Source organism: Flavobacterium sp. ACN2 (assembly GCF_002303885.1).
In the GTDB taxonomy this organism is placed as follows: domain Bacteria; phylum Bacteroidota; class Bacteroidia; order Flavobacteriales; family Flavobacteriaceae; genus Flavobacterium.
Genome location: NZ_MRCM01000003.1, coordinates 1 through 57,671, shown reverse-complemented (window position 1 = coordinate 57,671; position 57,671 = coordinate 1). Strand labels below are relative to the sequence as shown.

Genomic DNA, 57,671 nt, shown 5'->3' with positions numbered 1-57,671 from the left:
TCATAAAAAACTACAGTTAAAATTATAGTCTTTTTGACTACATCTTTTAACTCAAAAAAATAAAGTTTTGACTCAAAAAAAACTTTTTAAAACTATTTAAAATTTCTTGCTTTTTATTCGAAAAAGTCTATATTTTACGGGGCTTTTGAAGTATAAAATAGCTTTTAAATCATTCATTTGCAGTAAATTAATTATTGTCTGAAAAGTTTTTCAAATTTCAAGCTTTGTTAAAAACTACGTCCGATTGTGAATAAGTTTGGCTTTTATTTTTGCCGTTAATTGACAATCTTTGTAGTGCGCTGAATGTGTAAAAATTCAATAAAAAAATTAACAGAATCTGTCATGTCACAAATCGAACCAATATTACAAGAAAATAAAAATCGCTTCGTTATTTTTCCGATTAAACATCATGATATTTGGGAGTGGTATAAGAAGATGGAAGCAAGTTTTTGGACTGCAGAAGAAATTGACCTACACCAAGATTTGACAGACTGGAATAATAAGTTGAATGATGACGAAAGATATTTTATTAAACATATCCTAGCATTCTTTGCAGCTTCTGACGGAATCGTAAATGAAAATCTAGCGGAGAACTTTGTAAATGAAGTTCAATATGCTGAAGCGAAGTTTTTCTATGGTTTCCAGATTATGATGGAAAACATTCATAGTGAAACGTATTCTTTATTGATTGACACTTATGTAAAAGACGAAGCAGAAAAAGCAGAATTATTTAATGCTTTGGAAGTATTCCCGGCAATTGGTAAAAAAGCAGAATGGGCTTTAAAATGGATCGAGTCAGATTCATTTGCTGAAAGACTTATTGCATTTGCTGCTGTTGAAGGAATCTTTTTCTCAGGAGCCTTCTGTTCAATTTATTGGTTGAAAAAACGTGGTTTAATGCCAGGTTTAACTTTCTCTAATGAGTTGATTTCTCGTGACGAAGGCGTACACTGTGATTTTGCAGTTCACCTGCACAATCACCATTTGGTAAACAAAGTGCCTAAAGAAAGAATTAAAGAAATTATTGTCGATGCCTTAGATATCGAAAGACAGTTTGTTACTGAATCTCTTCCGGTAAGTTTAATTGGTATGAACGCAACTTTAATGACACAATATTTAGAGTTCGTTGCCGATAGATTATTGGTAGAATTAGGTTGCGAGCGTGTATATGGCTCAGCGAATCCATTCGATTTCATGGACATGATTTCACTTCAAGGAAAAACTAATTTCTTTGAAAAACGTGTTGCAGAGTATCAAAAGTCTGGTGTGATGAACAACGACAGCGATGCTCAAAAAATTTCATTTGATGCAGATTTTTAGACAACAAAAATACTTTTAGCGACTGTTCCTCAAGAGACGCTAAAAAAAGATTAACAGAATATTTTAAGGTTGAATCTCTTTCCCCAAGTCGTAGATTCAATAGCAATTTTTGACGCATTTAAATTCGGTTTTCGAATTTGAAACGAGTAACTATTGAGAATTTGGTAATTCTCGAAAAATAATTTAAAAACACGCAATGTTTAAGTGCTGGAGTCCGTTCTCTAGTTACTTTCATTTTTTCAATAACTATAAAAGGTAAGCTTATGTATGTAGTAAAAAGAGATGGCCACAGAGAGCCCGTAATGTTTGATAAGATTACAGAAAGAATCAAAAAATTGTGTTACGGCTTAAATGAGCTTGTAGATCCAGTTAAGGTAGCGATGAGAGTTATCGAAGGATTGTATGATGGGGTTTCGACTTCTGAGTTGGATAATCTTGCAGCAGAAACGGCGGCTTCTATGACAATTGCGCATCCAGATTATGCTCAATTGGCAGCTCGTATAGCTATTTCTAATCTACATTCAAATACTAAAAAATCTTTCTCTGACACGATGAAAGATATGTACAACTATGTGAATCCAAGAAATGGACAAGACGCTCCATTAATTGCTGACGATGTGTACAAAGTAATTCAAGAAAATGCTGCTTTTTTAGATTCTCATATCATTTATACAAGAGATTTTAATTACGACTACTTTGGTTTTAAAACTTTAGAGCGTTCTTATCTTCTTAAAATAAACGGAAAAATCGTGGAGCGTCCGCAGCACATGTTAATGCGTGTTTCTGTTGGTATTCACTTAGACGATTTAAAATCGGTTATTGAAACTTACGATTTAATGTCTAAAAAGTTCTTTACGCATGCAACGCCAACGTTGTTTAATGCAGGAACTCCAAAACCGCAAATGTCTTCTTGTTTTCTTTTAGCAATGCAGGATGATAGTATTGATGGTATTTATGATACATTAAAACAAACGGCAAAAATCTCGCAATCTGCGGGAGGAATTGGACTTTCTATTCATAACGTTCGTGCAACCGGATCTTACATTCGCGGTACAAACGGAACTTCAAACGGAATTGTTCCGATGTTGAGAGTTTTCAATGATACCGCTCGTTATGTAGATCAAGGCGGTGGAAAACGTAAAGGAAGTTTTGCGATTTACATTGAAACTTGGCATGCTGATATTTTCGATTTCTTGGATTTAAAGAAAAATACAGGAAAAGAAGAAATGCGTGCGAGAGATTTATTCTTCGCGATGTGGACTTCAGATTTATTCATGAAACGTGTTCAGGAAGATTCAACATGGACTTTAATGTGTCCTAACGAATGTCCAGGATTATATGATGTTTACGGAGATGAATTCGAAGCATTATATACAGACTATGAGTTTAGAGGAAAAGGAAGAAAAACAATCCGTGCTCGTGAATTATGGGAGAAAATCCTAGAATCTCAAATAGAGACTGGAACACCATATATGTTGTACAAAGATGCAGCAAACCGTAAATCGAACCACAAGAATTTAGGAACTATTCGTTCTTCTAACTTGTGCACAGAGATTATGGAGTTTACATCTAAAGATGAAATCGCAGTTTGTAACTTGGCTTCAATCTCTTTACCAATGTTTATTGATAACGGACAATTTGATCACCAAGCACTTTACAATGTTACAAAACGTGTAACTCGTAACTTGAACAAAGTAATCGACAGAAACTATTACCCAGTAAAAGAAGCAGAAAACTCTAACATGCGTCACCGTCCAGTTGGTTTAGGTGTGCAAGGTTTAGCAGATGCTTTTATTATGTTGCGTATGCCGTTTACAAGCGATGAAGCTAAAAAATTAAACCAAGAAATTTTCGAGACATTATATTTCGCTGCTGTAACTGCTTCTATGGAAATGGCAAGAGAAGAAGGACCATACTCAACTTTTGAAGGTTCTCCAATGTCACAAGGAGAATTCCAGCACAATATGTGGGGAATGAAAGATGAAGAATTATCAGGACGTTGGGACTGGGCTTCATTAAGAAAAGAAGTGGTAGAGCACGGAGTTCGTAACTCATTATTAGTAGCGCCAATGCCAACGGCATCGACTTCACAAATTCTTGGAAATAACGAAGCTTTTGAACCATATACATCAAACATTTATACTCGTCGTGTATTGTCTGGAGAGTTCATTGTAGTAAACAAACATTTACTAGAAGATTTAGTAAAATTAGGTTTATGGAACGAAGATTTGAAACAAGAAATTATGCGTCATAATGGATCTGTTCAAAATATCGATAAGATTCCGCAAGACTTAAAAGATCTATATAAAACAGTTTGGGAAATGTCGATGAAAGATATTATCGATATGTCTCGTCAAAGAGGATATTTCATTGATCAATCTCAATCGCTAAACTTGTTCATGCAGGATGCCAATTATTCTAAACTTACGTCAATGCACTTCTACGCTTGGCAGTCAGGTTTAAAAACAGGAATGTATTACTTAAGAACAAAAGCGGCTGTAGATGCGATTAAATTCACATTAAACAACGATAAAAAAGAAGAAACAGCTCCATCTTTAGTTGCAGAAACGGAAGCAATCAGCGTTGAGGATTATAAAGCAATGCTTTTAAAAGCACAAGCGGCAGATCCAGAAGATTGTGAGATGTGTGGAAGTTAATGATTTTAGAATTTAGATCTAAGATTTTAGATTTTATAAAATATGAAAAAGCAGTTATTGTAATGATAGCTGCTTTTTTTTGCTAATAACAACTAAACAATTTATGAATAAAATTTTAAGCTTAGTTTTTTTATTTTGTCTTTTTTCATGTAAAGAAAAGGTGGAGCAGGTGCAAACTCAAAAAGAAAATAATATAGAGGAAATTGATCAGGAAGATGTAAGAACAATAAGTACTAGAGTAACAGATTACGATACATTAATTAATCGAGTTAAAAAGCGAGGTGATTTAGAAGCGTATGATGAGCTTTTTTATAGTTTTAAAGATTGTTATTTTCGTGAAAGTACAGATAGTGTAATGGTGTACGCGAAAATTATGGCGGAGAATTTTAATTATGAAAGAGCTTATTATGATTATTATGATGCTATGTTGGAGAAGCATGGAATAGATCATGCTAATTTCCCTCAAATTGATATCAGTAAAATGGAAAAACAGGACAAACAGAAGTTAGAAAACTGGTTTAAATTTATGGTGGAAAGAAAGCAGATGAGTCAACAAACATTGGATTCTATTAAAAGGTAATTGTCAAACCAATTTGATTTAACATAGCCCGTGGTTTCAACCACGGGAACACAATGCATTTTCCCAATCCGTTTCCCGTGGTTGAAACCACGGGCTATGGTTGATTATGATTGTTTAATATTCTGAAAACAATATCCCCAAAAATTCCCCGTTCTAATTATTACCAAAGACTTTAAAAACTCAGCACCTCAGAATCTTAGCAACTTAGCATCTTTAAAAGAATTAAACCTTTAAAAGAAACTCAAGTCTTATTGTAATAATTTCTGAACAATGAAAAAAAGCAGTCTTTGGTCCTTACGATTAGGTTTTTCAGGAAAACAAACTTCAAAAATTGAAAAACTCGGCTTAGAAAAATTTCTAAAGCAATCCTATAAATCAAAATTTGATACAGCACTTCCAGACTTTCTGCACGATCAGCCTAAAACCACTTTAGAGTTGAAACAAGTTCGGGAAATAATCAAGACTTCCGGTCCCGAAACCAAAAAAGAAATTCAGAAAAAAGAAAATCAAGCCACTGCCGAATTCAAAAAATGGTGGATTGCGAAAATGCGCACGGATGAATTACCGCTTCGCGAAAATATGGTTTGTTTCTGGCACAATCACTTTGTTTCGACTTCTCAAAAAGTAAAAATTAATTACTGGATTTATCAGCATAATATGATTTTGCGCGAAAATGCCTTTGGAAATTTTAAAGAATTAACCAAGCAGATTCTAAAATCAAATGCCATGGTTCGGTATCTCGATAATGGAGATAATAAAAAAGGAAAAGTAAACGAAAACCTAAGTCGTGAGTTATTGGAACTATTCACAATCGGAATTGGAAATTATACCGAAGATGATATTAAAAATGGTGCAAAAGCTTTGGCAGGTTTAAATGTCAGAGATGAAGGCGCGGTTTACAGAAAAAATATAGAAGATAACAGCGATAAAATTTATTTCGGAAAAACCGGAAACTGGAAAGCAGATGATTTAGTCGATATTATTTTCGAACAAAAAAACATTCCGTATCTCATTACCCGAAAAATTTTGAAATGGTTTATTTATGATAATCCGCCCGAAGATTTGGTGGTTTATTACGGCGATTATTTCCGAAAGCAAAAGTTCGAAATCGAACCTTTATTGACTAAAATTTTTACCGAAGAATTTAAAAAAGAGAATTCAGGTAATAAGATCAAAAACCCGCTGGTTTATATTTTACAGCTATGTGATGAATTGCAGTTGGAGAATGTTAATAATGATGCTATTATGGCGTTTATAAAACAGCAGGGAATGGATTTGTACAATCAAGTAAATGTAAAAGGTTGGGACGGCGGAAATTCTTGGCTGACTTCGCAGATTTATCTTCAAAGGAACAATACAGCCGATTTATTGTGCAGCGGAAAAAGTCTGAATCGAAGAGTTTTGAAAACAATGATGAACGGAGTTGAAAAGGAAAAATCGGAATATGAAAAAACTGCTGTAAAAGTTGCTTTTGATTCTGGTGGAAATAATAAAACGATTATTTCTGAATTGTCAGACCGATTATTATTTGCCGTTAATGATTCGGAACAAAAGGATATGGAGAATCTGCTGAAATACGATTTTGATCCTAAAGATCCGCACGCCGATTTTGCTGTGGTCCGACTTTTAAATTATATCTCAAAACTTCCCGAATATCAATTAATCTAAAAAGCAGTAATCATGAACAGAAGAAATTTTCTAACACTGACCGGAACTTTTACAGGCGGACTGCTGGTGCTTCCTGATTTTTTACATGCTTTTGGTTCTCAAAACAATTTGGTTGTGGGAGAGCAATGTGTCGTTTTTGTACAGCTGAATGGCGGAAACGATGGTTTAAATACTTTTATTCCGTACGATGATCCGTTGTATTACGATTTAAGAACTAAGATTGCTTTAAATAAAGATTTGGTTGTTGGAAAGAATAAGGGAATGGCCTTTCATCCTTCTTTAAAAGGTTTTGCCCAAATGCAGCAAAACGGAGATTTAACAGTAATTCAGAATGTGGGTTATCCAGAACCGATTCGTTCTCATTTTAGAAGTCAGGAAATTTGGCAGACGGCAACCGATTCTAATAAATATATAAATGAAGGTTGGCTCGGAAGATTTCTGGATTTGCAATGCAACGGACATCAAGCGACGGCTGGAATAAATTTAGATTCGATTGATAATTTGGCTTTAAAAGGAGTGGAGCCGAATTTTATAACGGTAAAAGATCCAGACCGATTTAAAGTAAAATCAAAAGAAGAGAATGTGACTTTGTCTAAAAATCCGCATTTAGATTTTGTTCGAAAAATTGCCAATTCGGTTACCGAAGGTTCAGATGAAATTCAGAAAGCTTTAGCAAAATCTAAAACAGAAATCAGTTATCCGAAAACAGAATTATCGAAAAACTTGGAATGGATTGCTAGATTGATAAAAGGAAATCTTAATTCAAAGATATATTATACATCGTTGAACGGATTCGACACGCACGACAATCAGCTTTCCATTCACGAACGAAAATTGACAGATTTAAATGATTCCTTATATAGTTTTTATTCCGATTTAAAACAATCTCAATTATTGCAGAATGTCACAATAGTAGTTTTCTCAGAATTCGGAAGACGAGTAAAAGACAACGGAAACGGAACCGATCACGGAACTGCAGCGCCAATGTTTATCATCGGAGGAAATAACAAAGGAACGATTTTAGGAAAAAATCCAAATTTAGCAGACTTAGATAATGGCGATTTGAAATACGAAATAGATTTCAGAAGTGTTTATGCTTCTTTATTAAAAAAAAAATGGACTTCGATTATTCAAAAATTGGGATTATGAATAAACCTGTTTCAGGATTATTTTGATTAGAAGATAGCCACGAATTCACGAATTTTATTTTTTAAAATCTGTGAAATTTGATTTTATAAACATAATGATTTGCACTAATTCGTGAATTCGTGGCAAAAAAAACTTAGAATCTTAGCAACTCAGAACCTTAGAATCTCGTTTTAATATTCTCATTTTAAGCTGATTTTTTTATATTATCATACAAAACCTCCTAAATTTGTTAAGAAATCCCTTTTTGTTTCATAAAATGCAATCTTTTTTTTGGTGCACTAAAAATAATTTATACATTCGCAGAGAATTTAAAACAAAACACAAACAAAATGGCAAGTAACCGTTTTTATTTTAGCAACTCTTTTTATTTCTTCTTTAGTAGAAGTGAGGATTGTGCTATGGTTATTTGAGAAAATTTAAGACAAATAAAACTAATATACAATCCTGATGCAAATCAGGATTTTTTTTTGACTATATGACAACGAAAATTGCAATACAAGGTATTAAAGGATCATTTCATCATCAGGTTGTGAAAGAGTATTTCTCTGAAAATGTGGATATTGATGAGTGTTTGTCTTTTGAAGAATTGATCGACAGCCTTATTGCCGGAAAATCTGATCAGGCGGTTATGGCGATCGAAAATTCGATTGCAGGGCCAATTATTCCGAATTATGCATTGATTGACAAGAATAATTTGCACATAATTGGAGAGCATTATTTAAACATTCAGCAGAATTTAATGGCTTTAAAAGGTCAGAAAATTGAAGATATCAGAGAAGTTCATTCGCACCCAATGGCACTTTTGCAGTGTATGGATTTCCTGAAACAATATCCAAATATCAAATTGGTTGAGGATAAAGATACAGCCGAAACGGCAAGAAGAATTCAGGAAAAACAATTGACTGGTATTGCAGCAATTGCAAGCGTAACGGCTTCTGAAATGTATGATTTGGATATTATTGCGTCATCGATTCAAACGATCAAAAACAATATGACTCGTTTCGTAATCATTAAAAAACAAAATTCATTTTTGCCAGAAAGCGAAATCAACAGAGCCTCTGTAAAATTTGAATTAGATCATAAAAGAGGAAGTTTAGCGGCGGTTTTAAATGTAATGAGCGATTGCAAACTGAATTTGACAAAAATCCAGTCGCTTCCAAAAATTGAAACGCCTTGGAAATATTCATTCTTCGTTGACGTAACATTCGAGAAATACGAAGATTTTGCAAAAGCTAAAGCCTTATTAAATATCATGGCAGAATATTTTAAAGTGTTGGGAGAATATAAAAATACAAAACCTTTAAGTGAGTCTTAAAGTTGGAAAGTCGAATTTAGATTGAAGATTAACGAATTAAGATTTTAAATTGTCGGGCTGAGCAAAGTCGAAGCCCACGTTCCAATTGGAAAGTCCTTCGACTTCGCTCAGGAGGACAAAAAAGAAAAAGCATATAGCTTACGGCCTAAAGCCTAAAGCATTTTTTAATAAAAAATAGAAATGATTACAACAGCAAAACGATTAGACACAGTTGAAGAATACTACTTCTCATCAAAATTGAGAGAAGTTCGTCAGTTGATGTCTGAAGGAAAATCGATCATCAATATGGGAATTGGAAGCCCTGATTTGAGTCCGTCAAAAGCAGTAATTGAAGCAGTCGCTGCCGCAATTCAAGATGAAAACGGGCATGGTTATCAAAGCTATCAGGGATTACCAGAAATGAGACAGGCGATGGCAGATTTTTATCGTGATCAGTTTGGTGTTGAAGTGAATCCGAATAATGAGATTTTACCATTAATGGGTTCGAAAGAAGGAATTATGCACATCTCGTTAGCATTTTTAAATGAAGGCGATCACGTTTTAATTCCAAATCCAGGTTATCCAACTTATACTTCGGTAACCAATTTGGTTGGAGCAGTTCCGGTTTATTATGATTTGAAAGAAGAAAACGCATGGGAACCTGATTTTGAAACTTTAGAAAAATTAGACCTGTCGAAAGTAAAAATTATGTGGCTGGGATATCCGCACATGCCAACAGGAGCTAGAGGGAGTTTAGCGTTATTTGAAAAATTGGTGGCTTTTGCTAAAAAACACAATATATTATTGATCAACGACAATCCGTATAGTTTTGTTTTGAATGATAATCCGATGAGTTTATTGCAGGTTGAAGGAGCGAAAGAGGTGGCTTTAGAATTGAATTCACTTAGTAAAACGTTCAACATGGCCGGATGGAGAGTAGGAATGGTTTTAGGAAATCCTGAAATTATCGATGCAGTCCTAAAAGTAAAAAGCAACATGGACAGCGGAATGTTCTACGGAATTCAAAAAGGAGCAATCGCCGCTTTAAAATGTGATAAATCTTGGTTTGAAGATCAAAACAAAATTTACAGACGCCGTAGAGAATTGACGGAGAAACTAGCAGAAAAATTAAACTGCAAAGTGTATAAAGAAGGAGTTGGACTTTTCGTTTGGGCAAAACTTCCAGAAGGAATAGAATCAGCAGAGAAGTTCATTGACGAAATATTATATGAGAAACATATTTTCATTACACCGGGAACCATTTTTGGAAGCAACGGCGAAGGTTATATCAGATTCTCATTGTGTGTGAAAGAAGAAAAAGTACAGGAAGCGATAGACCGATTTTAGATTTTAGAATGTAGATTTTAGATTTCAGACTTTGCGAACCTTGCGTAAATTCTTTGCGAACTTTGCGGTTAAATAAGGTTGGAATTTTAAAATTGGTAATTAAAAAAATAGTATGAAAGTATACGTAATAGGAATAGGGTTAATAGGCGGTTCGATGGTGCTAGACATTAAAGGGCGTTATCCTGATGCGACTATTTTAGGAATCGACAGTAACGAACAGCATTTGCAACAGGCAATTGAGTTGGGAGTTATTGACGAAGCAGGAAGTTTTGAGGATTTGCAAAAAGCAGATTTTGTAATTGTTTCGGTTCCCGTAGATGTAGCGCTGACGGTTTTACCTAAAGTTTTGGATTCAGTTGGAGATAAAACGATTGTTTTTGAAGTAGGATCGACCAAAAAGCCAATTTGTGAAGCAGTAGCCAATCACCCGAAAAGAAGAAATTTTATTGCAACGCACCCAATTGCCGGAACAGAGTTCTCGGGACCATCAGCAGCCATAAGAGGCTTGTTTCAAGGAAAAACAAACATTATTTGCGAAGTCGAAAAGACAGCTTTTAAATTACAAGAAAAAGCATTAAATCTTTTTACTTCAATCGGAATGAGAATTCGATATATGGATCCCATTTCACATGATAAACACATTGCCTATGTTTCGCATTTATCGCACATTAGTTCGTTTATGCTAGGAAAAACGGTAATGAATAAAGAAAAAGACGAACAGGATATTTTTGATATGGCGGGGAGTGGATTTGAAAGCACTGTTCGTTTGGCAAAAAGTTCGCCCGCAATGTGGACACCAATATTTAAACAAAATAAAGAATACGTTCTTGAAACTTTAGAAGCTTATATATCAAACCTGAGTCGGTTTAGAGATTTGCTAAAAGAAGAAGATTACAACGCCATTTTTGAAGAAATGGAAAGCACAAATAAAATAAAAGAAATACTAAACGGATTAACAACAACTAAAAAGTAAATTAGAATTAAGATGGAAAATAAGAAAGAAATGAGAAAGTGGTTAGAAGATTTCAATTTAAATCACCCACTTGTGATAGCTGGACCTTGTAGTGCAGAAACTGAAGATCAGGTTTTGAAAATCGCTCACGAATTAAAAGATTCAAAAGTTAGTGTATTCAGAGCTGGAATCTGGAAACCAAGAACTCGTCCAGGAGGATTTGAAGGTGTTGGTGAAATCGGATTAAAATGGTTGCAAAAAGCAAAAGCTGAAACTGGTTTATTAATGGGAACTGAAGTAGCAACTGCAGCTCACTGTAAACTAGCTTTAGAACACGATATCGACGTTTTATGGGTTGGTGCTCGTACAACTGCAAACCCTTTCGCAGTTCAAGAAATTGCTGATACGTTGAAAGGTACAGATAAAATTGTTTTGGTTAAAAACCCAGTAAACCCAGATTTAGCTTTATGGTTAGGTGGTGTTGAGCGTTTACACATGGCTGGAATTGAGAAATTAGGTGTTATTCACAGAGGTTTCTCTACTTACGAAAAAACAAAATACAGAAACATTCCAGAATGGCAGATTGCTATCGAATTACAAAATAAATTCCCTGATTTGCCATTAATCATCGACCCATCTCACATTACAGGAGATCGTAAAATGATTTTTGAAGTAACTCAAGAGGCTTTAGATTTGAACTACGATGGTATGATTATAGAAACGCACTACGATCCAGATAATGCTTGGTCTGATGCTGCGCAACAAGTAACTCCAGATTCTTTGAAACAAATTATTAAAGATTTGACTATCAGAAAAACGGATGATACTACAGATGAGTATAGCCAAAAAATGACTAAGTTAAGAGCTAACATCGATGTTTTGGATGCTAACTTATTAGAATTGCTAGGAAAACGTATGAAAGTGGCTGACGAAATTGGTCAAGTGAAAAAAGATGCAAACGTTGCGATTCTTCAAAACAACCGTTGGAACGAAATCTTAGGAAAAATGATTTTAGAAGGCGAGAAAAAAGGTCTTACTGAAGAATTTGTTTTGAGAATGTTCAAAGCAATCCACCAAGAAAGTATCGGTCACCAAGAGAAAATTTTCAACGCATAATTTTTTCTAAAACATATAAGTGATATAAGTTAATTTAAGTTTTGAAAAAAACTTGTTATTGGGTTCAATTATATCACACATTTAAAATTAGATTGTTTTTTATATTAAATCTCCATTGCTTTCGGGCTTTGGAGATTTTTTTTGAAAATAAGTAATATCTTCCCAACCTTTTATCGTTTTTTGTTCTCTATAACAATATGAACCTTAATTTTTGTATCATGAAATTAAAATTGTTTTCATCTATGCCGCGCATTTTTCAAATGAACTTGAAGGTATTGTTTTTCTTTCTCGTTTTTACGGGCATAAAAACTTTTGCACAAAGTCCGGAGCTTACCGTTAAAGGAGAAGAAGCTGAGAAAGTAAGAATGAGTCAATTGAAAGTCAATGTGAAAATCGTTGGCAATATTGCTTACACTACAGCCGAAATGCATTTTTTTAATTCGGGAAATCGTCAAATGGAAGCAGAGCTTATTTTTCCGTTGCCTGAAAATGTTTCGGTTTCTAGATATGCGATTGATATTAATGGAAAACTGCGAGAAGCTGTTCCGGTAAACAAAAATAAAGGAAAACAAGTTTTTGAAGCCATCGAACATCGTCGTGTCGATCCAGGATTGTTGGAAAAAGTCGATGGGAACAATTTTAAAACTAGAATTTATCCGTTAATGCCAAATGGTGAACGAATTGTTGTTATTGGTTACGAAGAAGAACTTTCGGCTTCAGATAAAGATAATCTGGCGTATCAGCTTTTGAGCCGTTATCCTAAAAAGTTAGATAAATTCGAAATTAATGTTTCGGTTTTAGGTGCTGCTGCAAAACCTGTAGTGACGGGAGATTCTGAAAAAGAAATTGTTTTCTCAAAATGGAATCAATCTTTTGAGGCTTCTGAAAAGAAAGAAAACTATCAGCCTGCTGAAAAATTACTTTTTAAAATTCCAATTCAGCAAGATATTCTGAGTGTTGTAATGCAGAATGCTGGTGGGCAATATTATTTCTACGGAAATGCTTTTGTCGATGGAGCTAAAATGGCAAAGAAAATTCCAAGTTCAATTGGTTTGATTTGGGACAATTCGTTGAGCTGTCAAACGCGTGATTTGAAAAAAGAATTGGATTTGTTAGAAGCTTATTTTCAGAAAATAAAAAATACGAAAGTGACTTTATACTTTCTGAATTATACTTTCGAAAAACAAAAAGAATTTGTGATTTCAAATGGAAATTGGTCTGAATTAAAAGCCGTTTTAGAAAAAACAAAATATGATGGAGGAACACGTTATTCGCAGATTAGTTTTGAAAATCAGAGTGAATACTTGTTTTTCTCTGATGGATTATCATCATTGAGTGAAAATCTTCTGCCAAAAACTAAAAAACCTGTTTATACCATTACCTCTTCTGTTTCTGCAGATTTTGCCTTTTTGAATTTTTCTTCGATGAAAACGGGAGGTAATTTTATCAATTTGAATCAGATAAATGCTGAAACTGCTTTGGATAAATTGACAAATACAAATTTGAAGTTTCTAGGCATAAAAGAGAATTTAACCGTAACCGATTTATTTCCTATGGAAGGAACTTCGGTTTCAGGGAATTTTAGTTTTTCTGGTATTTCTTTGAATCCAAAAAATGAAATTACGTTGTTATTTGGCTATGATAATGAAGTTACTTTAGAAAAGAAAATTACGCTTGATGTAGCGGTTCAAAATTCTAATGACGTAAATGTTGAAAAACTTTGGGCGCAGAAAAAAATTGCCAATCTTGAATTGCAATACACTAAAAACGCAGATGAAATTGAGCTTCTTGGAAAGAAATTCGGAATTGTAACCAAAAATACATCATTGATTGTTCTCGAAAATGTTCGGGATTATATTATGTACGATATTTTGCCGCCAGCAGAATTACGTGCTGAATTTGATTTAATTAAAAAACAGGAGCATAATGCTACATTAGCACAGCAAAAAAATAATTGGGAAAGTATTGAAAGTTATTTTGCCAGTATAAACGCCTGGTGGAAAAAAGACGTCAAATACGCAGGGCAGAAAATCGCATCTAAATATAAGTACAATAGACAAATTCCACCGCCACCTCCACCTCCAAATGGTAGAAATAGAGCTAGAAATATGGAAAGAAGAGTAGCATCTGAAACTATAAAAGGAGATCCTGATGCAGTACTGACAGTTGATGAGCCTGTTGGAAAAGGACCAGTTGAAACAGTAATTGAAGAAGATAATGCTGTATATAATACGCCTCCTCCGCCATCTGCGCCAAAAGTGGATCAGGTAAAATTTGTTTCGCCAGTTGTTGCAAAAGCAGAAGAGGTTACTGATGACGTACCAAAAATTGTTGAATTAAAAGATAAGAAAGTTGGAAGTGAGGTAATTAAGGAAGATTCAAATTCTACTAAATTAGATGAAACAGTTGTAGTAGGATTCGGAATGCAAAAAAAATCTGATGTTGTTGGTGCTCTCGAAGAAGACACTTCAAAAAATAAGGATCTTTCGCAAGATTCAAATTTCAGTAGAGCTTATTTATCTGGAGATTCAAAAAAGCCTCTAATTATAGTTGATGGTCAATTTTATGAGGGAGAATTGGCGGATTTAAAATCAGATGATATCGAAGCAGTGGATGTTTTGAAAGATGCCGCAAGAATTGCTGCTTATGGCAGCAGGGGAGTAAATGGAGTTATTATTATAACAACAAAAAAGAAGTCTTCAAATAATGGAGTCGTTCAAACAAAAAGTTGGAATCCAGATCGATTGTATTTAAAAGCATTGGCATCTGCACCAAAAGAAAAACAATACGATTTGTATTTCGAATTGAGAAAAGCTCAGGAAAGAAATCCAAGCTTTTATTTTGATGTGGCGCACTTTTTCTACAATCAGGGAGATGTTAAGAAAGCATTGCTAGTTATCAGTAATATTGCCGATTTAGGTTTAGAAAATCATCAGCTTTATAAAACATTGACTTATACTTTGAGACAATGGAAAGATTATGACGATGCCTTGTTTACTGCAAAACAAGTTGAAAAATGGAGATCTCACGAACCTCAGAGCCTAAGAGATTATGCTTTGGCGCTTGAAGATGCCGGAAAATATCAAGAAGCATTTGATGAATTGGTAAAATCGCTTGAAGTGAATTATTATGGAGAAATGAGCGGACAATATGAAGGTGTTGAGGATATTATTTTGATGGATATTAATCGTTTGATGGCTGAACATTCTGGTTTGAAAACGGGAAAATTAGACAAAAAATACCTTGCGAAAATGCCAGTTGATATTAGAATTATTATGAATTGGAATCAAATGGATGTCGATTTGGATTTGCATGTTATCGAACCAACTGGTGAAGAGTGTTATTACAGCCATACTTCAACACAAATTGGAGGAAGATTTTCAAAAGATTTCACAGAAGGTTACGGCCCAGAGCAATATATCATGAGAAATGCGGTGAAAGGGAAATATCAAATCAAGACTAATTATTTTGGGGAAAGCGAATTAACCGAAAATGGCCCAGCAACAATTATGGTTGAAATTTATACCACAAAAGCGGGTAAAGTATCGAGAACTTTAAAAACAATTCAGCTAGGAAAAGTAAAAGAGAATGAAACTTTAGCCGAAATAGTTTGGTAAAGTCTGCAAATTAAGGATATGTCCTTCAAATTTAAAAGGCGAAATTGCGTTGTTCCATTCTAAAAACGTAATTTTGCCTTTTATTTTTTAGGTTTTAAAGCGTAATCTAAAATCTAAAATTTACAATCTAAAATTAAAGAATGACAGGAACCGTTTATAAATCTACAGGAAGCTGGTACACCGTAAAATCTCAAAATGGAGATTTTGTGGAATGCCGTATGAAAGGGAAATTCAGAATAAAAGGTATTAAAAGTACCAATCCTATTGCTGTAGGTGATATTGTTGATTATGAGTTGGATGAAACTTCAGATGCCATTACAGGAACAATTCATACTATTCACGAAAGAAAAAACTATATCGTTCGTAAATCGGTTAACTTATCAAAACAGATTCACATTATTGCTTCTAATATCGATCAGGTTTTTTTATTGATTACAATTGATAATCCGCCAACAACGACAAGTTTTATTGATCGTTTTTTGGTTACTGCAGAAGCATACGGAATCGAAGCCATTCTTGTTTTTAATAAAATAGATACTTTAACAGATCAGACTTTAGACGATCAGCTTTATTTGCAGCATATTTATTCTGAAATTGGATATAAATGTCTTCGTATTTCTTCGACAGAAAACAAAGGCGTTGACAAGCTAAAAGAAATGATGATTGGTAAAGTAAGTATGTTTTCTGGACATTCTGGTGTTGGAAAATCAACTTTGGTCAATGCACTTGAACCGAGTCTCCATTTAAAAACTTCAGTAATTTCAGAACAAAGCAAGCAAGGGCAGCACACTACAACTTTTGCGGAAATGTATGATTTGTCTTTTGATGCTCGAATTATTGATACGCCGGGAATTAAAGGTTTCGGAATTGTTGATATGGAACCATCAGAAATTAGTGGTTATTTTCCTGAATTCTTCAAACTGAAAGATCAATGTAAGTTTAACAACTGTTTACACAAAGAAGAACCTCATTGTGCCATAAAAGCAGCTTTAGAAAAAGATGAAATTGCTTGGTCACGATATAATAGTTACCTTAAAATTCTTGAAGGCGACGAAGAGCATTACCGCACCGATACGTATGGTGAAGATCGCGCTGCTAGTGATGAAACACGTAAGTAATTGTGAATGGTAAATTGTGAATTTTGAATTATGGCTGATAACATAATTAAAACAAAGTCTTTTAATTTTGCACTTAGAATTATTAAACTTATTCAATTTTTAAAAGATGATAAAAAGGAGTATGTTTTGAGTAAACAATTACTTCGCAGTGGTACGGCGATAGGTGCATTAATTAGAGAATCTGAGCAAGCAGAAAGTAAAAAAGACTTTATTCATAAACTTGCAATTGCACAAAAAGAAGCAAATGAAACAGATTATTGGCTTGAATTGCTTTTTCAATCCAATTACTTAAATGAGATTCCATTTCAATCTGTAAAGTCTGATATTGTGGAAATAAATAAAATTTTAGCTTCAATTATCATAACTTCCAAGCAAAAACTAAGCACTACATAATTCACAATTTACCATTCACAATTCACAATTTTCTATGAGAGTAGTTATTCAAAGAGTTTCCCAAGCATCAGTAACTGTTGAAAGTCAAAAAACAGCCGACATTCAAAAAGGCTTATTGGTTTTAGTCGGAATTGAAGATGCCGATACACAAGAAGATATTGATTGGTTGGCTGGGAAAATCATTAAAATGAGAATTTTTGGAGACGAAAATGATGTTATGAATTGTTCGGTGCAGGATATTAACGGCGATATTATTGTTGTAAGTCAGTTTACACTTCATGCATCCACTAAGAAAGGAAACCGTCCTTCTTATATAAAAGCCTCAAAACCAGATTTTGCAATTCCGACGTATGAGAATTTTGTTCAAGCAATAGAAAAAGAGTTGGGCAAGAAAGTGCAAACAGGAATTTTTGGCGCCGATATGAAAGTCAGTCTTCTCAATGACGGGCCCGTTACCATTGTAATGGATAGCAAAAACAGAGAGTAAAAATATTATTAAACATTTGTTAAGGATTTCTGAAAATAATATATATTTGACGAAAATCCCTACTAATGAAAAACCTTTTTTTTGCGTTATTTTTATTCTTAACAACCCTTAATTCATTCGCCCAAAAGAGCAATTATCCTATTCTTTCTATTCCAGATAGTTTAAAACATAATGCCAATGCTGTTCTTCGTTTAGACCAAATGGATATTGTTATTGCTTCGCAAAGAAGTATGAATATTAAGACCCAAAGAGTGGTTTCTGTTTTAAATGAAAAGGGTCTAAATGATATTGACGCATACTGTCATTATGATAAAACAACTTCAATAAAAAATATCGAAGCTGTAGTTTATGATGCATTGGGGAATGAGATAAAAAAAATCAAAAGAAAAGATTTTAAAGATCAGAGCGCTGTAGGCGGAAGTACTCTTTTTTCTGACAATCGAGTGCTTTATTTAAATTATACACCCATTTCCTATCCTTTTACAATTGCTTATACCAGCGAAGTTGAAACTTCAAATACTGCATTTATACCAAAATGGTATTTTATTGGAGGTTATTATTTGAGCGTAGAAAAATGCGTTTTGAATGTAACTTTCCCGAAAGGATTGGGCTTTAAGAAAAAAGAGTTCCAATTTGATAACTTCAACATAACCAAAACAGCCGATACAGATACAAATCTAAGTTATACAGCAACAAATATCACGGCTCAAAAACAAGAAGATCTTAGCCCTTCTCCTTCAGATCTTTTTCCTAAAGTCATGATGGGATTAGAAAACTTTCACTTAGAAGGAGTGGACGGAAATGCTACTACTTGGGAAGCATTTGGGAAATGGTATGAAGATAAAATCTTAACCGGTACGACTGTTTTGACAGAAGATACCAAAGCAAAAATTAAAGCATTGGTTGGAGATGAAAAAGATCCTATCAAGAAAGCTAAAATCATTTACGATTATGTACAAAAAAAATCGCGATATGTAAACATTGCAATTGGCATTGGCGGTTGGAAACCTATGCTAGCCAACGATGTTGACCGTTTAGGATATGGAGATTGCAAAGCGTTGTCAAACTATACAAAAGCGCTTTTAGAGGTTGTAGATGTTCCATCTTATAATACTATTTTATATGGTGATCGTTACAAAGAAAATATTCAATCTGATTTTGTTTCGATGCAAGGGAATCATATGATTTTAGCCATTCCTAATAAAGATAATTATATCTGGTTAGAATGTACAAGTCAGGACGATCCGTTTGGATATCAAGGAATTTTTACTGACGATCGCGATGTTTTGGTTGTAAAACCTGAAGGAGGGCAAATTGTACGAACTAAAATCTACGATGATAAAGGAAACACGCAAGTAGGGAAAGGAGTTTACACAATTGATCCAACTGGAAATTTTTCTGGCACTTTAAAAATAGCCTCTCAAGGAAGTGTGTATGCTTCTAAATCTCGAGTAGAAACCATGCAGCCAAATGAAAAAGAGGAACATTATAAAGAGTATTGGGATAATATCAACAACTTGAAACTAGGTAAAATTACTTTTACAAATGATAAAGAAAATATTCGTTTTACTGAAGATGTTCAGATAAGTGCTGTAAATTATGGAGCTATTACGGGTAACAAAATGATTTTTGTAGTCGATGCTTTCAATCAATATACAGGAAACGTAAAACGCATTAGAAACCGAAAAAATCCTTTTCAAATACAACGTGGTTTTTTAGATACCGATGAAATTGAAATCAATCTTCCAGAAGGTTTCAGTATCGAATTCCTGCCTTCCAATTATGAGCTAAAAGGCAAATTTGGCGAATACAAAACCGAAATCATTAAAAAAGACAATAATAAACTGACTTATAAAAGATCGATGTTTTTAAATAAAGGAAAATATTCGAACAAAGAATATGATGAGTATCGCCTATTTATGGAACAAGTCTCGAGAAACGATAACGCCAAAATAATATTAACCAAAAACTAACAAGTGTAACCAAAGTAAACCAAAAATTACCAATGAAAATTATTAAATTATTTAGTCTCACTGTGCTTTTATTGATCGCTTCAAAAGCGATGTCGCAGGAATTTAAATTAGGAAAAGTATCCATTGCAGAATTAGAACAAAAGTCGCACCCGAAAGATTCGGCAGCGACAGCCGCTATTTTGTATAAAAAAGGAACAGCAAGAATTGAGTATGATGTTAATGATGGTTTTGTCACAGTGACAGATGTAGAAACCAGAATTAAAATTTACAAAAAAGAAGGCCTAGATTGGGCAAACCAGGATGTTTGGTTCTATAATTATTCTGGTCTAAGAGAGAAAGTGTCTTTTTCGGATGCTGTAACTTACAACATAGTTGGCGGTAAAATTGAAAAAACGAAGCTTAAAAGTGATGGCGTTTTTGAGGAAGTACTAAATAAATATAAAAGCTTAAAAAAAATAACAATGCCTAATGTAAAAGAAGGTTCTGTTATTGAATTTAAATATAGTATTAAATGTCCACAGGAAATAATAAGAGATTGGGATTTTCAAACGAGTATTCCAGTGAACTATTCTGAATTTTCAACATTCATTCCCGAATATTACACTTTCAGTCCAAGACAAAAAGGTTATTTTTTTCCTAAGGCAACAACAGCAAGGGTTGCCAAAAGTATCACTTTTAATAACAAGGAAAGATCGGGTGGACGTGTGACATCGACTAATTTTTCTACTGATTATTTAAGTTATATGGAAGATCAAGTTACGTACAAAGCGGTAGATTTTCCAGCAATGAAAGATGAGGCTTATGTTAACAATATTGATAATTATACATCGTCTGTTGCTCACGAATTATCAATGACGAAATTTCCAAATCAGGTGCTTAAAGAATATTCTGCAGATTGGGCTTCGGTTGTAAGAACAATTTATGATTATGATGATTTTGGTCCTGAGCTTAATAAAACAGGTTATTTTGAAGATGATTTGAAAAAAATACTTTCAGGAATCAATACGCCTGAAGAAAAAATCTTAGTTATTTTAAATCACGTAAAATCAAACGTAAAATGGAATAAATATTACGGTTATGGCTGTGATAATGGAGTTAAAAAAGCGTACAAAGAAAAAACGGGAAATATTGCCGATATAAATTTAATGCTTACAGCGATGCTTCGTTATTCAGGATTAACAGCAAATCCAGTTTTGGTAAGTACACGTTCAAACGGAATAGCGCTGTTTCCTAACAGAACGGCATTCAATTATGTAATTGCTGCGGTAGAAACTCCAAACGGATATGTTTTACTAGATGCGTCAGAAAAATTTACAGTTCCGAATGTTTTGCCACTTAGAGTTTTAAATTGGTCGGGAAGATTGATTAGAAAAGACGGTTCATCAGAAGAAATTAATTTAATGCCAGAGAAAACTTCTGTTGATAATGTTTTCCTGAATTACAGTATCGATAGCGCTGGAAAAGTTACAGGAAAAACTAGAAGACAATACATGGATTATAACGCCATGATTACGCGTGGCAATATTGAAGGTTTAAAAGAAGAGGAATATTTAGAAAAGCTAGAAAACAAAAATAAAAAAATCGAAATCAGCGATTATTCAAAAACAAACGAAAAGGATATCCTTCTTCCTATTATAGAAAGTTATTCTTTTACTGGAAATGATTTGTGCGAAGTTATTGGAGGTAAAATTTATTTGAATCCAATGTTGTTTTTTGCAACAAATAATAATCCGTTTAAGCAGGAAAGTAGAGAATATCCAGTAGATTTTAGTTTTCCATTCACAGATAAGTACAGTATTAATATTGAAATACCAGAAGGCTTTGTGGTTGAAACATTGCCAGCCCCAGCTGCTGTAACAATGGAAGATAATTTGGGTGTTTTTAAATTTAATATAGCGGCAAACGACAATAAACTTCAGTTGTCTATTTTGCATCAAATAAATGAAGCCATTGTTTCTGCTGAAAAATATGAGATGCTAAAAGAGTATTATAAAACAATGGTAGAAAAAGAAACGGAAAAAATCGTTTTGAAACGTATTTAATTATGCTGAGATTCCTTCTAATTTGTATCACCCTTTTGGGAAGTACAATAACTATTCAAGCTCAAAATTATGACTTGGGAAAAGTAACTATTGCAGAGTTAAATGAAAAAGTTCATCCTAAAGATAGTAGCGCACCCGCTGCTATCTTGTTTAAAAAAGGAAGAACTTATTTTGGCTATAATAAAGATGTTGGATTTTATGCCAACCATGTCTGCGAAGTGAAAATCAAAATTTATAAAAAAGAAGGTTTAAGCTGGGCCGACCAGAAAGTGCGTTTTTATATCGGTTATGATAAGTTAAATGAAGATCGTTTGGAATTTTCAGATGCAGTGACCTATAATTTAGAAAATGGCAACATCGTAAAAACTAAATTAAATAATCAGGGCGAGTTTAAAAACAAAATCAATCAATATTGGAAAGAAAAGACGATTACTTTGCCCAATGTAAAAGTAGGTTCTATTATTGAATACAAATATGTTTTAAGATCTGAAAATCTGGTGAAGTTTCCCGATTTTGATGTTCAGTTCAGTATTCCTGTTGACTATTTTTATTACAAAACACAGATTCCAGAATTTTATATTTATAAACCCATTTTAATTGGAGGAATTCCGTTAGAAACAGAATCTAAATTTACAGGCGCTAGTCAGAGTTTTGATAATGCTTACAGTCAGACAAGCTCATTTAATTATAAACAGATTGAAACCTTTTACAAAGGAAAAGATGTTCCAGCATTAAAAGAGGAACCTTACATTAATAATCTTGAAAATTATCGCGGAAGCATTCAGCAGGAATTAGAAAGAGTGCGTCTTCCTGATCAGCCTGTAAAAGATTACAGTTTAACTTGGGAAGGTGTGGCAAAAACTATTTTTAAAGATGACAGCTTTGGAAAACAATTAAATCAAGGCAGTTTATTTACAGATGATCTGAATAAATTATTGTCTAATGTAGAAGATAAAACGGAAAGATTAAATCTGATTTTTACGTATGTTAAAAATCGAATGAATTGGAATGAGATTAATAGCTGTTATACAGAAAAAGGAGTCGAAAAAGCTTATAAAGATCAAACTGGTAATGTCGCAGAAATCAATTTTATTCTGATAAATATGCTTCGTGCGGCTGGTATAGAAGCCAATCCTGTTTTGGTAAGTACTATACAAAATGGACTTCCAGTGTATCCAACAAGAACGGGATTCAATTATGTAATAGTTGCGGCCGAAATTGATGGTAAAAAAACTCTTTTGGATGCAAGTCATAAACTTACGGCGCCAAACATTTTACCATTAAATGTTTTAAATTGGAACGGAAGATTAATCAAAAAAGATGGCAGTTCTGAAGAAATTCAATTAGATCCAACACAACAGTCTAAAGAAATTTACAGTCTTATAGTCAAAATAAATCCTGACGGAAAAATGAATGGTCAGGCTCGAGTTCAACGAACAGATTATGATGCATACAGTTTTAGAGAAGAAAATAATACTAAAACGGAAGACGCTTATCTTGAAAAATTAGAGAATAGATTGGGAGGTTTAGAGATTTCAAATTATGCAATCGAAAATCAGAAATCAAACTTAGATCAGTCGGTCATAGAAACTTTTTCTTTTGCTTCAAGCAACCGTTCGGATATTATTGATGGGAAGATTTTTGTAAACCCTTTATTGTTTTTTACCCAAAGTAAAAATCCGTTCAATCAAGAAAAAAGGCAAATGCCTGTTTATTTTGGATATAAAAACATAGAAAAGTTTAATTTGAATATTGAAATTCCGCAGGGATATACTGTAGAATCACTTCCTAAACCATTTAGAATATCTTCAGAGGACAAGCTGATGTCTTTTATTTTAAATTTTTCGGTTTCTGAAAACAAAATTCAAATTGTGAGCCAAAAAGAAATCAACAGTAGTATTTTTGTAGCCGAGGATTACGGAATGATAAAAGAGTTTTTTCAGAAGATGATCGTAAGCCAAAATGAAAAAATAATTCTTAAAAAGATATAGAAGATGGATTTGAAAAATGCACAATTAGCTGTTGATACTTGGATAAAAGAACATGGTGTTCGCTACTTTAACGAATTGACCAATATGGCACAGCTGACCGAAGAAGTTGGCGAGGTTGCTAGAATCATTGCGCGCCGTTATGGAGAACAATCTGAAAAAGAAAGCGATAAAAACAAAGACTTAGGAGAAGAATTGGCAGATGTTGTTTTTGTTGTGCTGTGTTTAGCCAATCAAACAGGAATTGATTTACAAGCATCTTTCGATAAAAAAATGGATCTAAAATCGGTTAGAGATAAAGATCGTCACAAAAACAATGATAAATTGAAATAATTGTGAAATATCACTCATAAGCTTTGAATTATGAGTTTTGAATTTTGAATTATGAATGGGGAGTGGTAAATTGCGGGGCTGAATTATGTCTCTAATCATTCCTAATTCATAATGCACAACTTACAATTAAAAAAATGAATTTAAAATTAAGCACGAATTCAATATTCACTATTGATGATTCGCAACTAAATATCACTGGTTCTAAAAGTGAAACGAACCGCTTATTGTTATTAAAAGCATTATTTCCAAATATTACTTTAGCCAATACTTCCAACTCAGACGACAGTGAAGTGATGCAGAAAGCATTAGCGGGAAATGATGAAATTGTAGATATTCATCACGCAGGAACAGCAATGCGTTTTCTTACTGCTTATTTTTCGGTTAACGAAGGTAGAGAAGTGGTTTTGACAGGTTCTAGCAGAATGCAGGAACGTCCGATTAAAATTTTAGTGGAAGCTTTGGCACAATTGGGTGTTGAAATTTCATATGAGAAAGAAGTAGGATATCCGCCAATTCGAATTAAAGGAAAAAAAGTTACAGATTCAAAAGTAACTTTGGCAGCCAATGTAAGCAGCCAATATATTTCGGCACTTTTATTAGTCGCTTCAAAATTAGATAATGGTTTAGAGTTGACTTTAGAAGGAGAAATTACTTCGATTCCGTATATCAAAATGACTTTGGCTTTGTTAGCTGATTTGGATATTAAAACGAGTTTTGAAGGAAATGTGATTAAGGTATTCCCTAAAGAATCAGTTGAAACTAAAGAAATGGTGGTAGAGTCAGACTGGAGTTCGGCTTCTTATTTCTTCAGTCTTGTTGCTTTATCTGATGCGGCTAAAATTACTTTAAGCAGTTATAAAGAAAACAGTCTTCAAGGAGATTCTGAATTGGTTTCTCTTTATGAGAAGATGGGAGTAAAGACAACTTTCCAAAACAACAAAATGACTTTGGAAAAAGTTTCTGGATTCAATTACGAAGATGTAAATTTTGAATTGAACAATACACCAGATATCGCTCAAACTATCGTAGTTACTTGTTTAGGTTTAGGAATTGGATGTCATCTAACAGGACTTCATACTTTAAAAATTAAAGAAACAGACCGACTAGAAGCTTTAAGAATTGAGCTTACAAAATTAGGAGCTAATATTTCTGTTACTAATGATAGCTTGACTTTATTGCGTTCTGGCGATATTAATCATGATGTTCATATTGCAACATACAACGATCACCGCATGGCAATGGCATTTGCACCATTAGCAATAAAAGTTCCAATTATTATTGACGATGCCGAAGTAGTTTCTAAATCGTACCCAGATTTCTGGAACGATTTAAAAGCTTTAAACTTTCAAATAACAGAATTGTAATTTTTTTTGAACCATATAAGTGATATAAGTTCAATTAAAATTAAAGTTTAATAAAACATAGCCTCTGGTTTTAACCGGAGGTTTTTTTATGCGTATTTAAATAGCTAACCCAACAGGTTTTAAAAAGCTGTCGGGTTTATAATGTTGATTTGGCGCTATTTAAAATTTCAGCTAGAATGAACTTATATTTCTTATATGGTTCGAAAAAGTTAAAATTGACTTAAAGAATAGCTTTTTAAGTCAATCTGAAAGCTCAGTAAATCAAGGACTTTTGAAAATAAACGTCAAAAGACTTGACAACGCCTATCTCACAATCGTATATTTGCAACCGATTTAAAATTTTAGATAAACAAATCTAAAAGCTACACTCTAAAATCAACAATTCAAATATGAAATTATCACACTTCAATTTCAATTTACCGAAAGAACTTTTGGCTGAATTCCCAGCAGAAAATAGAGATGAATCTCGTTTAATGGTAATTGACCGTAAAAAAAACACTATCGAACATAAAATGTTTAAAGACGTGATCAACTATTTTGATGACGGAGACGTTTTAATTCTTAATAATACAAAAGTTTTCCCTGCACGTTTGTACGGAAACAAAGAAAAAACTGGAGCTAGAATTGAAGTTTTCTTATTAAGAGAATTAAATTCAGAGCAACGCCTTTGGGATGTTTTGGTTGATCCAGCTAGAAAAATCCGTATCGGAAATAAACTTTATTTTGGTGATGACGATTCGTTAGTTGCTGAAGTAATCGATAATACAACTTCTCGTGGTAGAACATTACGTTTCTTATACGATGGGTCTTACGAAGAATTCAGAAATAAATTGACAGAACTTGGAGAAACTCCAATTCCTAAATACATCAACAGAGAAGTTACTGCTGAAGATGCTGAAAGATACCAAACAATCTATGCAAAAGAAGAAGGTGCTGTAGCGGCGCCAACTGCTGGTTTACACTTTTCAAAACACCTTTTGAAAAAATTAGAAATCAAAGGAGTAAACTTTGCTGAGGTAACTTTACACGTTGGTTTAGGTACTTTTAACCCAGTTGAGGTAGAAGATTTATCTAAACACAAAATGGATTCTGAGGAATTGATCATCACTCAAAAAGCGTGTGATATTGTAAACGAAGGAAAAGCAAAGAAAAAACGTATTTGCGCAGTCGGAACAACTTCTATGCGTGCAATTGAAAGTTCTGTTTCTTCTGCTAATACTTTGAATCCTTACGAAGGATGGACAAATAAATTTATTTTCCCTCCTCACGATTTTAGTATTGCAAACTGTATGATTACAAACTTCCACACACCAAAATCAACATTGTTAATGATGATTTCTGCTTTCTGTGGACACGATTTAATGAAAAAAGCATACGATGAAGCGATTAAAGAAGGATACAAATTCTATTCTTACGGAGACGCGATGTTAATTCTTTAATTAGAATTTATATTATAAAGAAGACCCGACAGTTTTTTAGAAGCTGTCGGGTTTTCTGTTTTTTAATGGTTTCAAGTTTCAGGTTTCAAGCTTCAAGTTAATATACTTTGTGTCTTTTAACCGCAAAGTTCGCAAGGATTTTTATCTAAGCTAACGTTTACAAACGCAAAGTTCGCAAAGCTTTGCGTTCTTTTGCACGTGGCAAACACAAACTGAGTAAAAAAACCTTGTGACCTTTGCGTTTAAAATCGCAAAGTTCGCAAAGCTTTGCGTTCTTTTACATTCGGCAAACACAAACTGAGTAAAGAAAACCTTTGCGAACTTTGCGGTTAAAAGCCACAACGCATATTAACCTGAAACAAAACAAACAATTTTTGTTATTTTAGCATCCAAAACAAAAACACAATGACTTTTCAAAATACACGCGAATTTGCACGAGAGCTAGATTCGAAAGACACACTAAACCACTATCAGGAACAATTTATTTTTCCAAAAGTAAACGACAAACGAGTAATTTATTTTACAGGAAATTCACTAGGATTACAGCCAAAACGCACCAAAGCTTATGTTGATGAAATAATGGATGATTGGGCAAATTTGGCAGTTGAAGGTCATTTTTATGCCGAAAAACCTTGGTGGGATTATCAAGAAAGATTTGCAGAACCTTTGAGTAAAATTGTGGGTGCGCTTCCATCTGAAGTTACGGTGATGAATACTTTGACTGTAAATCTTCACTTACTGATGGTTTCTTTTTACCAGCCAAAAGGGAAGCGTTATAAAATTATCTGCGAAGAAAAAGCTTTTCCTTCAGATCAATATATGTTTCAAAGTCAGGTGAATTTTCATGGTTATAAACCTGAAGATGCGATTGTAGAAATTAAACGCAGAGAAGGAGAACACAATATTCGCTTAGAAGATGTTTTAGCAAAAATTGAAGAAGTGGGAGATGAGCTGGCCTTAGTTTTAATTGGCGGAGTAAATTACTATACAGGACAAGTTTTTGATATTAAAACCATCACCGCCGCCGGACAAAAAGCTGGAGCCAAAGTAGGATGGGATTTAGCGCACGCGGCAGGAAATATCAAATTAGAACTTCATGATTGGAATGTAGATTTTGCTGCTTGGTGCAGTTATAAATATATGAATTCAGGCCCAGGAAATGCTTCAGGTTGTTTTGTTCACGAAAAACATCATAATTCAGAGTTGCCAAGATTTGCAGGATGGTGGGGACACAACAAAGAGCGCCGTTTTAAAATGGAGCCAAACTTTGATCCCGTTCACGGTGCAGATGGATGGCAGATTAGTAATCTTCCGGTTTTATCTTTAGCACCATATTTGGCTTCAGTAGAAATGTTTGCTGAGGTTGGAATGGATACTTTAATTGCAAAACGCGATCATATTACTTCTTACTTGGAATTTATTCTTCATGAAATTGATAAAGAAGTAGAAAGTACCTTCGAAATTATTACACCTTCAAACCCAGAAGAAAGGGCTTCACAATTATCTGTTTTCCTTCACGGAGAAGGAAGAGCCTTGTTTGATTATTTAATGAAAAATGGTGTCATTACAGATTGGCGTGAACCAAACGTTATTCGTCTAGCACCAGTTCCGTTATATTGCTCTTATGAAGATATGTATGATTTCGGACAAATTCTGAAAAAAGGGATTTTAGGGAAGTAAAAAAATAATCTCGCAAAGGCGCAAAGTCTTTTAAAGCCACAGATTAAAAGGATGAAAAAGATTTTTTTCTCAATAGCCTCCAGCTTTAGCTGGAGGTATTAAAGATGAAGTTAAGAGGGCTTTAGCCAAACGAGTTCAGTTTGGCTAAAGCCTTTTTCTTTTGATTACTTTTTCATCCAGCTAAAGCTGGAGGCTATTAAACTTAATAGATTAAAAAACTTTTCGTCTTCGCGACTTTACGAGATTAATTTCATTCAGCTTGAAATAAAACGCAGCGAGAAACATCAAAAACTTCAAATCTTATAAACTTTCCAAAAAATTCTGTAATAATTATTATAGCAGATATTAAGTACTTTGTGATGTATAATTTTTTTAAAACTTATAATCATGAAAGGCTTATATATTTTATTGACCGTATTATTTTTAACTTCTTGTCAACAACAAAGCAAAGAAGATATAAATAAAGCTAAACAAGCCAGCATTGATTCAATGAAAGTTGAGATTAACAAACAGCGTGTTATCGATTCGATGAAGACTGAAATGGCGAAATTAAACGAGGAAAAGATCGAAGCTCAAAAAGAGAAAGTTGTAGTAGTGCATCAGCAAGCCGCCGCTACAACAACAGCTGCTGCACCAGCTAAAAAGAAAGGTTGGAGTGCAACCGCTAAAGGTGCTGTAATTGGTGCTGGAGTAGGTGCTGCAACTGGCGCAATTGTCAGTAAGAAAAAAGGAGAAGGTGCGATTATTGGAGGTTTAGCTGGAGCTGCGGTAGGAACTGGAACAGGAGCTGTTATTGACAGTAAAAACAAAAAGAAAGAATAGTTATACTATAAATAAAAACAAACCCCAAATTAGATAATAATTTGGGGTTTTCAATTTTAAACCAACTCTGAAACGGGAATTTTAATACCAACTAATTCTGATTTACAAGAATCGAGTTGATCAAGATGACCCTTAAAGACTGACGTCGATTCAAATAAATTTTTATAATACTCAATTCCATCTAACAGATTAGATTTAAAAGAATTCCATTTTTTAAGTTGAGCCGCTGTAAGTTCTCCAGAAATAGATTGAATTTCATTTCTAAAATAGGTAATATACATTTTAAGCTCTTTTATAAACAAGTTTGGGCGCTCAGTTCTAATAACCGATTTGCCTTGATAAATATGCTGGATCATTTCTTTTAAAGAAACTTCCTGATCAAAATAAGCTAAGTTTGGCCCAGGGCAAATTACTACGCCTTGTGCCTGACCTTTTATTTTAATGTCATTTTCTAGATAAGAAGCATTGGCCAAGCCAACACAAAGACAGGATTTTTCGGTGATTTTGATTTTACTTTTCTCAAATTCATCTGAAGAAATCAAATCCTTTTTTGCTTCTAATTCTTCCAGTTTTATATCCTGATATTTTTTTGAAGCTGTGCAAATTCCGTGTGGGTCGTATTCTTTGCTTAAAGCTAAAAATTTCTTCGGACAAGAACTTCCTGCTTTGTTTTCATGAATTCGCTTTTGCTTTAAAAATTCATTTGTAGTTCCTTTCAAAGTATTAAAAGGAACTCCCAAAGGAGAAATATTGCTTAAATAAAAATCATCTTCTTTGGCATTCATTAATAAATTACGAGTTTCTTTATCGACAGATGTCGCTTCTGGAACTAATAAAAATGGCGAACCCCAGCCTACAGAATCAACGTTATATTCGTCTAATAAAAACTCATGTTCTGCTGCAGTTCCAACGCCGCCTTGAACCGTAATTTTTAATTCTAACGGATTTTCAGGAATAGGCTGATTTTTTGCCTGTAAAGCCTTAATCATTAAATCGTGGGCCGATTGTACCAATTGTTCTTTTTTCTGCTTGAATTCTTCTAAAATCGTGCCCAATAAGAGTCCGTCGGTAGCAAAGGCATGTCCGCCGCAGTTTAATCCCGATTCTATTCGATATTCTGAAACCCAAAGCCCTTTTTTGGCCAAGAAATTTCCTTGAATCATAGCCGATCTAAAATCACTTACTTTTAAGATAATTTTCTTTTTCAGTTCGTTATTTTCATTTGGAAAAAAATCTTTGAAGTTTTCGAAGTAACCAAACAATCTCGGATTCATTCCAGCAGAAAGCACTACAGAAGATTCTAGATTACTTTTGGCAAAACCTCTTAAAGCAGCATGTGCATCATTAAACTCAATTGGAAGCTGTTCATTTTTAACAAAATTATCTTTGTCCAATTTGGTCATAATGTTAACATCGATTTCTCCTGGAAAAAGATTGGTTTCGATATAATTTTGGATGTTCTCTTTAAAAGCAATTCCGTCATCCAATAAATTCTGAAATCCTTTTTTAATGTCAGAAGTATTTGGCAGCATTGACATAAAGTTTTCTAAAGCTGTTTTGCTTTCTGCCAATTCTGTTTTGAAATTTTCGAATTTCTCTTTTACAATTTTATCGATTAAATTTAAATAAGAGGTAATTCTTTCAGCGCGGTAGTCGTGAAATTTTTGAGTGATTTCTTCGTAAGGAATATTGAATTTTGTGCTGTAAAAATTACGCATCTTCTCAATCAGATCATCGTCTGCTAAAGCAACAACAGATGAAATTCCGTACTGCGCTACTCGAATAGGGCTGTCTATGGTATAAGCCAATCCCATTACTGGAATATGAAAAGTATGCAGGTTATTTTTTGTCATTTGTATTCGGATTAAAATAGGAACAAATGAAGAAAAATAAATTTTCCTAAAACCTGATAATTGTCAGGTTTGAATGGGATTGCGGATAGTGTAAAAAGATTGTCACGAATTGCATAAATTTTCTCGAATTTTTCTTTTTTTACACTGCGAATAAAAAATTAGTGCCAATTCGTGCAATTTGTGGCTGAAAAATAATATTCTAAATCAAAATCTTCTTCAATGATTCTGCAATACTTCTCCACAAAAGATTGTAGAACGATCGATCTTGAAGCCGTTCAACTTCGACTTCGGCGGTTTTGGGTTTTTCTTTCGAATCGTTTTTAACTAATAAATTAGCAACTGCCGTTTTGAGTTTGGCTTCTTTTTCTGGGCTTTTCTTTTGGTATAATTTTACTTTCAGATCTTCATAATCCAATGAAGCATTTCCTTTCGATCCGTTGTCGTTTCCGTAGAAATTAAAACGGTATTTATTGAAAGTTCCGGTAAAAGTACTGTTGATGTAGGGTTTAGTGAATTTTGTCATAGCTCCAACATCAAAATTTGAAATCACGCCTTGAATATGAAATCCGTCACTTTTGTCCAGAACATTAAAACGCCAATCGACATCAAGCGGAGAATTCTTCATGAAAATACATTTGACTTTAATTTTTACATCATCCGTTTTTTTCAGACCAAAACCGCTTCGCAGATTCGTTGCTTGTAAATTGAATTTGTCAAAAGTTAGCATTCCTGGCCCTTTAGCAAAATCAAGTTCTTCTTCATAAACCAATTTCGATTTAAGAACTTGCAAAGTGTCAATTTGAAGAGGGAATTTTAGATTTCGCAATAAATGATTGTAAAGATATTTTTTGCTTGGATCGTCTTTTACCATTTTTCCGCGGTAAATATTAGCATCAAAATGATTAATCACCAGCGAATTGGCTTTAAAATAAAAGCGGTCGTTTTTAAAGCCCCAATCCATTTTTTCAACTTGTGCTGAGTCAAATTTTAAATTGTAAATATCCTTTTCTTTTTCAAGACGTTTTGTAAATTCTCTTCGGCTAAACTGAGGAAGATTAGAGAAATTATTAATCTTTAAAAAATTCTTTTCGGTACTTATTTTTCCAATGTTGATGTGGTAGAAACCGTTTGGTCTGTAAAATAAACTGTCACAAACCAAGGCATAGCTTTTATATTGAAGCGGAATTTTTTCTTTTAGTGTAGCATCAGTAATTAATATGCCTTCCAGTTTTAAAAGGATTTTTTTAATGCTGAAAATCGGCTTTTCCGTATCCAGAGAAACCACATCGACCGTTCCATCGTTCAGGTAAATATTGGAAACGGCTATAATTTTACGAAAAGGATCTACAATTTCGGTTCTAATACTTTTGCTGTTGTTTATGAGCTTTTCGCCTTTTTTGTACAAAATCACTCGAGGTTTATTGATGATGATGCTTTCGGCTTGAATAATATCGCGAAATGCTAAATCCCAAATATTAAAATGTTTAATGGTAATAGACTCAATTTTGGCGAAAAGCCCATTTTTACTGTCTTTTGGCTCATTTTTAGGACTTACCAATAAAGTCTGTGCATGAATATTTCTAGAAAAAAGAGAGACTTCAATTTTTTCATAGTTAATATTATATGCGGTTTTATTTTTTTCGTGAATAATGATTGGAAGCTGTTTTTTAATCCAGTAATTCAGCCCGACATTGGCAAGAATTACAAGTGTAAGAAGAGAAATTATGACAATCGTTATTTTTTTATATACAGACATTTATAGGATTAATTTTAAATACATAAATTTAGACTTTTAAAGACTGTTGTCTCTTATAAGATTTTGAAGAAAAGTTACATTATTACGAATTTCATCCTTTTTTAGAATATGAGAATAATTAAAAAAATCCTGCTGATAATATTGGTTCTTATTGTAATTCTTGCGATTGGTTTATGCGCTTACATTTTTCATCTAAAACCGAAATATGAAGGCTCTGTACAATTGAGCAATCTGGAAAAAGAAACCACAGTCTATTTTGATGATTTTGGAGTGCCTCATATTTATGCAGATTCTGAAAAAGATGCCATGACTGCACTTGGTTATGTTCATGCTCAGGAAAGATTATGGCAAATGGAATTATTACGTAGAATTGCGCCAGGACGTTTGTCTGAAATTTTTGGTGGCGTTGCGCTTAAAAATGACAAGTTTTTTGCCGGAATCGGAATCGAAGAAGCTTCGGCGAAAGCCATTGCCAAATTGGATAAAAACAGTGAAAGTTATAAACTGACTCAAGCTTATCTTGACGGAATTAATCAATATCTGGAAGAAGGTGTAACGCCGATAGAATTTACTTTGGTTGGCGTAAAAAAACAAAAATTTACCATAAATGACGTTTATAATATTTTCGGATACATGTCTTTCAGTTTTGCCATGGCGCAGAAAACGGATCCTTTATTGACCGATATTAAGAATAAATTTGGCGCCGCTTATTTAAAGGACTTAGGTATTGAAGGAGAATTTAATAATACAAAAATCAAAATTTCAAAAGAGAAAACAGAAGAATATAGCGAGATTTCAAAATCTATAACTGCAATGCTGGATCAATCTCCGATTCCTCCATTTGTTGGAAGCAACAGCTGGGTTGTTGGGCCGCATAAATCAAAAACAGGAAAGGTTATTTTTGCTAATGATCCGCATATCGGATTTTCGCAACCCGCAACTTGGTACGAAGCACATATTGTAACGCCACAACAGGAATTGTATGGGTGTTATTTGGCTGGAACTCCATTTCCGCTTTTGGCGCACAATAGAGATTATGCTTATGGTTTAACGATGTTTGAAAATGATGATATCGATTTTTACCAAGAAAAAAATAAAGCAGATGATGCTTCTCAATATCAGACTCCAACAGGTTTCAGTAAATACGAAATCAGAAAAAAAACGATTAAAGTAAAAGATTCTTCAGATGTTGTCTTGACAGTTAAGATTACACGTCATGGTCCAGTTATGAATGATTTTATAGATCGTTTAGAAAAGAAAAATCCAATTGCAATGTCTTGGACGTATACCAGAGAGCCAATCCAGATTCTAGACGCGGCTTATGGACTTTCGCATGCCAAAAATACTGATGATTTTAAAAAGGCAGTGAGTTTAATTGCGGCACCGGGATTAAATGTAATGTATGGCGATGCAAAAGGAAATGTGGCTTGGTGGGCGAGCGGGAAATTGTACCGACATAATGAAGGCGTTAACACACATTTAATTTTGGACGGCTCAAGCGGTAAAGATGATATCACTAAATTTCTAGATTTCGAGCAAAATCCGTCGGCTGAAAACCCAGAATGGGGATATGTATATTCTGCCAATAATCAGCCAGAAGCTATAGATAATGGTTATTTATATCCTGGATATTATTTGCCAGAAGATCGCGCCAAAAGAATTTCTGGGATTTTAGATGCAAAATCAGATTGGGATAAAGAAGCTATCAGTAAAATGATTTATGATAATACTTCGGATGTTGCAGTTGAAGTTTCGAATAATTTAATAGCAAGTTTAGATAATAAGCCACTTTCTAATAATGAAAAAGAAGTTTTAAAAGTTTTAAAATCTTGGAAAGGAACAACAAATGTTGAAGATGTTGCGCCAACGATTTACAACAAATGGATTTATTTGTATTTGAAAAATACGTTTGAAGACGAAATGGGCAAGGATAACTTCAATTTGTTTCTAGGAATTTCTTTAGGAAAACAAGTTATTGCCAATCAGATAAAAAATGAAAATTCGGTTTGGTGGGATAATATCAAAACAAAAAATGTAAAAGAAACCAGAACAGACATTGTTTCAAAATCTTTTCATGATGCTGTTATTGCCTTGCAGAATCAGTTGGGAGAAAATGTTTCAGAATGGAATTGGGGGAAAGTGCACACGGTAGAGCACGAGCATCCATTAGGAAAAGTGAAAGCGCTTCGCGGATTGTTTAATGTGGGGCCTTTTAATTCTCCAGGTTCAAATGAAGTAATCAATAATTTATTCTTCGGATTTAATGATGAAGGAAAGTATTACACGAAAGGCGGACCTTCAACCAGAAGAATTGTCGATTTTGCCGATGTAGAAAACAGCTGGAGTATTTTGCCAACAGGACAATCTGGAAATCCTTTCAGCAAACATTACGACGATCAAGCTGAAATGTACAACGCAGGAAAGTTCAGAAAAATGAAATTGAACAAAGACGAAATCATAAAAACATCGACGAAACTGATTTTGAAACCTAAGAAGTAGTTTTTTTGTTTCAGGTTTCAAGTTTCATTTTTGAAGTTTCAGGTTACAACCTTTGTCAAATTTTAAATTTTGACAAAGGTTAAAAATCTCAGCATCTCATCATCTCAGCACCTTAGCACCTTACTTAGAAATATACTTCCCTAAAACAATATCATTTGCAAAAATGTTCAAATTATTAATCAAAACTTTATTGTTAGTCATAACATTTTGTGTTTGATAAGCTGGGTCTTTTTCATAGGCTTTTAATAAAGTTTCTAGTTCAACTTCGTCAAATACAACAAAACTGTTGTAAATGGCATCTCTAAAATTTTTGTAATTAATGCTTTGGGTAATTTCCATTGCCTTTTGGTCATTCCAACCTTCTTTTGCTGTCGCTTCATTTATTTTTGAAAGGCAAAAATCAATAACATAGTTTTTATACCGAGTTGCTTCAACAATTTTATCGATTATGATTTTGTTCTGCTGACTAGGCATCAATGGCTGATTGCTTTGAGATAAAGATTTAGAAGAAATAAAAAGACACAGGAACGCAACCAGAAAATGGTGTTGGTTTAAATTTTTCATAGGTTATTCAATTATTTTGGGTGAGGCTAAAATACTATTTTTAAAAAATAATTTTCCAATTTTGAATGTCCCAAGTTGTAACAAAAAACTCCGATACAACAACTGCTAGAGCTATTGTATCGGAGCAATTTTAAGAATTTAATCTAGAATACGCTGTCTTTATTTTTTAGAAAGTTCTTCTAAAACTTTTTTTCCACCTTCATTTGTAGGATCCAACTCCACTGATTTCTTGTAGTTAGCAATGGCCAGTTTTTTATCTCCATCAGCCAAATAAGCTTCACCTAAACTATCATAAACATTACCAGATTTTGGAAAAGTATCAACGTTGATTTTGAAAACTTCGATGGCTTCTTTCTTTTTTCCAGTTTGAAGCAATTGATATCCAACTCTGTTCATATCGCCTTCTTTAATGGCATAAGTTGGATCGTTTTTTAGTTTTTTGTAAGTTTCTGTTCCTGCTACAGCGCCTTTTTCGTTATAAACATCTAATAGATCAAGAGCCAGCGATTTCTTTGGCTGGCTAAAAGGCTGATTGTATAAAATTGAACGTATTGCAGTATTCATTTCTCCCAAAACAGTTCCGCCAGTATTATTTAATAAAACCACAAGATTTTTGTCTTTCGGAATACGAGAAATAATAGTATTAAATCCGTTGATACCGCCGCCGTGTTCAATAACAGTTAGTTTGTCATTTCCGTTTGGCACTTCGTAAGTTGACCATCCGTAGCCATAAAAGCCATTCCATGCTTTAATGTAAGGTTTGAATAAAGATTCCATTGATTTTTCAGAAAGCAATTTATTGGTATAAAGCGCCTGATCCCACAAATACAAATCTTCTACAGTAGAATATAAAGATCCTGCAGCGTACGGAATACTCATATCAATATAAGCGGCGTTTACAATTTTCTTTCCTTCTTTTTCATAACCAGAAGCTCTGTTTTTTAGAACTATGTCACTATGATCGTAACCAGAATTAACCATTTTTAAAGGCGTGAAAATAGTTTCTTGTAAATTCTGCTCATATGTTTTGCCTGTAATTTTTTCGATAATGTACCCCAATAAAAAATAACCCGAATTGCTGTAATTGAATTTTTCGCCTGGAGTAAATTCAAGAGGCAGACTAGAAAATGTCTTTACAAAAGCTTCTGGAGCATAAGGATTTCTTGCTTTATCTTTAAAGAAGTTAGGCGCGCTGGTATAATTTGGAATTCCTGAAGTATGAGTCAATAAATGATGAATGGTGATTTTATCACCGTTTTCTTTTGGATAATGTGGAAGATAAGTGGTAATAGGCACATCTAGTTTTATTTTTCCGTCTTCTGCCAGTTTTACAATCAAAAGAGCAGTAAATTGTTTACTAATAGAACCCAATCTGAATTTGGTATCAGGTTGATTCTGAATATTCCATTCCATGTTGGCAGAACCAAAACCTTTTTTGAAAATTACTTTTCCGTTTTCCGCCACCAAAGCCGAACCGTTAAATTGTCCGTATTCGGTGTATTTCCTTAAAAGCTGTTCGATTTGCTGTGCTTTATCTTGAGCAAATGTGCTAAATGACGAAAGCTGAAAAGCGACAAAAAGCACAATAAGTTTGACTGATTTTTTCATAAGGGATTGATTATGGTTTTAGATTAATGAAATTTGTTTTTGATTGATGATTGAAACTTCTTGAATGAAATAAACAGATGTCCTAAAAGGTTAGACGATTGTTTTGTGATTTGGTTTCAAGATTAATCCAAAATTTTTATTTTTTTTCGGAATATAAAAAAGTAGAGCACAGACCATTTACTTAAAAAGTAGGCCTATGCTCATAACTAACAGATATTTTTAGTGCTCTTAAGCAGTTAAAATTTTACTTATGTATACTAATAAAAGGATAAATAATTTGAACATGTTACTCAGATTAAAATTAATATCTGATGGCGATAGCAATTATTTGGTTTCGATATCGACTATTTTTCGGCCATTTTCTCCTAGATAATGAACGACTATATTTTCATAAACTTTGTAGCCATCATCAACATTGGTAAAAATGATTAAACCTTGTTTCGTTTTCGGAAGAAGAATAAAAATAGTCTGAACACCTTTATCAGCTCCGCCGTGAGAAAGCGCATAATTTTCGTTTCCTAAATCATAGATTTCAAAACCCAAACCAAAATATTTGTTTTTTTTCGTCTGGACTTGATGCGAAATCATATCGTCAAAAACCTTTTTGCTTAAGCCTTCGCTCTTCATTATGCTAGATAAAAATCTGCCATAATCTTCAACTGTAGTCAAAAGATCGTCTGCAGCGCTTGCGGTTTTATTTTTAGTCGGGTCGTAAGCATTACCGTCTTTGTCATAATTAACGGCATATCTCGAAAGATCAATTTTATCATTCCATATAAATTGAGAATCGTTCATCTTTAAAGGATCAAAAACTAATTCTGAAGCCAATTGATCTAATGTTTTGTGAAATTTTTTCTCTAATGCTTTTCGCAGATATTCAAAACCTTCTCCAGAATATTGGTATTGCGTTCCCGGTTTAAATTTGAAATCTAATTTTTTAGATTCATTAAAATCCCTCCAATTCGGAAAACCAGTTTGATGGCTTAAAACAATTCTTGTCGTCAATAATTTATGATTCGGATCTTTAGCAATATCTGGATCAATCCAATATTTATTAAGCGGTTCGTCTAAATTCCATTTTCCTTGCGAAACCAATTTCAAAGCAACAATTGCAGTTACTGGTTTGGTTAGCGAAGCAACATTCCAAATCGTGTTATAAGGTGCGGGAACATCACGTTTCAGATTACCAAAAGTTTTTATTTGTTTCAGTTTTCCATCCGAAATAATTCCAATTCCTAAAGCAGGAACATTATTTTCTTTTAGCCATTTTTCCGTCACCTGATCATTGTCAAAAAGACCAGATAAGCCCGCCGTAGAACTAGTCATTTGATGATTGTAGCTTAGCGATCTTGCCAATTTCCACTCTTTATTTTTTAAGAGCCAAAGATGCGTGAATTTGGCAAAGCTTCCTGCTTGTTCAGCATTACCAGCAGAAGTTTCATAAAAGCGATGCGTTCCCATTTGAATCGCACCGTATAAAATGCCATTTTTAAACAACGGATAAATTTCGGTACTTCCAGAAATTAATTCTCTGCGATAATTGTATTTTCTAGTTGGAGAACAAATGCCACTTTTAAAAGTCTTTAAGAATCTCGCTTTATCCGAAACACTGTCTTTGTCATGATAAAACTCAAAATCTTCAGTATATAAATTTTCGAATTGCTTTACATCGCAAGTATTAAAACCAATATCAAATAAAAGACTGTCTTTTGACATAATGGTTTTATACAAAGCAGAGGTTTTTTCTTCTTGAGAAAAACCAATTTGTATTTGAAAGAATAAAATTCCAACTAAAATACTTTTTAATTGAAACAAAAAGGGATTGATAATTTTCATTTTGATGATTGATTGATGATTATTGATTCTGCAAGAATACTTCAATCAAAAGTACCAAAATTGTATAAAAGCGAAATTTTATCTTTTTTGCGAAAGAAAATACAAATCAGGATTGAACATTTTTGGAGTTGTTTTAGTCACATCTTTAAACTTTCTGATAAAATGCGATTGATCGAAGTATTTATTATAAAGTGCAATTTCGGTTAAACTCATTTTCTCTAAATCGGCGTTCAGCATTTGATCGACCGATTTTCTGAATTTTAAAATCTGAATGTATTTTTTAATCGTAAGTCCAGTCGTCGTTTTAAATTTTATTTGAAGTAAACGCTGTGAAGAATTCAACAACTTTCCGATTTCTGAAACCGAAATTTCATCTTCGCGAAGTCGTATAATTTCACAGATTTTTTCAATTATATTTTGATGCGAATCTGCTAATGCTTCAAAATAAGCATTAATTGTTTTTAATAGTATTTCAATATCAGATTGAATCTCCACTTTAAAAGGCAATTCTGCTGAATTAATTTTAATAATCGAATCTGTAAAATTGCTCAAATCGTATTTAGGAAACAGAGAAAGCGTCCAAGTATGAAGCTGGATTATGGTAACTTTTGCTTTCGGCTGAATATTAACGAGCACTTTATTAGTCATTTGAGAGCAGAAATAAATACCTTCGTTCATTTCGTATTTGTTTTTACTCGTATGAACTTCAATCGAATTGCCGTTAACAATAGCAAGATTAAAACAGCCGTTTGGCAAAACCAATTTATTTTCGATTAGGCTTTCGCCGATGCTGTTGTCTAAGCACCAGATTTTATTGACAAACCGTTCGGTTTTATGACTGACGTAATGTTCTGAATATAATTGCATTTTTGGATGAGACTTTTTAATATTGATTTGCAATTGAACTTCAAATTTAGGTTAAAAAAAGTGATGTGGTAAAAATGAGATCCAAAAGATGATTTTGAATAATGTCCAGATTTTGTGGTTTTATAATAATTTTATAGTACCAAACCTAGAAATGGTATTAACTCCATATAAAAACCCAGCTGTAAAGCTGGGTTTTTAGTTTAATATTTATTTCTTTCCTGTAAATATATCAACCGTTGATGTTTTCTTAAAGGGATCATTAAAGAAACTTGTTACAATTAAATTGAATAATTCGGGTTTTTCATAAGCTCCAAAATGTGTTGCGCCAGGCATTACAAAAAAGTTCGAATTCGGAATATTATCAAATATTTCTATAGAATGTTCTAATCTAATAGCATCTCGATCTCCAGACATTATCAATACAGGACATGTTATTTTCTGTAGATCCTTCTTAGAAATATTAGGCTGTTTTGCCAATAAAGTATATAAGTTTTTTGTGCGAGGATCTTTCGTGGCTTTTAAGGTGTCTAAAACCAATTGATCTATTTCGCTGTAAACTGCTTTTTTTCCAGGATATAAATTAGCTCCAAAAACAGCAACTTTTTCTGTTTTGTCCGGATGATGAATAGCAAGCAATAAACCTAAAATTCCACCATCGCTTTGTCCCCAGATATAGGCATTTTTTATTTTTAACGAGTCAAGTAAAGCGCTTACATCATCTGCCATTTCGTTATAATTCAATTGCTTGTTAGAAGGATCAATAGATTTTCCGTGCCCTCTGCTGTCAATTGCAATAACCTGAAATTGCTTTTTAAAATATTCTATTCTTTTGCTGTGGCCTTTAATAGAACCGCCATTGCCATGAAGTAAAACCAAAGGTTTTCCGGTTCCATAAATTTCGTAGTACATTTTAAAGCCGTTAATTTCTTTATAATTTCCAGCTTCCTTGTTGTTGCCATATTTTATTGGTTCTGTTTGAGCATAAATAGCTGCTGCAGATAAAAAGGCTATTAATAGTAAAAGAATTGATTTTTTCATGGTTTTGATTGATTAGTGTGAAATGGTTTAAAAAGTAAGACGCGCAATTGTTCAATTTGTTTCATTTTAATACAATCTAATTGGAAAGAGAATGATGATTAGTAAAAGTTCAATTCAATTAAAAACCCCAGCTTTATGGCTGGGGTGTGTTTTTTTATTCTTTAAATAATCGTGTGCTACTTTAATAATGTAATGGTGTAATTGTCTTTATTGTATTTGTCGCTAACAATTAATTTTGTGTCTAACTCAGAAATCGTTATTTGTAAACTATTTGTAGTTACGTTTACTTCATTTAAAATTTTATTAGTGCTGACCGATTTACTGTTTTTTAAAACTAGTTTAGTACCTTCATTAGAAAAATTTAGTATTAGATTTTTATTTTTGAAATCTAATTTAATTTCAATCGAATTAACTGGAAATGAATGTTCTTCATTTAGAATATTTAGATATTGATTAGGCACTTTTAGAAAGCAACTTTTGTTTGTATTGATAAGAATTTTTTGTTGCAAAACGTCATCAACAGATTCTGTAATATTTTTAGAAAATAATTTACTTAAATTTTCAAAAGTCTTTTTGTCATCAGTTTTCTCTAGTATAAAAGTATTAAAGAGCACTTGGTGAAATTCTTCATCAAATTGGTCTTTTAAAGATTCAGTTATTTTTTCAATTTTTTCATCGGTGCTTAGTTCTTCCTCTTCTCCAAAAAGCTCTTTAGACGAAGGATTATCAAGTTTATATTTACCGTTTATTTTTTTTAGAAAGAGGGGAAATCTTTTTTCAAAAGAAGGCTCAACAAATAAATTAGTCAAAATTTGCTTTACGATTTCCTTATCCGAATACTCATTGATTTCAGTCGCTAGATTAAAATAAGAGAAAGCCGAAAAGGTATTTTTGTCTAAAACGAACTCAGGTTTATATTTTAAATAATCAAAAGAATAATCAACATATAAGGTTTGCTCTTTTAAAGTTTTTTTAGTTTTAAAATCTAGAAAATAAAGCGATAATCCATTTGTATATGGCAATTCATAATTTAAATCTGATGTAGACTTTAATTTAAATTGATAATTTGAACTGTAAGTATTATTGCCGCCAACAATCAAATCATAAATAAGGATGTCAGAACATAATTTGTCAATAAACATTTTAGCTCTTTTCATCTCCGCAGGAAAATTGTCTTCTATATCATATACGCTTTTGAGCGTGTTTTGAGAGTTTATAGAAATGGAAAAAAAGAATATGAATAATCCAGGTATTAATTTTCTAAAAGTCATTGGGATTTAGTTACGTTAAAAGTCAAAAATAGTGATTTTAGTTTCCTAAAATATATTTTTACTATATTTTCTAAAATAATCCTGTTTAGTATTTTCCCATTCTTCAGAAATAATACTAAAATAAACATCATCTTTACTTTTTCCCTCAGAATCGACATAATTGTTTCTGAAAATGCCTTCTTTTACAGCGCCCAGTTTTTCAATAGCTTTTTGCGATCTTATATTTTCAAGATCGGCGCTGAATTGTATTCTTCTAAATTGAATTTGTTCGAAACCAAAATTCAGCAATTCAAATTTGCATGCTTGATTTAATCCCGTTCCCTGAAAAGCTTTGCCGTACCAAGTCCATCCAATTTCGCATTTTTGACTTGCGTGATTTAAGTAACCGTAGCGCGTACTTCCAGCAACTTTGTTAGTTGCTTTGTCAATTATTAAAAAAGGATAACAAATCCCGTTTGCTTTCTGTTTTAATGTACTTTTTATATAGTTTTCGAAATCTTGATCGTTTCGAACATACATTCCCATATATTTCCAGATTTCATCGTCAAATATGATTTCTTTGAGTTCTATATTTCTTTCGTTTTCAAAAGGAATCAAAAGCACTTTCTCGTTTTCTAAAATAATCTCCGATTGGATAATTTCGCTGTTCATGAATTTTGTTTTTTATGGAATGAATTAAATCGAAAGCGAAATTAGTTGTTTAATTTCTGTGAATAAATCAAATAAAATAACAATTTGTTGTATTTTTAAAACATCAAAAAACAAGATAATCTTTGTGAATCACTATTTACAAACAATTTGTTCATTTATTTTAAGGCTCATGTACAATTATTAGTTATTTTTACGACCCAATATTAGATTTTCCCTCGATGCAAACATCTTTAAAAATTGCTGTTGTTGGTTCTGGACTTGTAGGATCGTTACTGGCAATTTATCTTAAAAAAGCTGGTCACTCTGTTCATGTCTATGACCGTAGTCCAGATATCCGAAAAATAAATTTTTCTGGCCGTTCTATTAATTTAGCAATGTCCAACCGTGGCTGGAAAGCTTTGGATGCAGTTGGTGTTGGCGATTCGGTTCGAGAAATTGCAATTCCGATGGATAAACGTGCCATTCACTTGGTAGACAAACTAAATTTTCAGAATTACGGTCAAGAAGGAGAATCGATATATTCTATTTCAAGAGGAAAACTAAACAGAAAAATGATCGATCTTGCCGAAGAAGCTGGAGCTGAATTTCATTTTGAACAGAAAGTTTGGGACGTTACTTTGAATGATGCTACGCTTCATATTGGCGAAAGTGAAAGAGGCGAGTGGGAAGAAAGAAAGTTCGATATGGTTTTTGGCGCCGATGGCGCTTTCTCTAGAATTCGTCACAGAATGCAGCGCCAGAGCATGTTCAATTATTCTCAGGAATTTTTGAATATGGGATATAAAGAACTAAATATTCCAGCAAATCCAGACGGAACACATAAATTAGATAAAAACTCATTTCATATTTGGCCACGAGGCGAGTACATGTTAATTGCACTTCCTAATCTTGACGGAAGTTTTACTTGTACTTTGTTTATGCCTTTTGAAGGCGAAAACTCATTTGAATCATTGATAGACCGTAAAATGGTAGAAGATTTCTTTGAGAAAAATTTTCCAGACTCGATTGAAGTAATTCCAGAATTGGCAAATGATTTCTTTAAAAATCCAACCAGTACTCTGGTTACCATGAAATGTTTTCCGTGGACTTACGAAAATAAAATTGCCTTAATTGGTGACGCTTGCCATGCCATAGTTCCATTTTACGGACAAGGAATGAATGCGGGTTTTGAAGATATCACTGTTTTGAGCGAAATGATTGAAAAGTACCAAGACGATTGGAAAAAAATATTTTCAGAATATCAGATCTCAAGAAAACCAAATGCAGATGCCATTGCAGAACTTTCATATCGAAATTTCTTAGAAATGAGTACCAAAACAGCAGATGAAAAATTCTTACTGCAAAAGAAAATAGAAAAAGTCTTTTCAGACAAACATCCAGACAAATGGATTCCGCTTTATAGCCGCGTTACTTTTAGTGATCGCCCGTATGCTGAAGCTTTGGCAATCGGAGATTATCAAAACGGAATTATGGAAGAGGTTCTTAGAATGGAAAATATAGAAAACATCTGGAACAGCCCAGAAGTTGAAAACAAGATTTTAGCATTATTAGAGCAGGCTTAAGTTTTTATACCTATTTATATACGTAAATATAATCTTTACACATAATAATAAACCCGACAGATTTTCAAGAATTTGTCGGGTTTTATATTTTAGGTTGGTTAAGTCCTTTTATTTTTTAAAGATTTTAGTCAAAACTCCAAACACACCTCTTATAAAAGTAGCGCTTGTTACGACTTTTAAAACAGACTTTGTAACAACTTCTGTAGTGCTTGGTCCTGTTTTTGCAGATTTGGTAGGAGCTTGCGCTTCTTGTTGTGCTGCAGCTTCTGTCGCTTCTGCCAGTTTTTTGTTTAAAATTTCAAAAGCACTTTCGCGGTCAATTTCTTCAGCATATTTTTTAACTAGTTTCGATTTGCCGTTTATTTCATCAATTTCAGATGGAGATAAAACATCCATTCTGCTCATTGGCGCACGCATCATGGTCGCAACAAGAGGGGTTGGGATACCTTTTTCGTTAAGCGCCGTAACTAAAGCCTCTCCAATTCCTAAACTCGTTAATAATTCATCGGTCTTATAATAAGGAGAAGTAGGGTAGTTGTCGGCTGTCTTTTTAATTGCCTGACGGTCATTGGCTGTAAAAGCTCTTAGCGCATGCTGAATCTTTAGTCCCAACTGAGCTAAAACACCGCTCGGAACATCCATCGGGTTTTGGGTAACAAAATAAATTCCAACACCTTTAGAACGAATTAATTTTACGATTGTTTCGATTTGCTCTAATAGCGCTTTACTCGCCTCATTAAAAATTAAATGCGCTTCGTCAATAAAGATGACTAATTCTGGTTGCTCTGCATCTCCTTTTTCGGGCATTTTCTGATAAATTTCAGCCAAAAGACTTAACATGAAAGTCGAGAATAATTTAGGCTTATCTTGAATATCCGTCAAGCGGATGATATTAACGTAGCCTTTTCCGTTTTCATCAATTCGCATTAAATCATCGGTTTCAAAAGACAATTCGCCAAAAAACAAATCACCGCCTTGTTGCTCTAGTTCTATAATTTTTCGAAGAATGGTTCCTGTTGTGGCAGTTGAGATCTTACCGTAACTAGCAGCAATTTCATCTTTACCTTCCTCAGTAATATAATTAATTACTTTTTTGATGTCCTTTAAATCCAATAAAGGCATTTGATTATCATCGCAATATTTAAAGATAACCGCTACAACTCCTGCCTGAGTATCATTTAAGTCTAAAATTCGAGAAAACAGTACAGGGCCAAATTCAGAAACAGTAGCACGAAGACGAACTCCATTCTGTTTCGACAAAGACATTAATTCAACAGGAAATGCAGCTACATTATAAGGTACATTTATTTTAGCATGGCGTTCTGTAATAAAACCCTCTTCTTTTCCTTCTTTGGCTATACCGCTAAAATCTCCTTTAATGTCCATCATTAATACAGGAATTCCGGCATTAGAAAGTTGTTCCGAAAAAACCTGGATTGTTTTGGTTTTTCCTGTTCCAGTTGCACCAGCAATTAATCCGTGGCGATTTAAAGTTTTCAGCGGAATTTTGACATGTGCTTCCGCAATTGGCTCACCGTCAAGCATTGCGCCTCCAAGTATGATGCTGTCTCCCTTTGAAGAATACCCTGTATTTATATCTGCAATAAAATTCTCTTTTTTATTCATGTTTTTATTTGTAATTTAGATTGTTATATGAGTATTGCTTTGTTTTTGGATACTTTTTATGTGGTTTTTTTTAGTAAGAAAAAGCTTTTTTTGATTGAAAATTTAATAAAAAAAAAATTCGCAGCTTTTTAAGAAGATATCAAAGGAATCTTTGAATATTTACTAAAACGTTGTAATTTTTCTAATTATCGTCCTTTTTTTTGTTTTATTTAAAAAATGACGCCGCCAATTTAATGAGATATTTTTTAAATCGAAGTTAAATTTCGGTCAATTAAATTAAAAAAAGTTTTTTTATTTAAACTAAACGTATAAATTTGCTCCTCTACAAGTTAAATATAACTAAAAAATAAAAATTATTTAAAACTATTAAAATTAAAAAAAATGGCAAACGTTAAAGTTAAAAAAGAAAGCACTTCAAATGGCGGAGGAATGATCACAGGAATCATTATTGTAGCGTGTATCTTAGTAGGGGTGTTTATTTGGAAAGTAATCATGGGGGATTCTGCTAACTTCGAAGGAGGTAATCCAGAAACAGGACATCCAATCAATACATTAGGACAAGTATATAAAGGAGGTTTCATCGTACCAGTATTATTAGGTATGTTTTTAATGGTTGTTGTTTTTTCTATCGAAAGATTTATTGTTATTGGTAAAGCTGCTGGAAAAACTAACCTTGACAAATTCATGAAAAGCGTTCAAGGAAGTATTAAAGAAGGAAACATCGAAGCTGCTATCGCTTCTTGCGATAAACAACAAGGTTCAGTTGCAAACGCAATTAAATCTGCTTTGGTAAAATACCAAGATGTTAAAAAAGAAGGATTCAACAGTGAAGAAGCTTCTGAAGTAATCCACAAAGAAATTGAAGAGGCAACTTCATTAGAAATGCCAATGTTAGAGAAAAACATGACTATTATCTCTACTTTAGTATCTTTAGGTACATTAGGAGGATTATTAGGAACTGTATCTGGTATGATTAAAGCGTTTGGTGCGTTAGCTTCTGCTGGTACTCCTGACCAAGCTGCTCTTGCAACAGGTATCTCTGAAGCACTTATCAACACTGCTACAGGTATCTCTACTTCTATCTTAGCAATTGTTTCTTACAACTTCTTTACTGCTAAAATTGACGATTTAACTTACTCTATCGATGAGGCTGGTACTACAATCGTGAATACTTACAGAAAATTCAGAGGAAGTTTAAGACAATAATTAATTTTTGATTTTATATCAAAAAAATAAAATAAAAGATAATGGCTAAAATAAAAATGAAAAAAAAGTCTACATCGACAGATATGACTGCGATGTGTGATGTAGCGTTCCTTTTGCTAACGTTCTTTATTTTGACCGCTACTGCTAAAGTGCCTGAGGCATTGCCTGTAGATATGCCTGCTTCTGTTGCAATAAGTAAACTGCCAGATACTGATTTGGCTATTATTACAATAGGAAAAGGGAAAGTATTTTTTGACATCAAAGGAAGAGAAGTTCGTAAAAGAACTCTTGAAGGAATGGGTGCAAAATATGGTATTGAATTTTCAGAAGAAGATAAAACCAAATTTGCTCTTATGGATGATTTTGGTGTGCCAATTACAGGTTTGAAGCAAATCATTGATATGAAAGCGGCGGACAGAACCAAAGCAAACCAGCCTGGAATTCCTTTGGACTCATTAGATAATCAATTAAAAGAATGGCTTCTAATTTCTAGAAGAGCTACAATTGATTTGGATGACAAAGAATTGCAGATTGCGATTAAAGGAGATGCTAAAGAAGAATATCCAAGAATTAGAAAAATTATGGATATTTTGCAAGATCAGAAAATCAATTCCTTTAACTTAGTTACTGGTAAGAGAGGAAGAGACTTTTAATTAAAAAATATACACTAAGATGGCTGAATTAAATACCGGCGACGGCGGTGGTGGTAAAGGTGGCAAAGTAAGAAGTAAAAAGCAAAATTCGAAAGTCGATTTAACAGCGATGGTGGATTTGGCATTCTTATTGATCACATTCTTTATGTTAACTACTTCGTTGTCAAAACCTCAATCGATGGATTTATCATTGCCAAATAAAGATGATAACGAAAAAGATGTTAAGGATACTAAGGTAGACGAGAATCGTACCATGACAGTAATGTTAGGTGGCGATAATAAAATGGTTTACTATATGGGGTTATTGGCAACACCAAAAGTGGGGCCAAAAGATATTGCATATGGTAAAGATGGTATCCGTAGAGAATTGTTAAAACAAAAGAAAAATGTTTTAGCATATTCTGCTGCTTTAGGGAAACCTAAAAACGGAATCATTGTGATCATTAAACCAACTAAAAAATCAAATTACCGTAATTTGGTTGATATCTTGGACGAAATGGCTATCACTGGAGTTGAGACGTATGCAATTGTTCCTGAGTTTACACCAGAAGAAACAAAAGTGATAGATAAAAAATAAGAGCAATCTTAGTTTTATCGACTTAAAAATCAAGAAGTATGAAATTAGATATTATAAAAAATCAGTGGCTTGATATCGTATTCGAAGGACGTAATAAGATATATGGAGCATACGAGCTGAGAAAATCAAACGGAAAAACAACTGTGAAAGCACTTGTTATTGGTTCTCTTATCTTTAGTGCTGCTGTTGCTGCTCCTCTTATCGCGAGTTTGTTGCCAGACTCAACAGAAGAAGAAGAGGTAAAAGAGGTTAAGATGGCTGCGGTAAAATTACCTCCTAAAAAAGAGGAAATTAAGCCTAACATGCCACCGCCACCGCCACCGCCACCAAAAGTGGATCAGGTTAAATTCGTTAAACCTGTGGTTGCAAAAGCGGAAGAAGTAACTGAAGACCCACCAAAAATTGTTGAGTTAAAAGACAAAAAAGTTGGTGCTGAGACTATCAAAGGAGATCCAGATGCAGTTTTAACTGTTGATGAGCCAGTTGGAAAAGGACCAGTAGCAGAGGTGGTACAAGAAGATAACACTGTATATAACACAGCTGGTATCGAAGTAAAACCAGACTTCCCAGGAGGTATTGAGAAATTCTACAAATTCGTAGGAAACAACTACAAAACTCCAGAAGAAGAAGGTTTAAAAGGTAAAGTTTACGTTACGTTTGTAGTTGAAAAAGACGGGTCATTAACAGATATTAAAGTTTTAAGAGATATCGGTTATGGTACAGGAGCAGAAGCAATTCGTGTTCTTAAAAAATGTCCAAAATGGACTCCCGGCGAGCAAAATGGTAAAAAAGTTAGGGTATTATACTCTCTTCCTATTACTATTCAATCTGCAGAATAATGTTAAAAGATATGCTTAATAATATTCAGAAGAAATCGCTCAAAGAGCGATTTCTTCTTGTTTTAGGAATACTGTTTTTTTTAATTTATCTTGTGCTCGGTTTAATGATTATGTTTTGGGAAAAACTCCCACTTAACATGGAACCAAAATACAGATATGCTTTTGGTGGATTACTAATTGTGTACTCTGCAATAAGATTTTTAAGATTAATTAATTCAAAAGAATAATAATTATGTTGAAATATAGTAAGCCTTTAGGTTTGGTTGTTTTTGTCTTTTTGTTTGCCATGTGCAACCAAAAAAGCAAGAATGAAACTGAAAAAGAGACCATTTTGAAAGGATCACTTGATCTTGCGGTTGACGAAACAGTAAAACAAATTGTGGACGATCAGGTTGCTGTTTTTGAAGGTACTTACTATGATGCAAAAATTAAGGTAAAACCAGAATCAGAAGCTGAAGTAATTAATGATTTGTTAAATCAAAAGGCTAAGGTCGCAATTACAACTCGCGATCTAACTGTAGAAGAAAAAGCTCGTTTTGACAAAAGTAAAATTAATCCAAGAGTAACTCCTTTTGCTCATGATGCTATTGCTTTTATTTCAAGCAAAAGCAATAATGATACATTAATCGCGTTGAAAACTGTGATTGATTTCATGCAGGGCAAAACAGATGGCAAAATTAAAGGCCTTGTTTTCGATAATCCTAATTCAAGTACGGTTCGTTACATGAAAGAATTAGCAAAGGTGAATGAAATACCTAAATCGGGAGTTTTCTCATTTAAAACAAATAATGAGGTAATCAAATTTGTTTCAGAAAATGAAGGAATGATTGGTGTTATTGGTATTAATTGGTTTTATCAGCCAACTCCTGACATGACAGAGACTATTAATAAAATTAATGTTCTTTATGTTAAAGGTTTGAACAGTAATGAATATTATAGTCCAACTCAAAATGACTTGGAAATTGGAAAATATCCTTTGGCACGTGATTTGTTTATTATCAATTGTCAAGGTTATTCTGGACTAGGAATGGGCTTTGCTTCATTCATAGCAGGTGACATCGGCCAAAGAATAGTTTTAAAATCAGGCTTGTTGCCTTACAAAACTCCGGGACGAAAGCTAAAAATTAGAAATGAAATTATAAAAGATAAAGAATAAATTAATTACAATAAAGATGAATAAATTTAAAATTTTAAGTCTTGCATTAGTTGCTTCGGCTACCGCGGCAAGTGCGCAAGATATCAACCAGGCAAAGAAGGCAATTGATGCTGAACAATTTGATAAAGCAAAAACTATCCTTAAATCAATCATCAAAGCTAAACCTTCAGATGGGGAAGCAAATTTTGTTTTAGGAAATGTTTATTTAAATCAATCAGTTGTCGATTCTGCAAAAATCTATTACAATAATGGATTACAAGCTTCAGATAAGAAAAATTTAAGCTACATTGGTTTAGGACAATTAGATCTTGATGCAAAGAATACTGCTGCTGCTCAAGCTAATTTTACTTTAGCAACTAAAGACATGAAGAAAAAAGATGTAAATGAATTTATTTACATCGCTAGAGCTTACATGAATTCTGAGAATCCAGATTATAAAAGTGCTACTGACATTTTGAAAAGAGCTTTATTAGTAGATCCTCAAAATGCACAAGCACTTTTGGCAATTGGAGATGCTTACTACGGAGCAAACAACCAAAACGATGCTTACAAAGCATATCGCGATGCTTTTACAGCTGATAATACTTTGTTAAGAGCGAAAATGCAATTAGGAGTTTTATTAAAAGGTGCTAAATCTTACGATGAAGCAATTAAATCTTTTAATGAAGTTATCGCACTAGATGCTAATTACGGACCAGTTTACAGAGAGCTTGCTGAAACATACTACAAATGGGCAAGAAACAAACCTTCTACTGCTAAAGTTAACTTGCAGAATGCAATTACAAACTACGAGAAGTACTTAAGTTTGACAGATTACTCTCTTGATTCTAAAATGCGTCATGCAGATTTCTTAATCTTGGTTAAAGATTACAAACAATTAGAGACTGTTGCAAACAAAATGATTGCTCAGGATAAAGTAAATCCTAGAATTTACAGATATTTAGGATATGCTGCTTACGAAAATGGAAATGTTGATGTAGCTATTAAATCTATTGAAGATTACATTAAAGCTCCAGGAAACAAAGTTATCGGTAGAGATTACTACTACTTAGGATTGGCTAAAATTAAAAAAGGAACTGCAGCTGATGGTACAGTAGATCAAGCAGCTTTTGATGCTGGTTTAGCTGATATCAAAAAAGCAGTTGAATTAGAGCCTTTAGTAGTTGAAGAATTCGCTGATTTCGGAAAAGAGTTATTTGGTAAAAAACAATATGCACAAGCTGCTGCTATTTTTGAACTTGGAGCAGGTAATTCTGAGTCTAAAAATTACTTAGATGATAGTGTTTATTATGGAATTTCTTTATACTATGGTAATGCTAGTAAACCAAAAGAAAGCCGTGATGCTGTTGCTTTAGGGAAAGCTGATGCAGCTTTTGATAAAATTTTAGTAACTGCTCCTAGCTATGATGAAGCATACTTGTACAAAGCAAGAATTAATTCGTTATTAGATAAAGATGATTTAATCATTAAAAACTACGAAGAATACGTTACTAAAATTTCAGCAAAAGGCGCAGAAGAAGTGGCTAAGCCAGCTGTAACTAAGAAATTTATTGAAGCTTACAATGGTATTGGTGCAGCTTATGCTAATACAGATAAAGCTAAAGCTATTGAATATTTTAATAAAACTTTAGTTTTAGATCCTGCAAATTCATACGCTACACAATCTATAAAAGCTTTAAAATAATTAGAAAGTTTAAAGAGAATATAAAAACCGATAGTTCAAAAAACTATCGGTTTTTTTGTTCCGTATATTATTGACTATCTTTGCACTCTTAAAATATTAAAATGTTACCAAAAGAAATACAATTAGAAGTAAATAAAGGAGCAATGCTTCCTTTGATGGAAGAATTTTATACCATTCAAGGAGAAGGTTCACATACAGGACGAGCTGCTTATTTTATTAGAATTGGTGGATGCGATGTAGGATGTCATTGGTGTGATGTGAAAGAAAGTTGGAACGCCGAACTTCATCCGCCAACAAGTGTGGATTTAATTGTTGAAAATGCTGCAAAATATGCTGATACAGTTGTAGTGACTGGTGGAGAGCCTTTATCTTGGGATATGACATTTTTAACAAAACGATTAAAAGAAAAGAATCTAAAAGTTCATATCGAAACTTCTGGAGCTTTTCCATTATCAGGAACTTGGGATTGGATTTGTCTTTCGCCAAAAAAGAACAAACTGCCAACACAAACCGTGTATGATAATGCTCATGAGTTAAAAGTGATTATTTATAATAAACACGATTTTATTTTTGCAGAAGAGCAAGCAGAATTAGTAAACGATAATGCAATTTTATTCCTTCAGCCAGAATGGAGTAAAAAAGAAGAAATGACTCCACTTATTGTTGATTATGTAATGAGCAATCCAAAATGGAGAGTTTCATTACAGACACATAAGTATCTTAATATTCCATAAAACAAAAAATCTCTTCAGTAGAAGAGATTTTTTGTTTTATACAAGTATACAGTTTGTGTAAAAAGTAAACAACTCATTATTTCCAGTTTTTATAATTTTTCAAGGCAGTAATGTGTGCAAGATGATGGTTTCCATGCCAGGCATACATTCCGATAATTTTTTTGAGTTTGTTTTCCGAATTATCTGAAGGATGTATAAAAGTTTTTTCTAAATCAGATTCAGATAAATTTTTCATAATATAGCCTAGTCTGAAATGAAGTCCTTTCAATAATTCCAAAGTTGGTTGAATAGGCATTGTTAAACTATCATTTAATTCAGACCAAAGAACTTCGTCGTAAGCTTTGATAACTGGATTGTTCTCTGTTAATGTCCATTTAATTCTGATAAAACAATGCATATGGCTTTCGGCGCAATGATGAATGACTTGTCTCACGGTCCATCCGTCATTACGATAAGGCGTGTCTAATTGTTCATCTTTTAAATGAATCGTTTCTTTTGCTAATCTTTCTGGAAGAGTTTCAATTTCTTTGATTTTTTCAGAAAGATATTCTGCTGAAAAATTTTCTGGAGCAATAAATTTTCCGATAGGATATTTTAATTTCTCTAAATCTAGTTCTTTCATAGGTTTTTTTATGGTTTATTTTTAAATGGTGAGCCTAGCTAAATAATCATAATGCTCGCCCTCTAGAACAAGTTCACAATTTAAATCATTGGCAATCGCTGCATTTTGAAGCGTGTTATAATCCAAATACAACCAATCAAAAGGTTCTTCTTTTTCTCCTTTATAGCTAATATTAAAAACGAGCTCTCCATAATAATCATTTTCAGACGGAATCCATTTTCCGCCATCTTCATCCTCATCAAACATATAAATGATATCCGAGCTGTCAATTAAAATTTGTCCGCCAGGATTTAAAAGAGATTTTAGTTTAGTTAAATAGGAATTGCAGTTTTTTAACTGGCCAAAAATCCCTGTTCCGTTCATTAGAAGTAAAATTGTATCGAACTTTTCTCCATCAAAATCGAGAATATTTTCAACTTTAGCGTTTTTTATTCCTCGAAGACGGCAAGTCTCAATTGCTTTTTCAGAAATATCAATAGCGGTTACATTTAAACTGCGTTCATTTTGCAGGGATAAAGCATGACTTCCAGCTCCGCACCCTACATCCAATATTTTTCCTTTTGCCAATTGCAAAGCCTTTTGCTCAATTTTCGGCATTTCGTTATAAGAGCGGAAAAGATATTCGACACTCATTTCATCTTCTTCAGAAATAGAAGTTTCAGTAATAATGTCTTCAGGTGAATTTTTGGTGTAAAAATCAAATATTGCTTTCCCAAAAAGATCTTTCATTGTTTTAGTTCAAAGTTTAAGGTTTCAAGTTCAAAGTTGTTTAATTTTGCAAATCAACTTTAAATACTAAACTTGAAACAGATTTTAAATAATTTAAGTAAGTTAGCCAAAGATAAGCATAACGAGAATAAAAAGTATTTCGATAAGCTTAAAAAGAAACCGCCAAAGAATTTAGATTACATTATGCAGGATTTGCATAATGCCGAATTCAAAAGGACGGATTGCTTGAAGTGTGCTAATTGCTGTAAAACGACTGGGCCATTGTTTACTTTGGCAGATATAGAGCGAATTTCTAAACACTTTAGACAAAAGCCTCAGCAATTTATTGATCAGTACTTGCGAATTGATGAAGACAAAGATTATGTTTTGCAAAGCGTTCCATGTACGTTTTTAGATAATGAAAATTATTGTATGATTTATGATGTTCGTCCGAAAGCCTGTAGAGAGTTTCCTCATACAGATCGAAACAAATTTTATCAGATTTCTAATTTAACTTTGAAAAACGTCGAAATTTGTCCAGCAGCATTCAACATCGTCGAGGAAATGAAAAAGAAGCTGCCGTTATGATTGAATATACAGGCAATTGTTTCTAAGAATATATTGATTTCCTTTTTTAAGATGTATTTTTGAGAAAGGAAATAATTAAACAACATAAAGAAAACTCATAATTTGAATTTAGAATATTTCATAGCCAAAAGACTTATTACTGCAAAAGATTATAAAAGCAGTATCTCGGCGCCCATTATAAAAATTGCGATTTCTGCAATTGCAATCGGAATAATCATGATGATGGTTTCTGTGGCCACAGGAATAGGCTTGCAAAAGAAAATTCGCGATAAAGTTTCTGCTTTTAATGGCCAAATCATAATTTCTAATTATGACAATAATAATTCAGAAGTTACAACAGTTCCAATTTCAAAGCAACAAGATTTTTATCCTAATTTTAAATCGGTTCCAGAAGTAAGCCATATCCAGGCAGTGGCCAGTAAAGCTGGAATAATTAGAACGGAAAATGCTTTTGAAGGAATTATATTTAAAGGTGTAGGAGCAGATTACGATTGGAATAATATTAAAGAATATATTGTTGAAGGTAAACTTCCAGGTTTTGCAAAAGCATTGAATGAAGATGTTATTATTTCAAGATTTCTTGCAGATCGTTTAAATTTAAAAATTGGAGACCAATTCAATACTTTTTTTATAAAGGAAGAGCAAGGTAAACTTCCAAATAGCCGTAGGTTTAAGATTGTCGGAATATTTAATTCCGGATTCCAAGATTTTGATGCAACATATATTATCGGAGATATCCGCCATATTCAAAGAATCAATAAGTGGAGCGAGAGTCAAGTTGGAGCATTTGAGGTTTTTGTAAAGGATTTTAATGAAATTAAATCCACAGGAAATAAAATTTACGAAAAAACCTCGTCTAATCTAGATACACAAACCATTGTAGAAAAATACAGTTATATTTTTGACTGGCTTAAGCTCTTTGATTTTAATATAGTAATCATTTTAGGGGTCATGATTCTCGTGGCAACAATTAATATGGTAGTGGCATTGCTGGTTCTCATTTTAGAAAGAACTCAAATGATTGGAATTTTAAAATCTATGGGCGCAAATAACTGGTCAGTACGTAAGATATTTTTATATAATGCCTTTTATCTAATTCTACGTGGACTATTCTGGGGAAATTTGATCGGAATTTCAATTCTATTAATACAGCAGCAATTCGGCATAATTAAGCTCAATCCAGAAAACTATTATGTAAATCAGGCGCCAGTTTATCTAAATTGGATGTATATACTATTATTAAACCTGCTTACGGTTGGTGTTTGTTTCTTGGTGCTATTAATACCTTCTTATATAATAACAAAAATATCACCTGTAAAAGCGATCCGTTTCGACTAAGTAAAAAGTAAAGCACAATATCCAACCCGACAGTTTTTTAAAACCAGTCGGGTTTATTGTTTATACATATATATAAGGAGAAAATCTCGATTGTCCGTCTGAGCGAAGCCGAAGCCCTTCTAGCGGCAGCATTTGGAATTTTGGATTTTAAAAAATTGAGATTTGGCATTTATAAGGAGCTGTTTCCCGCTATCCGCTTCAATCTTTTGCTTTTTAAAGAAAAAAGCAAAAGGATTTCCGCTTCTATCGGGGCTAGGGCACCGGTTTTCAGAGGCGGCTTAAAGGGGAAAAGGGCGGGTTTTGGAAGGGGGAGAAGGAAAAGCTTGGCGCCTCAGCGCCTTTGCGGGATTGAAAACGGAAGATGTCGGCTTTTGAAAACATGGAATTTCTTCAAAAAATGGGCTTAAAGGCTGAAAACCCCATAAAAAGCGAATGCCGAAACGGGCGGAAAATGCCAAAACAGCAGGGCTGTGCAGAAAAACCCTACAAGGTTTGAAAAAAGTTTATGCTGTAAACGGCGAGTTATTAGAATGTTAAGAAAAACATGGAAAAAATATCAAAAAAACTCTTTGAAAAAGCTTGCGTAAGCGGAAAAAGGTTCTACTTTTGCACCCGCAACAGCGAAGGCGTTCATCGAAATACTGGCAGGAAAGGAGAATCAGACGGAAAGAAATTTTCAAAAAAAAGATTCGAAAAAGCTTGCGAGATTTGAAAATGCTTTCTACATTTGCACCCCGCAAAACAGGAAAAGTTCATTGAGGGATTGGGAGGAAAATTGGAGAAAACGGGATTGAAAAAATCTCAAAAAAAACTTTAAATTTTTCTTGCAGGAAACAAAAAGAAGTTTTAGTTTTGCACCCGCTTTGAGAGACAAGCGAAAGACAAAAAAATTACGTTCGTAGACATATTGAATTGACAGCCGTTCTAACAGAGATGTTAGAACAAAAAGAATAAGAGCAGTAGAATCGCAAGATTCGAAAAGAACCGATAGAAAGAGCATCGATTATATAATATTAAAATATACGATGAAGAGTTTGATCCTGGCTCAGGATGAACGCTAGCGGCAGGCTTAACACATGCAAGTCGAGGGGTAGAG

At 33.4% G+C, this 57,671-nt stretch carries 47 protein-coding genes and 1 rRNA gene (1 of these 48 running past the window's edge); 36 read left to right on the top strand and 12 right to left on the bottom strand.

Features of this window, described 5'->3' with window-relative positions; genetic code table 11:
- From BSF41_RS04090 to BSF41_RS03985, 22 genes are all read left to right on the top strand, one after another.
- Positions 1–6, top strand: the end of a protein-coding gene (locus tag BSF41_RS04090) for a DUF3109 family protein (protein WP_095928254.1). The gene continues 564 nt to the left of window position 1, outside the view; only the last 6 of its 570 coding nucleotides appear in the window; its start codon lies off the left edge, out of view; its stop codon occupies positions 4–6.
- 336 nt (positions 7–342) lie between these two features.
- Positions 343–1,320: a ribonucleotide-diphosphate reductase subunit beta gene (locus BSF41_RS04085; protein ID WP_095928504.1), complete on the top strand. Its 978-nt coding sequence runs from the start codon at positions 343–345 to the stop codon at positions 1,318–1,320.
- Positions 1,321–1,583: 263 nt separating this feature from the next.
- Entirely contained in the window at positions 1,584–3,977 is a 2,394-nt protein-coding gene (locus BSF41_RS04080; protein WP_095928253.1) for a ribonucleoside-diphosphate reductase subunit alpha, read from the top strand.
- Between the two features lie 103 nt (positions 3,978–4,080).
- Positions 4,081–4,557: a hypothetical protein gene (locus tag BSF41_RS04075; protein ID WP_095928252.1), complete on the top strand. Its 477-nt coding sequence runs from the start codon at positions 4,081–4,083 to the stop codon at positions 4,555–4,557.
- A 270-nt stretch (positions 4,558–4,827) separates the two neighbouring features.
- On the top strand, positions 4,828–6,225 hold the full coding sequence (locus BSF41_RS04070) for a DUF1800 domain-containing protein (protein ID WP_095928251.1): 1,398 nt from the start codon (positions 4,828–4,830) through the stop codon (positions 6,223–6,225).
- A 12-nt stretch (positions 6,226–6,237) separates the two neighbouring features.
- Positions 6,238–7,374: a DUF1501 domain-containing protein gene (locus tag BSF41_RS04065; RefSeq protein WP_253251755.1), complete on the top strand. Its 1,137-nt coding sequence runs from the start codon at positions 6,238–6,240 to the stop codon at positions 7,372–7,374.
- Between the two features lie 475 nt (positions 7,375–7,849).
- Positions 7,850–8,689, top strand: coding sequence for a prephenate dehydratase (locus BSF41_RS04060; RefSeq protein ID WP_095928250.1), 840 nt, complete (start codon positions 7,850–7,852; stop codon positions 8,687–8,689).
- A gap of 180 nt (positions 8,690–8,869) precedes the next feature.
- Positions 8,870–10,015 (top strand): pyridoxal phosphate-dependent aminotransferase, encoded by a 1,146-nt coding sequence (locus BSF41_RS04055; protein WP_095928249.1) that lies wholly within the window; start codon positions 8,870–8,872, stop codon positions 10,013–10,015.
- 112 nt (positions 10,016–10,127) lie between these two features.
- The gene (locus BSF41_RS04050; protein ID WP_095928248.1) at positions 10,128–10,988 is read left to right on the top strand and encodes a prephenate dehydrogenase; all 861 of its coding nucleotides are present in this window, start codon (positions 10,128–10,130) and stop codon (positions 10,986–10,988) included.
- Positions 10,989–11,000: 12 nt separating this feature from the next.
- The gene (locus BSF41_RS04045; protein WP_095928247.1) at positions 11,001–12,083 is read left to right on the top strand and encodes a bifunctional 3-deoxy-7-phosphoheptulonate synthase/chorismate mutase type II; all 1,083 of its coding nucleotides are present in this window, start codon (positions 11,001–11,003) and stop codon (positions 12,081–12,083) included.
- Between the two features lie 218 nt (positions 12,084–12,301).
- Positions 12,302–15,700: a VIT domain-containing protein gene (locus tag BSF41_RS04040; protein WP_095928246.1), complete on the top strand. Its 3,399-nt coding sequence runs from the start codon at positions 12,302–12,304 to the stop codon at positions 15,698–15,700.
- A gap of 140 nt (positions 15,701–15,840) precedes the next feature.
- Positions 15,841–16,818 (top strand): ribosome small subunit-dependent GTPase A, encoded by a 978-nt coding sequence (gene rsgA, locus BSF41_RS04035; protein WP_095928245.1) that lies wholly within the window; start codon positions 15,841–15,843, stop codon positions 16,816–16,818.
- A gap of 30 nt (positions 16,819–16,848) precedes the next feature.
- The gene (locus BSF41_RS04030) at positions 16,849–17,211 is read left to right on the top strand and encodes a four helix bundle protein (protein ID WP_095928244.1); all 363 of its coding nucleotides are present in this window, start codon (positions 16,849–16,851) and stop codon (positions 17,209–17,211) included.
- Between the two features lie 34 nt (positions 17,212–17,245).
- Complete coding sequence (gene dtd / locus BSF41_RS04025; protein ID WP_095928243.1) at positions 17,246–17,698, top strand: D-aminoacyl-tRNA deacylase; 453 nt, start codon at positions 17,246–17,248, stop codon at positions 17,696–17,698.
- A 65-nt stretch (positions 17,699–17,763) separates the two neighbouring features.
- The gene (locus BSF41_RS04020; protein WP_095928242.1) at positions 17,764–19,671 is read left to right on the top strand and encodes a DUF3857 domain-containing protein; all 1,908 of its coding nucleotides are present in this window, start codon (positions 17,764–17,766) and stop codon (positions 19,669–19,671) included.
- Between the two features lie 32 nt (positions 19,672–19,703).
- A complete protein-coding gene (locus tag BSF41_RS04015) occupies positions 19,704–21,713 on the top strand; it encodes a DUF3857 domain-containing protein (protein ID WP_095928241.1) in 2,010 nt (669 codons plus the stop codon).
- A 2-nt stretch (positions 21,714–21,715) separates the two neighbouring features.
- A complete protein-coding gene (locus tag BSF41_RS04010) occupies positions 21,716–23,704 on the top strand; it encodes a DUF3857 domain-containing protein (RefSeq protein WP_095928240.1) in 1,989 nt (662 codons plus the stop codon).
- A 3-nt stretch (positions 23,705–23,707) separates the two neighbouring features.
- Positions 23,708–24,034 (top strand): nucleotide pyrophosphohydrolase, encoded by a 327-nt coding sequence (locus BSF41_RS04005; RefSeq protein ID WP_095928239.1) that lies wholly within the window; start codon positions 23,708–23,710, stop codon positions 24,032–24,034.
- Between the two features lie 134 nt (positions 24,035–24,168).
- Positions 24,169–25,398, top strand: coding sequence for a 3-phosphoshikimate 1-carboxyvinyltransferase (locus BSF41_RS04000; protein WP_095928238.1), 1,230 nt, complete (start codon positions 24,169–24,171; stop codon positions 25,396–25,398).
- A 389-nt stretch (positions 25,399–25,787) separates the two neighbouring features.
- Entirely contained in the window at positions 25,788–26,837 is a 1,050-nt protein-coding gene (gene queA, locus BSF41_RS03995; RefSeq protein WP_095928237.1) for a tRNA preQ1(34) S-adenosylmethionine ribosyltransferase-isomerase QueA, read from the top strand.
- A gap of 405 nt (positions 26,838–27,242) precedes the next feature.
- Positions 27,243–28,517, top strand: coding sequence for a kynureninase (kynU, locus tag BSF41_RS03990; RefSeq protein WP_095928236.1), 1,275 nt, complete (start codon positions 27,243–27,245; stop codon positions 28,515–28,517).
- Between the two features lie 387 nt (positions 28,518–28,904).
- Positions 28,905–29,339 carry a YMGG-like glycine zipper-containing protein gene (locus BSF41_RS03985; RefSeq protein ID WP_095928235.1) on the top strand — a complete coding sequence of 145 codons (435 nt, stop codon included), beginning with the start codon at positions 28,905–28,907 and terminating at the stop codon, positions 29,337–29,339.
- A 56-nt stretch (positions 29,340–29,395) separates the two neighbouring features.
- Here BSF41_RS03985 and BSF41_RS03980 read toward each other — a convergent pair whose 3' ends face one another.
- Together BSF41_RS03980 and BSF41_RS03975 are read right to left on the bottom strand one after the other, a co-directional pair.
- Positions 29,396–31,192 carry a hypothetical protein gene (locus tag BSF41_RS03980; protein WP_095928234.1) on the bottom strand — a complete coding sequence of 599 codons (1,797 nt, stop codon included), beginning with the start codon at positions 31,190–31,192 and terminating at the stop codon, positions 29,396–29,398.
- 199 nt (positions 31,193–31,391) lie between these two features.
- Positions 31,392–32,948, bottom strand: a complete 1,557-nt coding sequence (locus BSF41_RS03975; protein ID WP_095928233.1) for a hypothetical protein — start codon at positions 32,946–32,948, stop codon at positions 31,392–31,394.
- A gap of 108 nt (positions 32,949–33,056) precedes the next feature.
- On the opposite strand from BSF41_RS03975, the gene BSF41_RS03970 reads away from it, so the two are divergent.
- A complete protein-coding gene (locus BSF41_RS03970) occupies positions 33,057–35,447 on the top strand; it encodes a penicillin acylase family protein (RefSeq protein WP_095928232.1) in 2,391 nt (796 codons plus the stop codon).
- Positions 35,448–35,567: 120 nt separating this feature from the next.
- Here the strand turns inward: BSF41_RS03970 and BSF41_RS03965 are convergent, their stop codons facing one another.
- The 7 genes from BSF41_RS03965 to BSF41_RS03935 form a co-directional block, all read right to left on the bottom strand.
- Positions 35,568–36,011 carry a hypothetical protein gene (locus tag BSF41_RS03965; protein ID WP_095928231.1) on the bottom strand — a complete coding sequence of 148 codons (444 nt, stop codon included), beginning with the start codon at positions 36,009–36,011 and terminating at the stop codon, positions 35,568–35,570.
- Between the two features lie 159 nt (positions 36,012–36,170).
- A complete protein-coding gene (locus tag BSF41_RS03960; protein WP_095928230.1) occupies positions 36,171–37,619 on the bottom strand; it encodes a serine hydrolase domain-containing protein in 1,449 nt (482 codons plus the stop codon).
- 324 nt (positions 37,620–37,943) lie between these two features.
- Positions 37,944–39,455, bottom strand: a complete 1,512-nt coding sequence (locus BSF41_RS03955; RefSeq protein WP_095928229.1) for a serine hydrolase — start codon at positions 39,453–39,455, stop codon at positions 37,944–37,946.
- Between the two features lie 78 nt (positions 39,456–39,533).
- Positions 39,534–40,322, bottom strand: a complete 789-nt coding sequence (locus tag BSF41_RS03950) for an AraC family transcriptional regulator (RefSeq protein WP_095928228.1) — start codon at positions 40,320–40,322, stop codon at positions 39,534–39,536.
- A gap of 207 nt (positions 40,323–40,529) precedes the next feature.
- Positions 40,530–41,360 (bottom strand): alpha/beta fold hydrolase, encoded by an 831-nt coding sequence (locus BSF41_RS03945; protein ID WP_095928227.1) that lies wholly within the window; start codon positions 41,358–41,360, stop codon positions 40,530–40,532.
- A gap of 176 nt (positions 41,361–41,536) precedes the next feature.
- Positions 41,537–42,631, bottom strand: coding sequence for a hypothetical protein (locus BSF41_RS03940; protein WP_095928226.1), 1,095 nt, complete (start codon positions 42,629–42,631; stop codon positions 41,537–41,539).
- Between the two features lie 45 nt (positions 42,632–42,676).
- On the bottom strand, positions 42,677–43,282 hold the full coding sequence (locus BSF41_RS03935; protein ID WP_095928225.1) for a GNAT family N-acetyltransferase: 606 nt from the start codon (positions 43,280–43,282) through the stop codon (positions 42,677–42,679).
- 218 nt (positions 43,283–43,500) lie between these two features.
- Here BSF41_RS03935 and BSF41_RS03930 point away from each other — a divergent pair, with 218 nt between their 5' ends.
- Positions 43,501–44,844 carry an NAD(P)/FAD-dependent oxidoreductase gene (locus BSF41_RS03930; protein ID WP_095928224.1) on the top strand — a complete coding sequence of 448 codons (1,344 nt, stop codon included), beginning with the start codon at positions 43,501–43,503 and terminating at the stop codon, positions 44,842–44,844.
- 108 nt (positions 44,845–44,952) lie between these two features.
- Here the strand turns inward: BSF41_RS03930 and BSF41_RS03925 are convergent, their stop codons facing one another.
- On the bottom strand, positions 44,953–46,470 hold the full coding sequence (locus BSF41_RS03925; RefSeq protein WP_095928223.1) for a helicase HerA-like domain-containing protein: 1,518 nt from the start codon (positions 46,468–46,470) through the stop codon (positions 44,953–44,955).
- 381 nt (positions 46,471–46,851) lie between these two features.
- On the opposite strand from BSF41_RS03925, the gene BSF41_RS03920 reads away from it, so the two are divergent.
- The 8 genes from BSF41_RS03920 (at position 46,852) to BSF41_RS03885 (ending at position 53,319) form a co-directional block, all read left to right on the top strand.
- On the top strand, positions 46,852–47,676 hold the full coding sequence (locus tag BSF41_RS03920) for a MotA/TolQ/ExbB proton channel family protein (protein WP_008464979.1): 825 nt from the start codon (positions 46,852–46,854) through the stop codon (positions 47,674–47,676).
- A gap of 41 nt (positions 47,677–47,717) precedes the next feature.
- Entirely contained in the window at positions 47,718–48,329 is a 612-nt protein-coding gene (locus BSF41_RS03915) for a biopolymer transporter ExbD (protein WP_095928222.1), read from the top strand.
- Between the two features lie 19 nt (positions 48,330–48,348).
- The gene (locus BSF41_RS03910) at positions 48,349–48,906 is read left to right on the top strand and encodes a biopolymer transporter ExbD (protein WP_095928221.1); all 558 of its coding nucleotides are present in this window, start codon (positions 48,349–48,351) and stop codon (positions 48,904–48,906) included.
- Between the two features lie 38 nt (positions 48,907–48,944).
- Entirely contained in the window at positions 48,945–49,745 is an 801-nt protein-coding gene (locus BSF41_RS03905) for an energy transducer TonB (RefSeq protein ID WP_095928220.1), read from the top strand.
- A complete protein-coding gene (locus tag BSF41_RS23910; protein WP_095928219.1) occupies positions 49,745–49,972 on the top strand; it encodes a hypothetical protein in 228 nt (75 codons plus the stop codon). The genes BSF41_RS03905 and BSF41_RS23910 overlap by 1 nt, the downstream gene beginning before the upstream one ends.
- A gap of 5 nt (positions 49,973–49,977) precedes the next feature.
- A complete protein-coding gene (locus tag BSF41_RS03895; protein WP_095928218.1) occupies positions 49,978–50,901 on the top strand; it encodes a PstS family phosphate ABC transporter substrate-binding protein in 924 nt (307 codons plus the stop codon).
- A 16-nt stretch (positions 50,902–50,917) separates the two neighbouring features.
- The gene (locus BSF41_RS03890; RefSeq protein ID WP_095928217.1) at positions 50,918–52,585 is read left to right on the top strand and encodes a tetratricopeptide repeat protein; all 1,668 of its coding nucleotides are present in this window, start codon (positions 50,918–50,920) and stop codon (positions 52,583–52,585) included.
- 101 nt (positions 52,586–52,686) lie between these two features.
- The gene (locus BSF41_RS03885; protein WP_095928216.1) at positions 52,687–53,319 is read left to right on the top strand and encodes a 7-carboxy-7-deazaguanine synthase QueE; all 633 of its coding nucleotides are present in this window, start codon (positions 52,687–52,689) and stop codon (positions 53,317–53,319) included.
- Between the two features lie 76 nt (positions 53,320–53,395).
- Here the strand turns inward: BSF41_RS03885 and BSF41_RS03880 are convergent, their stop codons facing one another.
- Entirely contained in the window at positions 53,396–53,941 is a 546-nt protein-coding gene (locus tag BSF41_RS03880; RefSeq protein ID WP_095928215.1) for a YfiT family bacillithiol transferase, read from the bottom strand.
- A gap of 21 nt (positions 53,942–53,962) precedes the next feature.
- The gene (locus BSF41_RS03875; protein ID WP_095928214.1) at positions 53,963–54,670 is read right to left on the bottom strand and encodes a bifunctional 2-polyprenyl-6-hydroxyphenol methylase/3-demethylubiquinol 3-O-methyltransferase UbiG; all 708 of its coding nucleotides are present in this window, start codon (positions 54,668–54,670) and stop codon (positions 53,963–53,965) included.
- 72 nt (positions 54,671–54,742) lie between these two features.
- On the opposite strand from BSF41_RS03875, the gene BSF41_RS03870 reads away from it, so the two are divergent.
- From BSF41_RS03870 to BSF41_RS03855, 4 genes are all read left to right on the top strand, one after another.
- Positions 54,743–55,237: a YkgJ family cysteine cluster protein gene (locus BSF41_RS03870; protein WP_095928213.1), complete on the top strand. Its 495-nt coding sequence runs from the start codon at positions 54,743–54,745 to the stop codon at positions 55,235–55,237.
- Positions 55,238–55,339: 102 nt separating this feature from the next.
- Positions 55,340–56,575: an ABC transporter permease gene (locus BSF41_RS03865; protein WP_095928212.1), complete on the top strand. Its 1,236-nt coding sequence runs from the start codon at positions 55,340–55,342 to the stop codon at positions 56,573–56,575.
- 56 nt (positions 56,576–56,631) lie between these two features.
- Positions 56,632–56,982 (top strand): hypothetical protein, encoded by a 351-nt coding sequence (locus BSF41_RS03860; protein ID WP_095928211.1) that lies wholly within the window; start codon positions 56,632–56,634, stop codon positions 56,980–56,982.
- A gap of 615 nt (positions 56,983–57,597) precedes the next feature.
- Positions 57,598–57,671, top strand: a 16S ribosomal RNA gene (locus tag BSF41_RS03855); the annotation flags it as partial.

What these genes read in the sequence shown, in the direction of transcription:
- BSF41_RS04085 (WP_095928504.1), top strand. Translation starts at nt 343, where the DNA reads ATGTCACAAATCGAACCAATATTACAAGAAAATAAAAATCGCTTCGTT.
- BSF41_RS04080 (WP_095928253.1), top strand. Translation starts at nt 1,584, where the DNA reads ATGTATGTAGTAAAAAGAGATGGCCACAGAGAGCCCGTAATGTTTGAT.
- BSF41_RS04075 (WP_095928252.1), top strand. Translation starts at nt 4,081, where the DNA reads ATGAATAAAATTTTAAGCTTAGTTTTTTTATTTTGTCTTTTTTCATGT.
- BSF41_RS04070 (WP_095928251.1), top strand. Translation starts at nt 4,828, where the DNA reads ATGAAAAAAAGCAGTCTTTGGTCCTTACGATTAGGTTTTTCAGGAAAA.
- BSF41_RS04065 (WP_253251755.1), top strand. Translation starts at nt 6,238, where the DNA reads ATGAACAGAAGAAATTTTCTAACACTGACCGGAACTTTTACAGGCGGA.
- BSF41_RS04060 (WP_095928250.1), top strand. Translation starts at nt 7,850, where the DNA reads ATGACAACGAAAATTGCAATACAAGGTATTAAAGGATCATTTCATCAT.
- BSF41_RS04055 (WP_095928249.1), top strand. Translation starts at nt 8,870, where the DNA reads ATGATTACAACAGCAAAACGATTAGACACAGTTGAAGAATACTACTTC.
- BSF41_RS04050 (WP_095928248.1), top strand. Translation starts at nt 10,128, where the DNA reads ATGAAAGTATACGTAATAGGAATAGGGTTAATAGGCGGTTCGATGGTG.
- BSF41_RS04045 (WP_095928247.1), top strand. Translation starts at nt 11,001, where the DNA reads ATGGAAAATAAGAAAGAAATGAGAAAGTGGTTAGAAGATTTCAATTTA.
- BSF41_RS04040 (WP_095928246.1), top strand. Translation starts at nt 12,302, where the DNA reads ATGAAATTAAAATTGTTTTCATCTATGCCGCGCATTTTTCAAATGAAC.
- rsgA (WP_095928245.1), top strand. Translation starts at nt 15,841, where the DNA reads ATGACAGGAACCGTTTATAAATCTACAGGAAGCTGGTACACCGTAAAA.
- BSF41_RS04030 (WP_095928244.1), top strand. Translation starts at nt 16,849, where the DNA reads ATGGCTGATAACATAATTAAAACAAAGTCTTTTAATTTTGCACTTAGA.
- dtd (WP_095928243.1), top strand. Translation starts at nt 17,246, where the DNA reads ATGAGAGTAGTTATTCAAAGAGTTTCCCAAGCATCAGTAACTGTTGAA.
- BSF41_RS04020 (WP_095928242.1), top strand. Translation starts at nt 17,764, where the DNA reads ATGAAAAACCTTTTTTTTGCGTTATTTTTATTCTTAACAACCCTTAAT.
- BSF41_RS04015 (WP_095928241.1), top strand. Translation starts at nt 19,704, where the DNA reads ATGAAAATTATTAAATTATTTAGTCTCACTGTGCTTTTATTGATCGCT.
- BSF41_RS04010 (WP_095928240.1), top strand. Translation starts at nt 21,716, where the DNA reads ATGCTGAGATTCCTTCTAATTTGTATCACCCTTTTGGGAAGTACAATA.
- BSF41_RS04005 (WP_095928239.1), top strand. Translation starts at nt 23,708, where the DNA reads ATGGATTTGAAAAATGCACAATTAGCTGTTGATACTTGGATAAAAGAA.
- BSF41_RS04000 (WP_095928238.1), top strand. Translation starts at nt 24,169, where the DNA reads ATGAATTTAAAATTAAGCACGAATTCAATATTCACTATTGATGATTCG.
- queA (WP_095928237.1), top strand. Translation starts at nt 25,788, where the DNA reads ATGAAATTATCACACTTCAATTTCAATTTACCGAAAGAACTTTTGGCT.
- kynU (WP_095928236.1), top strand. Translation starts at nt 27,243, where the DNA reads ATGACTTTTCAAAATACACGCGAATTTGCACGAGAGCTAGATTCGAAA.
- BSF41_RS03985 (WP_095928235.1), top strand. Translation starts at nt 28,905, where the DNA reads ATGAAAGGCTTATATATTTTATTGACCGTATTATTTTTAACTTCTTGT.
- BSF41_RS03980 (WP_095928234.1), bottom strand. Translation starts at nt 31,192, where the DNA reads ATGACAAAAAATAACCTGCATACTTTTCATATTCCAGTAATGGGATTG.
- BSF41_RS03975 (WP_095928233.1), bottom strand. Translation starts at nt 32,948, where the DNA reads ATGTCTGTATATAAAAAAATAACGATTGTCATAATTTCTCTTCTTACA.
- BSF41_RS03970 (WP_095928232.1), top strand. Translation starts at nt 33,057, where the DNA reads ATGAGAATAATTAAAAAAATCCTGCTGATAATATTGGTTCTTATTGTA.
- BSF41_RS03965 (WP_095928231.1), bottom strand. Translation starts at nt 36,011, where the DNA reads ATGAAAAATTTAAACCAACACCATTTTCTGGTTGCGTTCCTGTGTCTT.
- BSF41_RS03960 (WP_095928230.1), bottom strand. Translation starts at nt 37,619, where the DNA reads ATGAAAAAATCAGTCAAACTTATTGTGCTTTTTGTCGCTTTTCAGCTT.
- BSF41_RS03955 (WP_095928229.1), bottom strand. Translation starts at nt 39,455, where the DNA reads ATGAAAATTATCAATCCCTTTTTGTTTCAATTAAAAAGTATTTTAGTT.
- BSF41_RS03950 (WP_095928228.1), bottom strand. Translation starts at nt 40,322, where the DNA reads ATGCAATTATATTCAGAACATTACGTCAGTCATAAAACCGAACGGTTT.
- BSF41_RS03945 (WP_095928227.1), bottom strand. Translation starts at nt 41,360, where the DNA reads ATGAAAAAATCAATTCTTTTACTATTAATAGCCTTTTTATCTGCAGCA.
- BSF41_RS03940 (WP_095928226.1), bottom strand. Translation starts at nt 42,631, where the DNA reads ATGACTTTTAGAAAATTAATACCTGGATTATTCATATTCTTTTTTTCC.
- BSF41_RS03935 (WP_095928225.1), bottom strand. Translation starts at nt 43,282, where the DNA reads ATGAACAGCGAAATTATCCAATCGGAGATTATTTTAGAAAACGAGAAA.
- BSF41_RS03930 (WP_095928224.1), top strand. Translation starts at nt 43,501, where the DNA reads ATGCAAACATCTTTAAAAATTGCTGTTGTTGGTTCTGGACTTGTAGGA.
- BSF41_RS03925 (WP_095928223.1), bottom strand. Translation starts at nt 46,470, where the DNA reads ATGAATAAAAAAGAGAATTTTATTGCAGATATAAATACAGGGTATTCT.
- BSF41_RS03920 (WP_008464979.1), top strand. Translation starts at nt 46,852, where the DNA reads ATGGCAAACGTTAAAGTTAAAAAAGAAAGCACTTCAAATGGCGGAGGA.
- BSF41_RS03915 (WP_095928222.1), top strand. Translation starts at nt 47,718, where the DNA reads ATGGCTAAAATAAAAATGAAAAAAAAGTCTACATCGACAGATATGACT.
- BSF41_RS03910 (WP_095928221.1), top strand. Translation starts at nt 48,349, where the DNA reads ATGGCTGAATTAAATACCGGCGACGGCGGTGGTGGTAAAGGTGGCAAA.
- BSF41_RS03905 (WP_095928220.1), top strand. Translation starts at nt 48,945, where the DNA reads ATGAAATTAGATATTATAAAAAATCAGTGGCTTGATATCGTATTCGAA.
- BSF41_RS23910 (WP_095928219.1), top strand. Translation starts at nt 49,745, where the DNA reads ATGTTAAAAGATATGCTTAATAATATTCAGAAGAAATCGCTCAAAGAG.
- BSF41_RS03895 (WP_095928218.1), top strand. Translation starts at nt 49,978, where the DNA reads ATGTTGAAATATAGTAAGCCTTTAGGTTTGGTTGTTTTTGTCTTTTTG.
- BSF41_RS03890 (WP_095928217.1), top strand. Translation starts at nt 50,918, where the DNA reads ATGAATAAATTTAAAATTTTAAGTCTTGCATTAGTTGCTTCGGCTACC.
- BSF41_RS03885 (WP_095928216.1), top strand. Translation starts at nt 52,687, where the DNA reads ATGTTACCAAAAGAAATACAATTAGAAGTAAATAAAGGAGCAATGCTT.
- BSF41_RS03880 (WP_095928215.1), bottom strand. Translation starts at nt 53,941, where the DNA reads ATGAAAGAACTAGATTTAGAGAAATTAAAATATCCTATCGGAAAATTT.
- BSF41_RS03875 (WP_095928214.1), bottom strand. Translation starts at nt 54,670, where the DNA reads ATGAAAGATCTTTTTGGGAAAGCAATATTTGATTTTTACACCAAAAAT.